Origin of the sequence: Vibrio intestinalis (genome assembly GCF_025195085.2) — a bacterium.
In the GTDB taxonomy this organism is placed as follows: Bacteria; Pseudomonadota; Gammaproteobacteria; order Enterobacterales; family Vibrionaceae; genus Vibrio; species Vibrio intestinalis.
This window is the reverse complement of record NZ_JANAVY020000001.1, coordinates 922,284-979,954: the sequence shown is the minus strand read 5'-3', so window position 1 is coordinate 979,954 and position 57,671 is coordinate 922,284. Positions and strand designations below refer to the sequence as shown.

At 44.4% G+C, this 57,671-nt stretch carries 58 protein-coding genes and 1 tRNA gene (2 of these 59 cut by a window edge); 33 read left to right on the top strand and 26 right to left on the bottom strand.

All coding sequences use genetic code 11. The features are described from left to right. The 5 genes from crr to cysZ form a co-directional block, all read right to left on the bottom strand. Positions 1–134: the start of a PTS glucose transporter subunit IIA gene (crr, locus tag MU515_RS04415; protein WP_260259135.1), read on the bottom strand. Its footprint begins 376 nt before the window's first position; only the first 134 of its 510 coding nucleotides appear in the window; the start codon lies at positions 132–134; its stop codon lies off the left edge, out of view. A 213-nt stretch (positions 135–347) separates the two neighbouring features. Further along, positions 348–2,072, bottom strand: coding sequence for a phosphoenolpyruvate-protein phosphotransferase PtsI (gene ptsI / locus MU515_RS04410; protein WP_260259134.1), 1,725 nt, complete (start codon positions 2,070–2,072; stop codon positions 348–350). Positions 2,073–2,209: 137 nt separating this feature from the next. Next, positions 2,210–2,467 (bottom strand): HPr family phosphocarrier protein, encoded by a 258-nt coding sequence (locus MU515_RS04405; protein ID WP_011078325.1) that lies wholly within the window; start codon positions 2,465–2,467, stop codon positions 2,210–2,212. Positions 2,468–2,767: 300 nt separating this feature from the next. Next, the gene (cysK, locus tag MU515_RS04400) at positions 2,768–3,736 is read right to left on the bottom strand and encodes a cysteine synthase A (RefSeq protein ID WP_260259133.1); all 969 of its coding nucleotides are present in this window, start codon (positions 3,734–3,736) and stop codon (positions 2,768–2,770) included. A gap of 223 nt (positions 3,737–3,959) precedes the next feature. Beyond that, complete coding sequence (gene cysZ, locus MU515_RS04395; protein WP_260259132.1) at positions 3,960–4,709, bottom strand: sulfate transporter CysZ; 750 nt, start codon at positions 4,707–4,709, stop codon at positions 3,960–3,962. A 202-nt stretch (positions 4,710–4,911) separates the two neighbouring features. Here cysZ and zipA point away from each other — a divergent pair, with 202 nt between their 5' ends. The 4 genes from zipA to MU515_RS04375 all read left to right on the top strand — a co-directional run bounded on the left by zipA (position 4,912) and on the right by MU515_RS04375 (position 10,399). Continuing rightward, a complete protein-coding gene (zipA, locus tag MU515_RS04390) occupies positions 4,912–5,802 on the top strand; it encodes a cell division protein ZipA (protein ID WP_260259131.1) in 891 nt (296 codons plus the stop codon). Positions 5,803–5,967: 165 nt separating this feature from the next. Next, a complete protein-coding gene (gene ligA, locus MU515_RS04385; RefSeq protein ID WP_260259130.1) occupies positions 5,968–7,977 on the top strand; it encodes an NAD-dependent DNA ligase LigA in 2,010 nt (669 codons plus the stop codon). A gap of 499 nt (positions 7,978–8,476) precedes the next feature. Next, entirely contained in the window at positions 8,477–9,553 is a 1,077-nt protein-coding gene (locus MU515_RS04380) for a porin (protein WP_260259129.1), read from the top strand. Positions 9,554–9,637: 84 nt separating this feature from the next. Beyond that, on the top strand, positions 9,638–10,399 hold the full coding sequence (locus MU515_RS04375; RefSeq protein WP_260259128.1) for a YccT family protein: 762 nt from the start codon (positions 9,638–9,640) through the stop codon (positions 10,397–10,399). Between the two features lie 72 nt (positions 10,400–10,471). Here MU515_RS04375 and MU515_RS04370 read toward each other — a convergent pair whose 3' ends face one another. The 6 genes from MU515_RS04370 to MU515_RS04345 form a co-directional block, all read right to left on the bottom strand. Continuing rightward, entirely contained in the window at positions 10,472–10,639 is a 168-nt protein-coding gene (locus MU515_RS04370; protein WP_260259127.1) for a hypothetical protein, read from the bottom strand. Positions 10,640–11,061: 422 nt separating this feature from the next. After that, positions 11,062–11,517: an NfeD family protein gene (locus MU515_RS04365; protein WP_260259126.1), complete on the bottom strand. Its 456-nt coding sequence runs from the start codon at positions 11,515–11,517 to the stop codon at positions 11,062–11,064. Positions 11,518–11,525: 8 nt separating this feature from the next. Beyond that, the gene (locus MU515_RS04360) at positions 11,526–12,443 is read right to left on the bottom strand and encodes an SPFH domain-containing protein (RefSeq protein ID WP_260259125.1); all 918 of its coding nucleotides are present in this window, start codon (positions 12,441–12,443) and stop codon (positions 11,526–11,528) included. 151 nt (positions 12,444–12,594) lie between these two features. Continuing rightward, entirely contained in the window at positions 12,595–13,449 is an 855-nt protein-coding gene (locus MU515_RS04355) for a co-chaperone YbbN (RefSeq protein ID WP_260259124.1), read from the bottom strand. A 290-nt stretch (positions 13,450–13,739) separates the two neighbouring features. Beyond that, positions 13,740–14,567 (bottom strand): SDR family oxidoreductase, encoded by an 828-nt coding sequence (locus MU515_RS04350; RefSeq protein WP_260259123.1) that lies wholly within the window; start codon positions 14,565–14,567, stop codon positions 13,740–13,742. A gap of 45 nt (positions 14,568–14,612) precedes the next feature. Further along, entirely contained in the window at positions 14,613–15,527 is a 915-nt protein-coding gene (locus tag MU515_RS04345; RefSeq protein ID WP_260259122.1) for a TIGR01777 family oxidoreductase, read from the bottom strand. A 251-nt stretch (positions 15,528–15,778) separates the two neighbouring features. Between MU515_RS04345 and MU515_RS04340 the strand changes: the two genes are divergently transcribed. Genes MU515_RS04340 through yfcE form a run of 5 tightly spaced genes read left to right on the top strand, consistent with a single transcriptional unit; the run spans position 15,779 to position 18,633 of the window. Continuing rightward, positions 15,779–16,513 carry a DUF1538 domain-containing protein gene (locus MU515_RS04340; RefSeq protein WP_260259121.1) on the top strand — a complete coding sequence of 245 codons (735 nt, stop codon included), beginning with the start codon at positions 15,779–15,781 and terminating at the stop codon, positions 16,511–16,513. Continuing rightward, positions 16,513–17,301, top strand: a complete 789-nt coding sequence (locus tag MU515_RS04335; protein WP_260259120.1) for a DUF1538 domain-containing protein — start codon at positions 16,513–16,515, stop codon at positions 17,299–17,301. Before MU515_RS04340 ends, MU515_RS04335 begins: the two co-directional genes overlap by 1 nt. Beyond that, positions 17,291–17,641 carry a P-II family nitrogen regulator gene (locus MU515_RS04330; RefSeq protein WP_260259119.1) on the top strand — a complete coding sequence of 117 codons (351 nt, stop codon included), beginning with the start codon at positions 17,291–17,293 and terminating at the stop codon, positions 17,639–17,641. The genes MU515_RS04335 and MU515_RS04330 overlap by 11 nt, the downstream gene beginning before the upstream one ends. Beyond that, positions 17,638–18,045: a CBS domain-containing protein gene (locus MU515_RS04325; RefSeq protein WP_260259118.1), complete on the top strand. Its 408-nt coding sequence runs from the start codon at positions 17,638–17,640 to the stop codon at positions 18,043–18,045. The genes MU515_RS04330 and MU515_RS04325 overlap by 4 nt, the downstream gene beginning before the upstream one ends. A 39-nt stretch (positions 18,046–18,084) precedes the next feature. Next, the gene (yfcE, locus tag MU515_RS04320) at positions 18,085–18,633 is read left to right on the top strand and encodes a phosphodiesterase (RefSeq protein WP_260259116.1); all 549 of its coding nucleotides are present in this window, start codon (positions 18,085–18,087) and stop codon (positions 18,631–18,633) included. Between the two features lie 4 nt (positions 18,634–18,637). Here the strand turns inward: yfcE and MU515_RS04315 are convergent, their stop codons facing one another. The 4 genes from MU515_RS04315 to MU515_RS04300 are packed head-to-tail and all read right to left on the bottom strand — an operon-like array spanning position 18,638 to position 21,098. Continuing rightward, positions 18,638–18,916, bottom strand: coding sequence for an Rdx family protein (locus MU515_RS04315; RefSeq protein ID WP_260259114.1), 279 nt, complete (start codon positions 18,914–18,916; stop codon positions 18,638–18,640). Between the two features lie 7 nt (positions 18,917–18,923). Beyond that, entirely contained in the window at positions 18,924–19,679 is a 756-nt protein-coding gene (locus MU515_RS04310) for a sulfite exporter TauE/SafE family protein (protein WP_260259113.1), read from the bottom strand. 44 nt (positions 19,680–19,723) lie between these two features. Then, the gene (locus MU515_RS04305) at positions 19,724–20,239 is read right to left on the bottom strand and encodes a regulatory protein ToxS (protein WP_260259112.1); all 516 of its coding nucleotides are present in this window, start codon (positions 20,237–20,239) and stop codon (positions 19,724–19,726) included. Between the two features lie 10 nt (positions 20,240–20,249). Then, the gene (locus tag MU515_RS04300; RefSeq protein ID WP_260259111.1) at positions 20,250–21,098 is read right to left on the bottom strand and encodes a winged helix-turn-helix domain-containing protein; all 849 of its coding nucleotides are present in this window, start codon (positions 21,096–21,098) and stop codon (positions 20,250–20,252) included. Between the two features lie 350 nt (positions 21,099–21,448). On the opposite strand from MU515_RS04300, the gene htpG reads away from it, so the two are divergent. From htpG to hemH, 3 genes are all read left to right on the top strand, one after another. Continuing rightward, positions 21,449–23,353, top strand: a complete 1,905-nt coding sequence (gene htpG, locus MU515_RS04295; protein ID WP_260259110.1) for a molecular chaperone HtpG — start codon at positions 21,449–21,451, stop codon at positions 23,351–23,353. A 321-nt stretch (positions 23,354–23,674) separates the two neighbouring features. Beyond that, positions 23,675–24,319, top strand: a complete 645-nt coding sequence (adk, locus tag MU515_RS04290) for an adenylate kinase (protein ID WP_260259109.1) — start codon at positions 23,675–23,677, stop codon at positions 24,317–24,319. 283 nt (positions 24,320–24,602) lie between these two features. Beyond that, on the top strand, positions 24,603–25,556 hold the full coding sequence (gene hemH, locus MU515_RS04285) for a ferrochelatase (RefSeq protein ID WP_260259108.1): 954 nt from the start codon (positions 24,603–24,605) through the stop codon (positions 25,554–25,556). Between the two features lie 75 nt (positions 25,557–25,631). On the opposite strand, the gene MU515_RS04280 is transcribed toward hemH, so the two are convergent. After that, entirely contained in the window at positions 25,632–26,444 is an 813-nt protein-coding gene (locus tag MU515_RS04280; protein ID WP_260259106.1) for an alpha/beta hydrolase, read from the bottom strand. Positions 26,445–26,638: 194 nt separating this feature from the next. On the opposite strand from MU515_RS04280, the gene MU515_RS04275 reads away from it, so the two are divergent. Next, entirely contained in the window at positions 26,639–27,520 is an 882-nt protein-coding gene (locus MU515_RS04275) for an AraC family transcriptional regulator (protein WP_260259105.1), read from the top strand. Positions 27,521–27,588: 68 nt separating this feature from the next. Here the strand turns inward: MU515_RS04275 and MU515_RS04270 are convergent, their stop codons facing one another. Next, positions 27,589–28,032 (bottom strand): DUF411 domain-containing protein, encoded by a 444-nt coding sequence (locus tag MU515_RS04270; RefSeq protein ID WP_260259104.1) that lies wholly within the window; start codon positions 28,030–28,032, stop codon positions 27,589–27,591. 8 nt (positions 28,033–28,040) lie between these two features. Next, on the bottom strand, positions 28,041–30,731 hold the full coding sequence (locus MU515_RS04265) for a heavy metal translocating P-type ATPase (protein ID WP_260259103.1): 2,691 nt from the start codon (positions 30,729–30,731) through the stop codon (positions 28,041–28,043). A 477-nt stretch (positions 30,732–31,208) separates the two neighbouring features. Between MU515_RS04265 and MU515_RS04260 the strand changes: the two genes are divergently transcribed. The 4 genes from MU515_RS04260 to MU515_RS04245 all read left to right on the top strand — a co-directional run bounded on the left by MU515_RS04260 (position 31,209) and on the right by MU515_RS04245 (position 35,907). Beyond that, a complete protein-coding gene (locus tag MU515_RS04260; protein WP_260259102.1) occupies positions 31,209–32,270 on the top strand; it encodes a porin in 1,062 nt (353 codons plus the stop codon). A 108-nt stretch (positions 32,271–32,378) separates the two neighbouring features. Beyond that, complete coding sequence (locus tag MU515_RS04255; protein WP_260259101.1) at positions 32,379–33,014, top strand: DUF2057 family protein; 636 nt, start codon at positions 32,379–32,381, stop codon at positions 33,012–33,014. A gap of 121 nt (positions 33,015–33,135) precedes the next feature. Then, entirely contained in the window at positions 33,136–34,563 is a 1,428-nt protein-coding gene (gltX, locus tag MU515_RS04250; protein WP_260259100.1) for a glutamate--tRNA ligase, read from the top strand. Positions 34,564–34,944: 381 nt separating this feature from the next. Next, the gene (locus tag MU515_RS04245; RefSeq protein WP_260259098.1) at positions 34,945–35,907 is read left to right on the top strand and encodes an OmpA family protein; all 963 of its coding nucleotides are present in this window, start codon (positions 34,945–34,947) and stop codon (positions 35,905–35,907) included. A gap of 104 nt (positions 35,908–36,011) precedes the next feature. Here the strand turns inward: MU515_RS04245 and MU515_RS04240 are convergent, their stop codons facing one another. Continuing rightward, a complete protein-coding gene (locus MU515_RS04240) occupies positions 36,012–36,518 on the bottom strand; it encodes a Fe3+-citrate ABC transporter substrate-binding protein (RefSeq protein ID WP_260259097.1) in 507 nt (168 codons plus the stop codon). A gap of 338 nt (positions 36,519–36,856) precedes the next feature. On the opposite strand from MU515_RS04240, the gene nagE reads away from it, so the two are divergent. After that, positions 36,857–38,338: an N-acetylglucosamine-specific PTS transporter subunit IIBC gene (nagE, locus tag MU515_RS04235; RefSeq protein WP_260259096.1), complete on the top strand. Its 1,482-nt coding sequence runs from the start codon at positions 36,857–36,859 to the stop codon at positions 38,336–38,338. 251 nt (positions 38,339–38,589) lie between these two features. On the opposite strand, the gene MU515_RS04230 is transcribed toward nagE, so the two are convergent. The 4 genes from MU515_RS04230 to MU515_RS04215 form a co-directional block, all read right to left on the bottom strand. Next, entirely contained in the window at positions 38,590–39,879 is a 1,290-nt protein-coding gene (locus tag MU515_RS04230; RefSeq protein WP_260259095.1) for a sensor histidine kinase, read from the bottom strand. Next, the gene (locus MU515_RS04225; protein ID WP_260259094.1) at positions 39,863–40,537 is read right to left on the bottom strand and encodes a response regulator transcription factor; all 675 of its coding nucleotides are present in this window, start codon (positions 40,535–40,537) and stop codon (positions 39,863–39,865) included. Before MU515_RS04225 ends, MU515_RS04230 begins: the two co-directional genes overlap by 17 nt. A 319-nt stretch (positions 40,538–40,856) precedes the next feature. Beyond that, a tRNA-Arg gene (locus MU515_RS04220) sits at positions 40,857–40,933 on the bottom strand. Positions 40,934–40,995: 62 nt separating this feature from the next. Further along, complete coding sequence (locus tag MU515_RS04215) at positions 40,996–42,132, bottom strand: flagellar assembly protein FlgT (protein WP_260259093.1); 1,137 nt, start codon at positions 42,130–42,132, stop codon at positions 40,996–40,998. 162 nt (positions 42,133–42,294) lie between these two features. Here MU515_RS04215 and MU515_RS04210 point away from each other — a divergent pair, with 162 nt between their 5' ends. Continuing rightward, the gene (locus MU515_RS04210) at positions 42,295–42,930 is read left to right on the top strand and encodes a FlgO family outer membrane protein (protein ID WP_260259092.1); all 636 of its coding nucleotides are present in this window, start codon (positions 42,295–42,297) and stop codon (positions 42,928–42,930) included. A gap of 8 nt (positions 42,931–42,938) precedes the next feature. Then, a complete protein-coding gene (flgP, locus tag MU515_RS04205; RefSeq protein ID WP_260259091.1) occupies positions 42,939–43,370 on the top strand; it encodes a flagellar assembly lipoprotein FlgP in 432 nt (143 codons plus the stop codon). A gap of 87 nt (positions 43,371–43,457) precedes the next feature. Here the strand turns inward: flgP and MU515_RS04200 are convergent, their stop codons facing one another. The 3 genes from MU515_RS04200 to flgA all read right to left on the bottom strand — a co-directional run bounded on the left by MU515_RS04200 (position 43,458) and on the right by flgA (position 45,056). Further along, entirely contained in the window at positions 43,458–43,883 is a 426-nt protein-coding gene (locus tag MU515_RS04200; protein ID WP_260259090.1) for a flagella synthesis protein FlgN, read from the bottom strand. A gap of 14 nt (positions 43,884–43,897) precedes the next feature. Next, complete coding sequence (gene flgM, locus MU515_RS04195) at positions 43,898–44,212, bottom strand: flagellar biosynthesis anti-sigma factor FlgM (protein WP_260259089.1); 315 nt, start codon at positions 44,210–44,212, stop codon at positions 43,898–43,900. Positions 44,213–44,309: 97 nt separating this feature from the next. Further along, on the bottom strand, positions 44,310–45,056 hold the full coding sequence (gene flgA / locus MU515_RS04190) for a flagellar basal body P-ring formation chaperone FlgA (protein WP_260259088.1): 747 nt from the start codon (positions 45,054–45,056) through the stop codon (positions 44,310–44,312). 76 nt (positions 45,057–45,132) lie between these two features. Between flgA and MU515_RS04185 the strand changes: the two genes are divergently transcribed. From MU515_RS04185 to flgL, 13 genes are all read left to right on the top strand, one after another. After that, positions 45,133–46,062, top strand: a complete 930-nt coding sequence (locus MU515_RS04185) for a chemotaxis protein CheV (protein ID WP_260259087.1) — start codon at positions 45,133–45,135, stop codon at positions 46,060–46,062. Positions 46,063–46,072: 10 nt separating this feature from the next. Further along, complete coding sequence (locus MU515_RS04180; protein ID WP_260259086.1) at positions 46,073–46,900, top strand: protein-glutamate O-methyltransferase; 828 nt, start codon at positions 46,073–46,075, stop codon at positions 46,898–46,900. A 294-nt stretch (positions 46,901–47,194) separates the two neighbouring features. Continuing rightward, complete coding sequence (flgB, locus tag MU515_RS04175; protein WP_260259085.1) at positions 47,195–47,590, top strand: flagellar basal body rod protein FlgB; 396 nt, start codon at positions 47,195–47,197, stop codon at positions 47,588–47,590. A gap of 4 nt (positions 47,591–47,594) precedes the next feature. Next, positions 47,595–48,011 (top strand): flagellar basal body rod protein FlgC, encoded by a 417-nt coding sequence (flgC, locus tag MU515_RS04170; protein ID WP_260259083.1) that lies wholly within the window; start codon positions 47,595–47,597, stop codon positions 48,009–48,011. A gap of 17 nt (positions 48,012–48,028) precedes the next feature. Then, entirely contained in the window at positions 48,029–48,736 is a 708-nt protein-coding gene (locus tag MU515_RS04165) for a flagellar hook assembly protein FlgD (RefSeq protein WP_260259082.1), read from the top strand. A 28-nt stretch (positions 48,737–48,764) separates the two neighbouring features. Beyond that, complete coding sequence (gene flgE, locus MU515_RS04160; RefSeq protein ID WP_260259081.1) at positions 48,765–50,069, top strand: flagellar hook protein FlgE; 1,305 nt, start codon at positions 48,765–48,767, stop codon at positions 50,067–50,069. Between the two features lie 209 nt (positions 50,070–50,278). Further along, positions 50,279–51,028 carry a flagellar basal-body rod protein FlgF gene (gene flgF / locus MU515_RS04155; RefSeq protein ID WP_260259080.1) on the top strand — a complete coding sequence of 250 codons (750 nt, stop codon included), beginning with the start codon at positions 50,279–50,281 and terminating at the stop codon, positions 51,026–51,028. Positions 51,029–51,047: 19 nt separating this feature from the next. Further along, the gene (gene flgG, locus MU515_RS04150) at positions 51,048–51,836 is read left to right on the top strand and encodes a flagellar basal-body rod protein FlgG (RefSeq protein WP_260259079.1); all 789 of its coding nucleotides are present in this window, start codon (positions 51,048–51,050) and stop codon (positions 51,834–51,836) included. A 21-nt stretch (positions 51,837–51,857) separates the two neighbouring features. Beyond that, positions 51,858–52,637: a flagellar basal body L-ring protein FlgH gene (gene flgH / locus MU515_RS04145; protein WP_260259078.1), complete on the top strand. Its 780-nt coding sequence runs from the start codon at positions 51,858–51,860 to the stop codon at positions 52,635–52,637. Positions 52,638–52,685: 48 nt separating this feature from the next. Beyond that, positions 52,686–53,777, top strand: coding sequence for a flagellar basal body P-ring protein FlgI (locus tag MU515_RS04140; RefSeq protein WP_260259077.1), 1,092 nt, complete (start codon positions 52,686–52,688; stop codon positions 53,775–53,777). Between the two features lie 10 nt (positions 53,778–53,787). Beyond that, positions 53,788–54,726, top strand: coding sequence for a flagellar assembly peptidoglycan hydrolase FlgJ (gene flgJ, locus MU515_RS04135; RefSeq protein ID WP_260259076.1), 939 nt, complete (start codon positions 53,788–53,790; stop codon positions 54,724–54,726). Positions 54,727–54,962: 236 nt separating this feature from the next. Next, positions 54,963–56,837 carry a flagellar hook-associated protein FlgK gene (gene flgK, locus MU515_RS04130; RefSeq protein ID WP_260259075.1) on the top strand — a complete coding sequence of 625 codons (1,875 nt, stop codon included), beginning with the start codon at positions 54,963–54,965 and terminating at the stop codon, positions 56,835–56,837. Positions 56,838–56,846: 9 nt separating this feature from the next. Further along, positions 56,847–57,671: the 5' portion of a flagellar hook-associated protein FlgL gene (gene flgL, locus MU515_RS04125; protein WP_260259074.1), read on the top strand. Its footprint extends 369 nt past the window's final position; 825 of the gene's 1,194 nt are visible here — the first part of the coding sequence; its start codon is at positions 56,847–56,849; its stop codon lies off the right edge, out of view.

Genomic DNA, 57,671 nt, shown 5'->3' with positions numbered 1-57,671 from the left:
TTCTCTGCGAATACTACATCTGGCACATCTTCGATGTTTACGATTTCGCCTGATAGAGGTGCGATGATTTCGATTGCACCAGCGTCAGCGCTATCGTCAGATACTAGCTTCTTAAGTTTATCAAACAGACCCATTGTGTCATGCTCCTAACGTTTAGTTTTATTCTTTCGCAATATACTATACCAATCTGGTGGAATAGACGAACATTTTTAGCCATCTATCCTTTTGTTTTAACAATTGCAGCCTGCTTAGTTAAGCAATCTAAATTCATAAATAATGATTAAGAATTAGGCTGTTAGCCCGTGACTGCAATGTATTTAAGTTAAAACGCGATCAGTAAATGCAAATTATTGAGTTTTCTCAGCGATGAACTTCTCAACAACTGCTTCGATTTCAGCAGCAGTTGGTAGAGAAAGCGCTTCTTCAGCCATAGCTTTAACTTCAGCGAAGTTAGAGTTACGGATTACTTTCTTCACTTTAGGGATAGAGATACCGCTCATTGAGAACTCATCTAGACCCATACCAAGTAGAAGTAGCGTTGCACGCTCGTCGCCTGCTAGTTCGCCACACATACCAGTCCACTTACCTTCAGCGTGAGACGCGTCGATAACCTGCTTGATTACTGTAAGTACAGCAGGAGATAGTGGGTTGTAAAGGTGAGAAATCATTTCGTTACCACGGTCAACTGCTAGTGTGTACTGAGTTAAGTCGTTAGTACCGATTGAGAAGAATGACACTTCTTTCGCTAGGTGATGCGCGATAGCTGCAGCTGCTGGCGTTTCAACCATAACACCGATTTCGATGTTTTCGTCGAATGCGTGGCCTTCTGCACGTAGCTCTGCTTTGTATTCTTCGATTGCTTTCTTAAGCTCACGGATTTCTTCAACAGAGATGATCATTGGGAACATTATACGTAGTTTACCGTGTGCTGATGCACGTAGGATGCCACGTAGCTGGTCACGTAGAATTTCGCGACGATCCAAGCTGATACGTACTGCACGCCAGCCTAGGAATGGGTTCATCTCTTTTGGAAGATCCATGTATGGTAGATCTTTGTCACCACCGATATCCATAGTACGGATAATCGTTGGTTCACCGTGCATTGCTTCTGCAACTTCTTTGTACGCTTGGTACTGCTCGTCTTCAGTTGGAAGTGCGTCACGGTCCATAAATAGGAATTCAGTACGGTACAGACCAACGCCTTCACCGCCGTTGCGGATGATGCCGTCACAGTCTTTAACTGTACCGATGTTACCGCATACTTCTACGCGGTGACCGTCAGTTGTTTCTGCTGGTAGGTCTTTTAGCTTAGCTAGCTCTTCTTTTTCAGCGATGAAAGCGGCTTTAACTGCTTTCGCTTCTGCTAGCTCTTCCTCAGATGGGTTGATAACAATCTTGTTGTTCATCGCATCAAGGATAAGCATGTCGCCGTTCTTCACTTTCTTAGTGATGTCGTTAGTACCAACGATTGCTGGTAGCTCAAGAGAACGTGCCATGATTGAAGTGTGAGAAGTACGACCGCCGATGTCACAAGCGAAACCAAGAACGTAGTCTAGGTTGATTTGCGCCGTTTCAGATGGCGTTAGGTCGTAAGCAACTAGGATAACTTCTTGGTCAATGTCGCTTAGAGAAACGATGTTGATGCCTAGTGCGTTTTTAACGAAGCGAGTACCGATGTCGCGGATATCAGTCGCGCGCTCTTTTAGGTATTCGTCGTCTAGAGATTCTAGCGCAGATGCTTGCTCTTCGATAACCGTGTGGATTGCGTTATCAGCGTGCATCTTGTCTTTCTTGATCAGTGCTAGGATTTCTTCTTCTAGCTCTTCGTCTTCAAGAAGCATGATGTGACCTTCAAAGATCGCTTCTTTTTCTTCACCGAAGGTTTCAAGTGCTTTTTGCTTGATGGTTTCAAGCTGAGCTGAAGATTTGTTACGAGCGTCGAAGAAACGCTGAACTTCTGCTTCTACTTGATCGTCTGAGATAGTGTTTGTATTTAGGACAATTTCATCTTCTTGAAGTAGTAGTGCTTTACCAATAGCAATACCAGGAGATGCTAGGATGCCTGAAATCATAGCCTTACCTTAAATTGGTCAACTTTAAACTGGAAAAATAATGGGTGCGCTAACGATAATGTGTAGCTTATCTTTGGGCCTATTTCCAACAAAGCCATTTTGTTTTCACAAAATGGCTTTGAAAATAGGAGACCGTATTAGTGTAGTTGGTCCATTAGAGCAACTAGGTGGTCTACAGCTTGTTGAGCTTGTGGGCCTTCAGCTGAGATAGTTACTACAGTACCTTTTACTAGGCCTAGAGTTTGTAGTTTGAATAGGCTCTTAGCGCTTGCGCTTTTGCCGTTTGAAGTCACTGTGATGTCCGCGTCGAATGCTTTAGCTTCTTTTACGAACTGTGCAGCTGGACGAGTGTGAAGGCCGTTTTCTGCAGTGATTTCAACTTGCTTCTCGTACATTTTGTATACCCCAATTAATTTATTTTTAGATAGTTTATTAACCATGTTTAGGTTAACGGTTTATCGAGAGTAGTTCTAGCGAACCAACATCTGAATGTTCCAAAACTCAAACAGGTTACAATTTTTACCGCAAAGAATAAAACGTTTGCTTTAAATTCTCTGCGTTGGAAACTCTGTTTTAGCTACATTATTTTGAAGCTAAAAATAAAACAGAGCTGATATTACCAAAGGTGCGGCAGGGATCAACAAAAAAGCCCCTGTATGGGGCTTTTTTGAACGAAAAATTGATTTGAACACGTATTACTGTTGGTTCTCTTTTTCGGTAAATATACCTGCAAATAGCGCTGTACTTAGGTAACGCTCACCAGAGCTTGGCAATACGGTTACGATTGTTTTTCCTTTAAATTCAGGTAGTTCTGCCAATCTATTTGCTGCAACAACCGCTGCGCCTGAAGAAATGCCAGCCAGAATTCCTTCTTCTTCCATCAGACGTCGAGCCATCTCGATGGCTTCATCAGATGTTACAGATTCTACGCGGTCAACTAGCTCTAAATCGAGGTTGCCAGGGATGAAACCAGCGCCAATACCTTGGATTTTGTGTGGTGCAGGTTGTGGATCTTGCCCGGCAAGTACTTGAGCGATGACTGGAGACTCTGCTGGTTCAACGGCTACTGAAGTGATTGCTTTACCTTTCTCACCTTTAATGTAGCGGCTTGTACCTGTAATCGTACCGCCTGTACCTACGCCGGAAACAAGTACGTCGATTTCACCGTCAGTTGCGTCCCAAATTTCAGGGCCTGTTGTCTTTTCGTGGATCTCTGGGTTAGCAGGGTTGTTGAACTGCTGAAGAAGTAGGTATTTATCAGGGTTGCTTGCAACAATCTCTTCTGCTTTAGCAATCGCGCCTTTCATACCTTTCGCCGCTTCTGTTAGCTCTAGGTTTGCACCAAGCGCTTTAAGTAGCTTACGACGCTCAAGGCTCATTGATTCAGGCATTGTTAGGGTTAGCTTGTAACCACGAGCTGCTGCTACAAAGGCTAGAGCAACACCTGTGTTACCACTTGTTGGCTCAACAAGCTCTACGCCTTCTTTTAGTTTGCCTTGTTTTTCAGCATCCCAAATCATGTTTGCGCCGATACGGCACTTAACGCTGAAGCTTGGGTTACGGGCTTCAACTTTAGCAAGAACATTGCCTTTGCTAACCTTGTTTAAACGTACAAGTGGCGTGTTACCGATGGTTTGAGAGTTATCTTCAAAGATTTTGCTCATTGTATGATCCTTCATTAGTTAGCAACTTGCTCGGTGATGGCATAAGTGCGGCGCAAACAAGTCAGTATTTGAATATGGTTAAGAGATTAGGCTAGTCGAAAAAACTATAAAAGGATTAAAAAGTTATATGATATGAAAGAGATTATTGAAGTCAGTGGCGAGCGAATGGTTAATTCATCGAGTGGAGTCACACTTTCATGCTTTAGCACTCGCCACGTTATCACTATTTAATGGCTTGTTGCTTAAATTCGGCCACCCACATCGCGGTCGCACCGCACACCGCTACTGGCATAACAATTAAATTGAGAATTGGAATGGTGGTAAAGATGCTCACCAAAGCGCCAAAGCCGTATGCCTTACCTTGTTTTTGTTTCAAATTGTTTCTCATGTCGTTGAATTTAACTTTATGGTTATCAAACGGGTAATCACAGTATTGAATCGCTAAGATCCAGGCAGTGAAAATAAACCACAATACAGGGCCAACGGTTTGACCTAATGCAGGGATAAGCAATAGCAGGAACAGACCAATCGCTTTAGGTAACACATAAAGAAGCTTGCGCCATTCTCTAGCGAGAATACGCGGGGTATCTTTTATCACTGCGCTAAAGCCATCGTCATTGATTTTTTCGCCGATTAAGTGTTCTTCCACTTTTTCGGCCAATAAGCCGTTAAATGGTGCTGCGATAAAATTTGCCAGAGTACTAAAGAAATACGAGAAGGTGGCCAAGATGGTTAAAACCAGTAGAGGCCATAATACGTAACTGAGCCAAGAGAGAAAACTTGGTAATTGGCCAAGTAGTTGTTCAATCCAAATGTCGAGCTGAGAAAATAAGTAAAATAGTGCGCCACCAACTAGAACGATATTCGCGAGTAGGGGCATGATAACGAAGCGGCGAATTCCCGGAGTTAGAGCTATTTCTAATCCGTAGAAAAAATAGCCAAACCCTGAACGTTGAGAATTAATAGTATTCATAATTAAGTGTTTGAAAGCTGATGTTTTGACCTTTTTCTATCTTAACAAGAAAAAAGCGTGTTCAAAATCACAACATTGTCGGAACTTCTCACATTAATTTGTTCTAAACACCCAGTTAACTTTGGTAAAGTAATTGGATTCAGTTTCAGATTTAAATCACTTAGCCTGAGTTTGTTGTCGGCTAAGCAAATGAGAGTAAAACATGCCGGAATTGCGAATTGTACTCATCGGTGTTGGTGCACTGGCCATCGTGGCGCTGTTGTTCCATGGATTGTGGACAAGTAAAAAAGAAGGAAAGTCTAAATTTGGTGATAAGCCATTAGGCACATTAGACGTAGACAACGATGAGGTGTTTGATCGCAGTTCGGAGCGTGGATTTGCTCCGGAAGATGATTTTGAAATTATCCGCAAAGAGCGAAAAGAGCCTGAGTTTGTTGAACCAGAGATAACCAGCGATCCATTGATTGATGATTATCAAGAGCCAGGTTCAAAAGCGGCAACTGATAAAAGTGATGAAGTAGAAGAAGAAATCGAAATTCCTTCGTTCTCTTCTCTTGACGAGCCAGAAGTTCAGCCAGAAGTCGTTTCAGCCGATACCACTATCGCTGAACTTGAACAAACGGATAGCGTTGAAGCGGCAACCCCAGTTGTTGAAGAAGAGGCTGAACCTGAACTTGAAGTGATTGTGCTGAATGTGCATTGTTCTGGTGATGAAGCGTTTGTTGGTACTAAGCTGTTTGATAGCATGCAGCAAAATGGCTTGCTTTATGGCGAGATGGACATCTTCCACCGTCATGCGGATTTATCAGGTACCGGCAAGGTATTGTTTAGTGTTGCGAACATGATGCAACCCGGCACTTTAAAACATGACGACCCTGCTGAGTTCTCAACCAAAGGTATCTCATTCTTTATGACATTGCCTTGCTTTGGCGATGCGGAGCAAAACTTCAAGCTGATGCTGAAAACAGCGCAGCAGATTGCTGACGACCTTGGCGCGAATGTTTTAGATGATGCACGTAACTTGATGACGCCAAATCGCCTTGATGCGTACCGCGCACAAATTCAGCAGTTTAAAGCGAAGCAAAACAGCTAATCTAAATTTAGTCTGATTAAAACATAGGCTCCTCAAGTAGGAGCCTATTTTATTTCTATCTGCTCACTCAAGCGAAGCCGTTAGTTGAGCAATATTGTTTGCGTGGTGGAGAGGACTTCGTATACTCACCACATTCGCAATTTCTCTTTTTATTACGAGCGAGCCATGTCGACAGAAATCCAACAAAAACTCGAACAGTTACGTGACACTCTTCACTACCACGCAGTGCGCTACTATGTGGAAGATAGCCCTGAAATTCCTGATGTAGAATATGATCGTTTGATGCGAGAGTTGCTAGATATCGAACAACAGCATCCTGAGTTAGTCACGATTGACTCGCCAAGTCAGCGTGTTGGCGGTCAGCCTTTAGCTGGGTTTGAGTCTGTGGTTCATGAAATTCCAATGTTGTCGCTAGACAATGCGTTTGATGACGGTGAGCTAGAAAGTTTCCACAAACGTATGGGCGATCGCATTCCAAGTGCGACTTTTGATAAGTTTTGTTGTGAGCCAAAACTGGATGGCTTGGCGGTAAGTCTTCTTTATGTTGATGGTGTTCTTGTTCAAGCTGCCACACGTGGTGATGGTGCAACGGGAGAGAACATTACTGAGAACGTGAGAACCATTAGCGCGATTCCACTGAAATTACGTGGAGAAGGCTGGCCAAGCCGAATTGAAGTTCGTGGTGAAGTATTTATGCCTAAAGCAGGCTTCGACAAACTGAACCAAATTGCTCTAAAAAAAGGTGAAAAAACATTTGTTAACCCACGTAACGCTGCGGCTGGTAGTTTGCGCCAGCTCGATTCTCGTATTACTGCCACTCGCCCACTTAGCTTTTACGCATATAGCGTAGGAGTGGTAGAGGGAGCCGAACTTTCATCGAGCCATTACGAGCGTTTCCTTCAGTTGAAGGGATGGGGTATGCCAATGTGCCCTGAAACAAAACAAGTGAATACACTGGATGAAGTAAAAGCGTATTACCACGATATTTTAACGCGCCGTGATGAGTTAGCGTATGAAATTGACGGTGTAGTGATAAAAGTAGATGAGATTGCGCTGCAAGAACGTTTGGGTTTTGTAGCTCGAGCACCTCGTTGGGCTATTGCGTATAAGTTCCCTGCGCAAGAAGAGATCACCGTTCTTAATGATGTGGAATTTCAGGTAGGACGAACTGGTGCGATTACCCCTGTTGCTAAGCTAGAGCCTATTTTCGTTGGTGGTGTGACGGTAAGTAACGCCACATTACACAATGCCGATGAGATTGAGCGCTTAGGTGTAAAAATAGGTGACAGTGTGATTATTCGCCGCGCTGGTGATGTTATCCCACAAGTGGTGTCTGTCGTAAAAGATCGCCGTCCGGATTCGGCCCAAGAGATTGTGTTTCCAGATGCTTGCCCTGTATGTAGCTCAGCGGTAGAACGCGTTGAAGGTGAAGCTGTGGCGCGTTGCACCGGTGGTTTAGTCTGCCAAGCTCAGCGAAAAGAAGCGCTAAAGCATTTTGTTTCTCGTAAAGCTCTAGATGTTGATGGGCTGGGGGATAAAGTGATAGAGCAATTGGTCGATCGTGAAATGGTAGAGACGCCAGCCGATTTATTCAAACTCAGCGCCGGTGTGATCACAGTTCTAGATCGCATGGGGCCTAAATCGGCACAAAATGTAGTTGATGCACTAGAAAAATCGAAACAAACGACGTTACCACGCTTTTTATATGCGCTTGGAATTCGCGAAGTGGGTGAAGCTACAGCGGCAAATTTGGCGAATCATTACAAAACCTTACCTGCAGTGATGGCGGCTAGCCACGACAGCTTGATTGAAGTGCAAGATATCGGCGCGATAGTTGCCAGCCATTTGATGAGCTTTTTCGCTCAAGAGAAGAACCAACAAGTAATCCAAGATTTAATCGACCAAGGTGTCAATTGGCCTGCAATTGAAGAGCGTGATAAATCGGTACCGCAGCCATTGGCTGGGAAAACGGTTGTTTTAACGGGTTCTTTGTCTCAGTTATCTCGTAGTGACGCCAAAGCGGCTTTGCAACAGCTCGGTGCAAAAGTGACGGGTAGTGTCTCGAAGAAAACCGATATCTTGTTTGTCGGTGAAAATGCAGGCTCAAAGCTTGCGAAGGCACAAGAGTTAGGGATTGAAATAAGGACAGAGCAAGATTTAGTCGAACTAATGTAACTAAATCTTTCGTAAATAAACGGCTAAGAGCAATCTTGGTCGTTTTTTTTTGCGCAAAATTAACCTGATAAGTTTTAATTTTTTACTAGATAAAATAATCCGTGATGTGAGTCATAATTCTTTTTTGCTGATTGTTAAAGGGTTGTTTGATGCGATCAGGTTCAAAATTATTTCTTGCTTATCTTTGTTAAGTGTTTGTTTTTTAGTGACTTAAGTTTTATTTAGTAAAGTTCAAAAAATATTTTCGACACAGATCACTACTTTTTAAAAAGTATGCCGTAGCTCATATTTTTTTATAAAGAAATTAAGTTCTCATTGATGTTTTTTGTCGCGAAGTTAGTCTAAGCCCCATGGATACACAACGTGTATGCAGCAACTTAAAAATCTAAATCAATCTAAATTGACTGGTTGAGATTTAATTAGGAATACCTTCTCCCTTCGGCGGCCAACTAAGGGGAGAAAACATAAAACAGCTATATCCATTTTTAGGAGTTTTTCCATGGACAAATTTTTCAAACGCACTCTAGTAGGTGCGGCAGTGGCAGCAGCTGCAGTAGCGGGTTCAGCAAACGCAGCAGTACAAGTTGTTGGTGACGCAGTACAATTCTACGGTCAAGCAGCGGGTGCTCTTATTTACCAAAACGCTGAGAACGAAAACAAAGTTCAAGCAGACATCGAATCTCGTATCGGTTTCCGCGGCGTAGTTGAGTTTGACGAACTAACACCTGACTTCATCTGGCAGATGGAAGGTGGCAACGCGAACAACGGTGATAACACTGGTGGTCTAGGTGCTCGTGATACTTACCTTGGTTTCGCATGGGACGGTTTCGGTTCTCTTAAATACGGTCGTCAGCTAGTTGCAGCATACAACTACGTGGATTGGCCACACACTAACCCAGGTCTAGGTAACGTATTTGACTGGAACAACGACCTTGACGTAACTTTCCAAGACCGTGCTGACCACACTATCCGTTACGATTCTGTAAACTTCGGTGGCTTCAACGTTCAAGCTACTCTAAGTGGTATGGAAGCAGATACTGATGCTATGGTAGCAAGTATCGCGGGTTCTTACTCAGCAGATATGTTCAGCATCCACGCTGGTTACTACAGTCGCGGTGAGTACAAAACTGCAGTAGACGCAGAGTGGAAATACGACAAAGATACTGATACTTGGGCAGGCACTGCGCCATCGACTAAAACAAACTACGCTTCTGATTACTTCATCGTTGGTGGTAGCTTGTTCCTAGGTGATTTCACGTTCACTGGTGGCTACAAAGCGATGAACGTTGAAACTGGTTCTGGTTCAGCTGACAACGGTCAAGACGCAGTATCTCTAACAGCAGCTTACCAAATCAACGAAAAATGGTTTGTAAAAGCAGGCTACGCAGCAACTTCAGCATCTGATGCGAAGGATGCAATCGGTGAAGATGATGGCGATATCGCGGTTACTGGTCGTGTTGGTTACCTAATGCCTAGCGCTATCCTATACTTCGACGTACGTGATTACGACTTCGACGGCGATAAGCAGTCAGGTGACTTCACTAACGTTATGTTTGGTGCTGAATACTACTTCTAAGCTAAGTCTTATTAGTTAGTCTAACTGTCTTATTTCACGAGCATTCTTTCGAGAATGCTCGTTTTTTCTATCAGGAGATTATAAATGAAGGTAATGAAAACCTTGTTGGCTATTGGTGTAATGACTGCTTCATTCGCTCCACATGCGGAAGTTGGACTAAACTTTCATCACGAATTAGCGCCAATTATTATTGATGGTGAAGAGCAAGGCTTTGCTAACTTTACCAGTGATTCAGATTTCACTTTAGATAATGGTACCAATCAAATTGTTTTCCGTATGGAGAAATTGATTGATGGCCAAGGTGACAGAGAGAAATTTAACTCTCACGCTTTTGTTTTGAGCTTTACGGCTAAAGATACCCAAGTGAGTTTAAAGCCGACCATGCGAGTGCTTCGTACTACTCAAGCTCAAGCATTCAACCAAGATCCTAAGGTCGCGTTGGTTGACAAAAATGGTAAGCATCTAGACTTTACACTTGATGTATTACCACCTAGTAACGCCATCATGCGAGATTACACTGCAGAGCTGGCGAGTTTTAATAAAGAACACGGCATCACAGTTCAGTCTAAGAACACTGCTCAGATTGTGGCTCAGACCGCATCAATTGCACCTAGTTTAGCTGTAGAACCAAATGAAATTGGCCCAGAATCTATGATTCAATACTGGCTGAAAAAGGCATCAACTGAAGAATCAGAAACATTCGTCAATTGGGCGTTTGCCAATCGCACCGTTGAAAATCCGCAGGGTTTAGAAGGCTCTAAAGCATTAAGCATGCTGAGCCACTGGTATTCAGAAGCGGACGTAAATCAACGTAAACAGATTCTTGCTTGGCTAGTCAGTCAGTAAGCAAGATATACAGAATAAAGAAAAAGCGCGGCATTTGATGTCGCGCTTTTTAGTTTTGTTTGAAGGTAGACACTACTTAATCATCCCACCTTCTGATTTACATACATCGCTTGGTGTGTAATCTGAATGGCCTGAACCTTTACAATCTACCCAAGGGCCGCGTTCTGTACTGTTACCAGCACCAGCGAAAACAGAGAAAGATAGCAGCGCAGAGCAAAATAGAGCAATAATACTTTTCATAATAAATCCTCGTTGTTTTTGTGACTCATCTCAATATTTATGAGATACCTTTAGTATGAAAACAGTCCGACAAAGATCAAATAAAAATGATAATTTGTTGCAACAAATAACTGATAACTTAGAGTTTTGATTGAAATTAGTTGCGTATAGTTGGGTCGGCTTTAACGTTAGGGTTTCTATAAGTTGCTGATTATTAAGGTAGTGTCTCAGGTAGGCTCAAGATAGAAGCTAGATAGAATTCGGAGTTGGATATTTCGAAACGTAATTTACAGTTCCAATTGGTTATAAAGAGCAGTGCGCTGAGAGCTTAATTTTAATATTTAGGAAGTGATTAACTGATAGGTATAAAGAAGGAGCTTTACCGTGCAGTGCTAATAAAAGCAATGCTCGTTAAGCTCCCTTCAGCGTCTTGGGTAAGGTGTTTAGTCCACTTTTGGCTCAATAGTTAGGGTGATGCCTTTCATTTCGGTCACTTGAACCACAGTACCTTTTGCTAGCTTTTGCTGGCTATAAGCAGACCACGTGGTATCGCCGATACGAATACGAGCTTTACCTGCGGGGATATCTTCTTCCAGAGTGATAACTTGTCCGACTAACTGCTTATCTTTTTGGTTAAGATCGCGTGATTGGTCATCATTTTTGTCACTTTGAAGCTGCTTACGCCACCAAAGCCAAGTGGTCAGTAATGAAAATACACCAAAACTAACCCATTGCAGTTGCCAACTGATTGGCAATATAGACAGTATAAGGCCAACGGCGAGCGCTGAGATGCCAAGCCACAGCATGTAACCAGCGGTACCGAGTAGTTCCGCTGCTAATAGCGCTAAGCCAAATGCAAGCCAATGCCAATAATTAATGCTGTCTAGAATCTCAAACACGTTAACCTCTACTTATCTTGTTGATGCTTAAACATCTCTGCGATACCAGCAACCGAGCCCATTAGGCCAGAAGCTTCAAGTGGCAGCATAATGATCTTACCGTTTTCTGCTTGGCCGATAGATTTCAGTGCATCGGTGTAGCCTTGAGCAATAAAGTAATTAACCGCTTGCATATCACCTTGAGCAATTGCTGTTGAAACCATTTCAGTCGCGCGAGCTTCTGCTTCCGCTGCACGTTCACGTGCTTCTGCTTGAAGAATTGCGGCTTGTTTTTCACCTTCGGCTTTTAAGATCTCTGATTGTTTGTGACCTTCTGCTTTTAGGATCTCAGCTTGACGAACACCTTCCGCCTCTAGAATATCCGCACGCTTGTTACGTTCAGCCTTCATCTGCGCATTCATCGCAGCAGTAAGGTCTGCTGGTGGCTGAACGTCTTTGATTTCGATACGCGTCACTTTCACACCCCAAGGGTTAGTGGCTTCATCAACGATAGACAGTAGTTTAACGTTGATTTGGTCACGTTGACTGAGCATTTCATCCAGTTCCATAGAACCAAGAACAGTACGGATGTTAGTCAGTGTTAAGTTACGAATTGCGTGCTCAAGATCGTTTACTTCATAAGCGGCTTTCGCTGCATCTACCACTTGTACGAAACAAACCGCGTCAATGGTGACATTAGCGTTATCTTTTGAGATGACTTCTTGCGCAGGAATATCCAGTACGCGCTCCATCATGTTGATCTTATGGCCAATGCCATCAATGAAAGGAATGATAAAGTTTAAGCCAGGCTTTAGTGTGTGGGTGTAACGGCCAAATCGCTCTACTGTCCAATGATTACCTTGAGGAACGGTTTTTACACCGGCAACCACGATAGCAATAACAACAATGACAAATACCGCGGTGACGATGAGTGTATCTAGAGGCATAAGAAAGTCCTTTAATATTAATTTGTTGCTATTGTTACTTAAATTAAAGTTAATCACAAAGGGTTTGCGAGATATTATCCCGAATTAATAAAAATTAAGGCCGAAATAGTTCGGCCCTAACAGTATGATTTAGCGCTATTTTATCTTTACTCTAGTAAAGGACCGAATAAAGCTGGCGGCGGTACTTGCCTGCAACAGCGTGGCCTTGACCTAAAGCGCTCAAGATATCCATAAAGGTTTTCTTCACATCACCGTCTTGTGCATTTAGGTTGGTCTTTAAATGTCCCCACAATACTTCAAGCGCTTCTTCATCACGGTTAACCTTGTGATAGCTAAGAGCCAGCTCGATAGCCAGTTCAGTGTTGTTTTGATCGTCCGCGTAGTTTGCTTCTAATGATTGAATTTCAGGGCTATTGGCGGATTGTTGCTGTAACTCCAGTTTGGCGATTAAGCCTTTATAGTAATTGTCTTGGTATTCAAGTGGAATATGTTCCAGCAGGTTAGCAGCTTGGGCAAAATCTTGTGTCTCTAAATAACAATCGGCTAGCGCTAACTTAATGTCGCCCTTGTTTTTGAGCTCATCAGGTAGAGATTGCAGTAAAGTCAATGCTTGCGCATGTTGGTCAATCTGAATCAATTCTAATGCTTGTTTTAGCGTCAGTTCTTCTTGGCTTGGCAAGTGTTTGGCTAATAGTTGCTGAATTGCTTCCAATGGCTGAGGACCACCAAGGCCATCAACAGGTTGACCATTTATGAACAAAGCGATGGTTGGTAAGGTTTGTACACCAAATTGAGAGGCGATCACTTGCTCTTGTTCGCAGTTAAGTAGAGCGAGTGTGAATGCGCCATTATACTGCTGCGTGAGTTGCTGCAGTTGTGGGATAGCTTCACTGCTTTCTTGGCTCATCGGAGCCCAAAAATGGATCAATACAGGCGTTTGCATTGAGCCTTCTAGTACTTGGCGAAAGTTTTGTTCGTTTAGCTCGACGATAAAAGGAGATTGCATATCGAGATGTCCTTACCATTTGTCTCTGATAAATCAAAGATATGGGCGAGGTAAGGATTAATCAAGTCTTGCCCGCGAGTTACGGATGTGAAGTGACAAACAAAAACGCCATCAAAAATGTGATGGCGTTTAGCAAGCGAAGGTGTTCATATTACGAGAAACAGAGTTAGCGCAACACTCACACACAGCCAATTTAATTGATTTAGTGACATGCAATCTTACCGAATGAGACGCTGGGTAGTGACTTCATTGTTAATAGTAGAGTGCAATTGTTACGTTAAAATGACACCTTAAGCGGCTTTGGCAAGAATTTTGTCGAGTAAGCGCGTTGGCAATAAGCGCTTCAAAACAGCAAATACTTTGGTCGGTTTTGTTACGCGATAACGAATCTTAGCTTGCTTTGCTTCTAAGGCGTGTATTAGGGGCGCAACACATGACGACGGTGGCAAAACAAAGGCGTTGTTTGAGTTTTCTTTTCCTAATCGCGCGATTTGTTGTTGGTATTGCGCTGAATGAACGCTGTTCTCGATGTTTATCCATTTCTTGAAAGCTGCTAGGGCATTGGCTCTAAAGGCGGTTTCTATCGGGCCGGGTTCAATTAGACTGATTTGAATTTCGGTGTCTAAAAGTTCTAACCTCATGGTGTCTGTCCAACCCTCTAAGGCGAATTTAGAGGCGTTATAAGCACCGCGATACTTCATTGCCGCAAAGCCAAGCACAGAACTGTTTTGTATGATCCGGCCGTGATTTTGCGCGCGCATTGCCGGCAAAACCTCTTGGACTAGCTGATGCCAACCAAAAAAATTAGTTTCAAATTGCTCTCTCAGTGCTTGCGTTGGGAGATCTTCTAAGGCGCCAGGCTGACCATAAGCACCGTTATTAAATAGGGCATACAGCTTCCCTTCAGTGATTTTAAGGGTTTGTTGCACGCCGCTAGAGATACTGTCGCTATCAGCGAGATCAAGCTGGATACAGGTGAGTCCTTCTTGCCGTAACTTGATGACATCTTCTTCTTTTCGACATGACGCTATGACCTGATAGCCACGTTTGTGTAACGCGTGAGCAGCCTCATAGCCGATACCCGTTGAGCAACCGGTAATTAAAATCGCTTTCGACATTTATCTTCCCTTAACCGAAGTCCTTAAGCGGTTAAGAGTAAAGGATTATTCGTGATGTTGTAAGATGTTTTTCAGTGCTGGTTCTAGGCGTGAATAGCTAAAAATAAAACCAAGTTCAGTGAGTTTTTTCGGTTTTGCGCGCACACTATCAAACAGCAGTTCTGAGCTTTCACCCATGGCTAATTTAAGTGCCCATTTGGGCGTAAACAGAATGTGTGGTCGTTTTAATACTTTGGCTAAGGTTCTACTAAAGTTTCGGTTGGTGACTGGATGAGGAGCACAGAGGTTAAAATCACCATGGGCATGTTCTGTTTCGAGCAGATACACTATGCCGCGCACCATATCGAGCAGATGAATCCAAGGTAAGAACTGCTCCCCTGAACCAATGGGGCCACCTAAGCCCAACTTATAAGGAGGCACCATTTTTGCCAATGCGCCGCCATGGCAGCCGAGTACGATTCCAGTACGTAAAATACAGACCCGAGTTTGCTCTGAACTCGCGCGATTGGCGATCTCTTCCCATTTAACACAAACCTGATGAGAAAAGTGCTGGCTGTGAACTTGTAGGCTTTCATCGAATGGGTGATCTTGCTGATCGCCGTAATAGCCAACGGCAGAACCACTAATAAATACGGCAGGAGGTGTGGTGCTTGCATGTATTAGGCTGACCAGTTTCTCAGTAACAGTCCAACGGCTATCACAGATCTCTTTCTTTTGCTTTTGACTCCAGCGTTTGTCGGCAATGGGCTCACCGGCGAGGTTTATCACCGCTTGATAATCATTGAGATCATGCAGGTCATTGAGATGGGAGATATAAGTAATATTGCCTAGATCGGCATGATTGATCGCTTGCTTGGCTCTATCGGGTGAACGAGTAAGTAACACCACCTCATGAGTGGTTAAGTGTTTAAGAAGTTCTTTGCCGATGAATCCTGTGCCGCCAGTCAATAAAATTTTCATTACAACCTCCCTGTCTGATTTCTAATTATAGCGATTTAAATTCAAATCGGATCATTGGCTTACATAAGTGTGTTAAATCTCAATAGAGATAGGGCCACGGGTGAGTATAGAGTCACAGAATTAATATTTTGTTACATATTGAGTGCGTGACGCTGTGCTCATCACAAACCAGTGGCTGGTTGTTTGGCAAGATAAATACAAACGGTGAAGGAATACACCGAATTCTTATTGCTCAGTTGATGGAGAAGCCTATGCAAGCACTGACCGCGTTAATCAAAGCTATGTTCGGTAGTTTACGCGACTTGCTGCCCATCATTGTTGTCATTGGTTTTTTCCAAATTGTGGTCTTGCAAGAGCCACTACCGAATCTGCTATCGATCGCTTTTGGTTTAATGTTGGTAGTCCTCGGGTTAACGTTTTTTATCTTTGGACTTGAAATGGGGTTATTCCCCATTGGTGAAACCATGGCACAGGCCTTTGCTCGAAAAGGCAGTGTGGTTTGGCTTTTGCTCTTTGCCTTCTGTTTGGGGTTTGGCACGACAGTGGCTGAGCCTGCATTGACCGCTATTGCAGATGAAGCGGCAGAAGTAGCGGCGGAAGGCGGCATGATAGCCAATCAACTTGAGGCGAGAGAGTCGTATTCCAATGGCCTTCGATTAACTGTGGCGTTATCGGTCGGGTTTGCGATTGTCTTGGGCGTACTGAGAATTCTCAAAGGGTGGCCGATTCACTATCTGATCATCGGTGGCTATGTCGGGGTGGTGATTCTCACCGGATTCGCACCGGAGAGTATTATCGGCGTGGCTTATGACTCTGGCGGTGTTACCACTTCAACCATTACTGTTCCTTTAGTTACGGCTTTGGGGGTGGGTTTGGCCTCCTCCATTAAAGGCCGTAATCCAATGATTGATGGTTTTGGCTTAATTGCATTTGCCTCTTTGTTACCCATGATGTTTGTCATGGTCTACGGTATGGTGGTGGCCTAATGTTTGAGCAGTTCTTAGCCACGTTTCTCGATACCATCACCGATGTGGTGCCCATCGCCACGATTATCTTTGGTTTTCAGTTTGCGGTTTTACGCCGACCAGTCACCAATTTACCTAAGGTCATTCTTGGTTTCCTCTACGTTATTTTAGGCTTGTCGCTGTTTTTAATGGGGCTGGAGCTTGCATTGTTTCCACTGGGTGAGACGATGGCTCAGCAGCTTACCGAGCCTGAATTTCTGACTGAAATGCGCATTAGTGTTAGCCAGTCGCTTACTTGGGCGGACTACTACTGGGTGTATTTGTTCGCATTTTGTATTGGTTTTAGCACGACCATTGCAGAGCCATCACTCATCGCGGTGGCGATAAAAGCTAATCAAGTTTCTGGTGGCAGTATTCGCGTTAATGGCCTGCGTATTGCTGTTGCACTTGGGGTTGCTATTGGCATTTCTCTTGGCAGTTACCGCATTGTGGTGGGAGACCCTATTCATTACTACATCATCGTCGGCTACGTGGTGGTGGTGATACAAACGTTTTACGCCCCTAAGCTTATCATTCCGCTCGCGTATGACTCTGGCGGCGTGACGACTTCAACGGTGACTGTACCTTTAGTTGCCGCATTGGGTTTAGGGTTGGCGTCGACCGTTCCGGGGCGTAACCCGATGATAGATGGCTTTGGCTTGATTGCTTTTGCCAGTCTATTTCCGATCATTTCAGTGATGGCCTATGCCCAAATCACTCAATGGTTGAATAAAGAATCTAATCAAGAGGAAAAGGAAAATGCGCTTTAAGCTGATATTGGCCTTTGTTGAAGATGGTAAGACAGATGCAGTGCTAGATGCCGCCCGTGATGCGGGGGCTACTGGGGCTACAGTGATTAACAATGCCCGAGGGCAAGGATTAAATCAAAAGCGAACCTTCTTTGGCCTGACTCTCAAAGTACAGAAAGATGTGATTTTGTTTGTGGTGGAAGAGCATCTATCGCGGCACATTTTAGAAACCATCAGTGAGGTAGGGGAATTTGATCAAGAGTCTGGTCAAGGCATTGCGATTCAAATCGATATTGAAGACGCGGTTGGTGTTGCTCACCAAGTCGAAAAGTTAACTAAAGTGGTTGAGGATGAATTATGACAGCACAACCTATTACTCGAGTGAGAGATGTGATGGCTGCAACGTATGTATTAGTTGATGGCCTGATAACAGTCCAAGAAGGGATTCAAACCGCACGGCAAAATGAAGTGAAGGCGCTGGTGGTGAATAAGCGCAATCAAGATGATGAGTTTGGTTTAGTGCTAATGAATGATATTGCCAAAAAAGTATTGGCGCAGAACCGCTCTGCTGAGCGAACCAACATTTACGAGATCATGACGAAGCCAGCACTTTGCGTAGACCCAGAGATGAACGTGAAATATTGCGCGCGCCTGTTTGAGCGCTTCGGCATCAGCCGTGCTCCCGTGATAGAGAATGGCAACGTGATAGGTATGGTCAGTTACAACAACATCGTTATTAACGGCATGGCTCGTGACGAGGATTAACGTTAGAATAGCCTCAATTATTTTGAGGAGAGTGGTGTTGTGAATTTATTTTTTGCCTCAGATCTGCACGGTAGTTTACCGGCAACCGAGAGAGTGATCGCTGAGTTTGAAAAATCCGGTATTGAGACCTTAGTGCTGGTGGGTGATGTACTTAACCATGGTCCAAGAAACCCTGTTCCAGAAGGTTATAACCCGCCCGCAGTGGCTGAGTTACTCAATCAATATGCGGATCGTATTATTGCCGTGCGTGGTAATTGCGATAGCGAAGTGGATCAAATGCTGTTGTCATTCCCAATGATGACAGATTACGTTTGGGTACTATTACCCACAGGGCAGCGTTTATTCGTCACCCATGGTCATTTGTATAACAGCGCTAAGCGCCCACCACTAAAACAAGGCGATGTTATTGTGCATGGTCATACACATATACCAGTCGCAGAGCTTGATGGTGAGCAGTTTATTTTTAACCCGGGGTCAGTGACCTTTCCACGTAATGGTCATGCTGCAAGTTATGGCTTGCTTGAAAATAACATCATCAAAGTGGTGAGCTTTGAAGGTGACACACTGGTAGAAACCTCGCTAAGTTAGGTTTCTATTTGCTGTCTGAATGGCCCAGATCGCGCTCTGGGTCAATGATATCTCTAACTCTTTGCTTTAGAACTTTCGCTTCAGGAAAGCCGCCATCTGTTTTTCTTTCCCAAATCAGTTGACCGTTGCAATGAATCTCGAATCGGCCACCAGTATCAGGGTGCAAAGAAATACTGTCTATTTCTTCACTGAACGTATGCAGCAGCTCTTGGCTTAGCCAAGTAGAGCGAAGCATCCAATTGCATTGTCGGCAGTAGTAAATATTGATAATTGCTTTGTCCATAAATCCTCTAAATCAGCAGTTTTAGTCCAACCAGTAATGTTAAAACCTCAAAGCACACTTTGATTACTTGGTTGCTATAGCGAGTGGAAAGGTAAGCGCCAAGGCTGCCACCAAAGAAAGAGCCTAATAATAGAATCGGTAGCCAAGGCCAATATATAGGTGCACCAGCTTGGGCGACGGCTGCGCCGCCAATGCCATTCCAAAATAGGCCAACGCAAATCATCGTCAATGCCACCGCTTGTTTATAGCTGTAGCCAAACCAACGCACTAGAAACAGTGTGACTAATAGGCCAGAGCCAGCGGTCAGTGAACCGTTGATGATGCCAATCAGCATTAGGCCTACACCACCCATTATCCAACCTAAGTTATCTCGATGGATAGGGTGCTCAGATTGGCCAAGCTGCTTTTTACAGCGAGAATAGATGCCTAGCGCGAGAATCATTGCGCCCAACATTTTCTCGGCAATCTGTTCAGGGATAAGAAGGATGATATTAGCGCCAATCACTACGCCAATGCTGCCGACCAAAATGACGTATAAGGCGTGATTGAGTTGAATGGTCTTTTGCTTGATGTGAGTGGCCGCTGCGCCTAACCCTAGAGCGACGCTTGCGACTTTATGGGTCGCTAAAGCAACCGAAAAGGGTAGCCCTAAAAATAGCAGTAAAGGGAACTGCAATAAGCCAGCTCCCCCGCCAGAAAGGGCAGCAAGAGTGTTTGCAGAGAGTGAGCCGATAAATAGCCCAAAGGAGTTAATCCAATCCATGGTAAATAAAAAGGGAGCGTCGTGCTCCCTTGTATCATTGAGTGCTAGTTAGAGAAAAGTACCGTAGAACCGTGACTTAGGCTAGTCAAAAGTAACGTCTTTTCATTAACAATATCAATGCGGCGGCTTTGCTGCGCGTCCATTTTGAAGATTTGGGTGATCAGTTTTAACTGAACTGGCGTGAAGTCTTTGGTTTGCGCCGAAGAGACATCTTTAAACTGCGTCGGTGAAATGAGCAGATAGTTATCACTGATTTCCCAATCGCCAGTTTCGGATATATTGATTACGCCATCGCTTTGCTTATCGCTTGAGTATAAACGTACGGTTGCAACGCGAATGTATGTTCCGTTCGGCAAGTACTTCACATTGGATACCACATCAACACGACGCAATGGGCCGACCGCATCCTCTTGCATGTCGCCATTGATAAACGTCACCATCTTCGATTGCCACTCTTTTGAGGTGATGGTTTTTTCAACTTGAATATCGCTGCCCCAGTAGATCCAACTACTAAATAGTGCAGAAAGTGCAAGTAGGGCTAAGGCCATTTTTTGATTCATTTTACACTCCCTACTGACACAAATCGGCTAAGTTGTCTTGTTCAGAAAAAATACGAACAGTAACGTTTTCCCCGGAATGTTCGAGACGGTGAATATAGTTCAGAACTAGCTGATTGTTTTGTCCGCCAGTGGCGATGACTTCTACCGGAGCAACACTGCCTGAGTGCGCGTGGTTGTATCGGTTTACACAACGTTCAATCACAGGTTGCCAAGACGAAAGGTCTGGATGGTTAACTGGAGTTTTCACTTCAACATTATCGTAAACCGCTAGCTGTCTAAATTGTGACTCGATTGGACGATCGACAATTAGCGCTAATAAAGGCAATGCTAACGCGATAGCTATCGCCGCTTTAATCAGTCGAGGCTTTTGATTAGCGGGGTTCTTTTCAGCAGCAACGGCAGGAATTTCAACTTCACGCTCGATATCTTCGGCTAAGTTGATTTCTGGCTCTGGTGCGCTTTCTACGATCTCATCTTCTGTTTGCTCAAGTGGTGATTCATCACCGCTCATGATCGGAGTGGTGCGCTCAACAGAACAAATAAGCTGATAACCGCGTTTAGGCACGGTTTTAACGAACTCAGGTGATTTGGTTGAGTCTTTTAGCAGCTTACGTAAAGTAGAGATAGCTTGAGTTAAGCTAGAGTCATCCACTTCAAAGCCTTGTTCACGCCAAACAAAATCATGCAGATCATTGCGAGAAATGACTTGGTTAGGCTTCTCACAAAGTAGTAAAAGGATGCGACTCTCATTACTGCCAAGGCGAATGACTTCTTCGTGTTGCTGTTCAAGCAGCGAATTGGTGTTTGGATCGAACGTAAATGTGTTCGCAAGATTAAACTTAGTACCGATATTACTCATTTAGTTTGGCCTTATGGAAGGTCTTAAATATCACCCGAAAGAGTCTCAGTTTTATATGATGAATTATTACGCCGTAGGATAGTCAATTGAAATTCAAAAAAACACTGTTTTTATAATTTTTGACTTCGCATTATTATGGTGTTTTAGCCAATAAAATACGGCGAATGCCCATCCAGAGAATTGCTGTCGAGTAGCGGCAGGATAGACAATTGAAAATCAAAAAAACATTGTTTTTATAATTTTTGACCTTGAATTTACATTTCTCACCCTCATGTTTATTAACAATCATCATCCTATGCGCCCAAGAGTTATTCTAGGAGCCTGATAAGTATAGATGTTATGGAGTAAACATGAGCGAAACCGCAAATCACAACAAAGAAACTCGTGGCTTTCAGTCTGAAGTAAAACAGCTGCTTCATTTAATGATCCACTCACTGTACTCAAACAAAGAGATCTTTTTGCGTGAGTTGATTTCTAACGCTTCTGACGCGTCAGATAAATTACGTTTTCAAGCGTTATCAAATGCAGACTTGTATCAAGGTGATGCAGATCTTGGTGTAAAACTGACGTTTGACGAACAATCCAACACGTTAACCATTTCTGATAATGGTATTGGTATGAGCCGCGAAGATGTGATTGAACATCTTGGTACAATTGCTAAATCGGGTACGGCTGAATTTTTCTCAAAACTGTCTGAAGACCAGAGCAAAGACTCTCAGCTAATCGGTCAGTTTGGTGTTGGTTTCTACTCAGCATTTATTGTGGCGGATGCGGTAACGGTGCGCACTCGTGCTGCTGGTCTTAACGCTGACCAAGCGGTGCAATGGCACTCTGCGGGTGAAGGCGAGTACACCATTGAAGACATTAGCAAAGAAACTCGCGGTACTGATATCGTGCTTCACATGCGTGAAGAAGGTAAAGAATTCCTAAACGAATGGCGCCTACGTGAAGTGATTGGTAAGTACTCTGATCACATTGGTATTCCTGTCTCAATTCAAACCGCAGAGCGTGATGAAGAAGGCAAAGAAACCGGCGAGAAAAAGTGGGAGCAAATCAACAAAGCTCAAGCCCTTTGGACGCGTAACAAATCTGATATCACTGACGAAGAGTATCAAGAATTTTATAAGCACGTTTCGCACGATTTTGCTGATCCGCTATTGTGGAGTCACAACCGCGTAGAAGGTAAAAACGACTACACAAGCTTGCTTTACATCCCGGCTAAAGCGCCTTGGGATATGATGAACCGTGACCATAAATCTGGTCTGAAGCTGTACGTGCAGCGCGTATTCATCATGGATGATGCTGAGCAGTTTATGCCATCTTACTTACGTTTCGTGCGTGGTTTGATTGATTCCAACGACCTACCGTTAAACGTATCGCGTGAAATTCTACAAGACAATAAAGTGACTCAATCACTGCGTAATGCTTGTACTAAACGCGTGCTGACTGTGCTTGAGCGCATGGCTAAGAACGATGAAGAGAAATACCAATCGTTCTGGAAAGAGTTTGGCCTAGTGTTAAAAGAAGGCCCAGCGGAAGATATGGCGAACAAAGAAAAAGTGGCTGCGCTACTTCGCTTTGCGTCAACATCTACTGAGACTTCTGATCAAACTGTTGGTCTAAACGGCTACGTTGAGCGCATGAAAGAAGGTCAAGATAAGATCTACTTCTTAACCGCAGATAGCTACGCAGCGGCGAAGAACAGCCCACACTTGGAGCAGTTCAAAGCAAAAGGCATTGAAGTTATCTTAATGTTTGACCGCATTGATGAGTGGTTGATGAACTACTTGACTGAATTTGATGGCAAGCAGTTCCAGTCGATCACCAAAGCGGGTCTTGATCTAACCCAATTCGAAGACGAAGCGGATAAAGAAAAACAGAAAGAGACCGAAGAAGAGTTCAAATCGGTTGTTGATCGTACTAAAGAGTACTTGGGTGAGCGTGTTAAAGAAGTACGCACAACTTTCAAACTCGCGACCACACCTGCGGTTGTCGTCACTGATGACTTTGATATGGGCACACAAATGGCTAAGCTGTTAGAAGCGGCAGGCCAAGCGGCACCTGAAGTGAAGTACATCTTTGAAATTAACCCAAACCATGAACTGGTTAAGCGTATGGCTGATGAAGCTGACGAAGAAGCCTTTGGCCGTTGGGTTGAAGTTCTACTTGGTCAAGCGATGCTTGCTGAGCGTGGTTCGATGGAAGATCCTTCTCAGTTCTTGGGTGCAATTAATACACTTTTGACTAAGGTGTAATTCCCTAACAGGTATGAAAAAGCTCGCATTTTGCGGGCTTTTTGTTTGATGTTCGCGCAAAGTGGCGCAATATCGTTAAATCAATATATGCTTTGCTTTATCTCGGACGTGCTAAACATTCTTTAGTCTTATTTGAGTCGTCGCCACGCTAATTTGTGGTAGAATTGCAGGCTTGAATGTGAGTAATAAGGCGTGTATTTTGCTCGCCGAAACATAACGCCCAACGATTGGGTATATACCGAAACTTACCGTCGCCTTGCTCGCGTAAGCACAAAGGATTGTGAGCTTCGGTATACATTTTAAAACAAAAGAGGATATAACATGCGCATCATTCTTCTAGGTGCTCCAGGTGCAGGTAAAGGCACACAAGCAAATTTCATCATGGATAAATACGGTATTCCGCAAATCTCTACTGGTGACATGCTACGTGCTGCTATCAAAGCAGGTACTGAGCTTGGTAAACAAGCGAAAGCTGTTATTGACGCTGGTCAGCTAGTTTCTGATGAAATCATCCTAGGCCTAATCAAAGAGCGTATCGCTCAAGACGATTGTGAAAAAGGCTTCCTATTAGATGGTTTCCCACGCACTATCCCACAGGCTGATGGCCTAAAAGAAATGGGTGTTGACGTTGATTACGTTATCGAATTCGACGTTGCTGACGATGTAATCGTAGAGCGCATGGCTGGTCGTCGTGCTCACCTTCCTTCTGGTCGTACATACCACGTTGTGTACAACCCGCCAAAAGTTGAAGGCAAAGATGACGTAACAGGTGAAGACCTAGTTGTACGTGATGACGACAAAGAAGAGACAGTACGTGCTCGTCTAGGCGTTTACCACGATCAAACTGCACCGCTAATCTCTTACTACGGTAAAGAAGCAGAAGCTGGCAACACTAAGTACCTAAAATTCGACGGTACTAAAGCAGTTGCTGAAGTAAGTGCAGACATCGAAAAAGCACTAGCGTAATTTTATATCTCATAAAATTTGCTATAGTGAAGGCGGCCTTAGGGTCGCTTTTTTTATGCAAGGAAAATGATCTAACGTACTGAATGTGCGTACTTTAGGTCTAGATGTTCTTAAATCTAGACGTTCTTGAATTTAGAATAGACAAATAACGATAAATGAAGGCTCACGGCCTTTGTATAATAAAGTGTGACAGTGTTAGCCGCACGTTTGAACTTATCAAACGAATCGAATAGGAAGAGAAGCGTTTCGCACAGTGCTTCTTAAAAACGCGAATTTGAATACGATGAAAAACAACAAAAAACAAGGCGTATTGCTGGTTAACCTAGGCACGCCAGATGCACCAACCGCTCCGGCTGTGAAACGATTTCTAAAACAGTTTCTTAGTGATAAACGTGTGGTCGATCTTACAGACTTGCTTTGGCAGCCAATATTGCAAGGTGTCATTTTGCCTGTTCGTTCACCTAAAGTCGCGAAACTATACCAAAGTGTGTGGTTTGATGATGGCTCGCCGTTGATGGTTTATTCAAAACGCCAACAGGCTAAATTAGCTGAAAAAGTGGATATGCCTGTCGCTTTAGGCATGACTTATGGCAATCCAAGCATGCAAGATGGCTTTGAGGTGCTAATGAGCCAAGGCGTTGAAGAAGTGATTGTGTTGCCGCTATTCCCACAATATTCAGGCACAACCACAGGCGCAGTTTCAGATGCCATGACATTGGCTTTTAAAAACATGCCAGTGCTACCGGGTTATCGTTTGATCCGAGATTATTATGATCATCCACTGTACATCAAAGCACTAGCCGAGAGCGTGCGTCGCTCTTGGGCTGAAAAGGGCCAAGCGGATTACTTGCTTTGCTCTTACCATGGTATCCCTAAGCGCTATGCTGATAATGGAGATATTTACCCGCAGCATTGCCAACGTACCACTGAATTACTCAAGCAAGAGCTCGGTTTGAATGATGATCAAATCGGCATGACCTACCAATCTCGTTTTGGCCGCGAAGAGTGGCTGCAGCCATACACGGATAAAACGCTGGAAACACTGCCAGCTAAAGGCATTAAGTCACTGGATATTATGACACCTGCTTTCTCGGCTGATTGCTTAGAAACATTGGAAGAGATCTCAGAAGAGTGCCAAGAGATTTTCTTAGAAAGTGGCGGCGAGAATTTTACCTTTATTCCATGCCTGAATGACGATGATTTACACATCGACATGATGGTCGATTTGGTCAGCTAGTCACTTGCTCAGCGAACAAATGAATGAAAACGCCCAGCATAGCTGGGCGTTTTGTCGTTTATAGGCAGACGGAGTTTATTTGGCCGAGTCGAACTTATTCTTGAAGAATAACATTTGGTATTGAATTGCGTTGTCCCAGTAAACCCAAGTGTGGCCTCCCGGACGTTCAGTGTAGTCGTGGTCCAGTTCCAATTGCTGTAGCTTAGTGTGCAGCTCACGGTTCGAATTAATAAAGAAGTCATCGATGCCGCAATCAATCGTGATGTTGATGTCTTTGAAAATCAGCTTGTGTGCCATGTTTTTAATCGCACGGTTGTCCCAGTTAGTTGGGTGCTTATCGTAGTCACCAAACACTTCTTCTAAACCCCAGTTATAGCGGAAATCTTTGGGTTCAAAGCCACCGCTAATGCTGCCAATGTTACCAAAGGTATCCAAATTATTGAGCGCAACGTTAAACGCGCCGTAACCTCCCATACTTAAACCCGTAATGGCGCGTTGCGTTTTTTCAGCTTTAGTGCTGAAGTGTTTATCGATGTACTCAACCACTTCTTGGCCAACGTAAGTTTGGTAGTTAGAGCGCTTTTTAACTGGGCTATCGATGTACCATTTGTCGTAATTGCCCTCAGGTAAAACAATTATTACGTCATGGATATCGGCTTGCTTCGCGATGCTGGTATTCTCGTGCCAAACTTTGTAGTCACCACTCCAGCCATGTAGGACATAAACAACTGGGTAATCTTGCTGCTGGTTGTAACCATCAGGAAGGATAACCGTCGCTTTGTGATTATCAGGCGTGTTCTTGCTAGCAATGTCGACAGTATCAATTTGGAATGCGTTTGCTGCGTGGCTAGCTAATAGGGTTGAGATAATAACGGCAAGTTTTTTCATAATGACCTCTCTTTTCTGTTGAGCTCATTACATCAATTGATAGCGAAGGAAACTTGTCGTTTTGAATCAAGCTTTTCCTATATTTAGCCAGCCGAAATGAAGTGTGATCGGTTTATCATATCGCATGTTGTCATGTTAATATGATATTGATAGTTATCATATCTCATACGTCAAAATGCATATTAAGGATTGATATGTCAGCGGTTTTTGAAGTTCTCAATATTCACTCTTCACGCTCTTTAACTTGTCGAAGTTATCAAGGTGTAGACTTCTTTTGTCCTTTTCATCTTCATCCTGAACTGGAAATGGTGTTCATTGAAACCGGTTATGTGGAATCGTTTATTGGTAATCAAAAGCAAGTACTGAAAAGTGGTGAGTTACAGTTGATTGGCGCGAATGTTCCTCATTCATTTAAGCTTGATTGTGAGGCTAAAGAGTCATTGCTTTCTAAATATATTCATATTGAGCAAAACTGTTTAGCGACGTTAAAGCACATTGCCGAATTCGAGTTTGTAGAGCAATTGCTGATTCAGTTTAGCCGAGGAGCCGTGTACCAATTGGATCACACCATGACGCAGCACTATTTCACCGTGTTTGAAAAGCAAGGGGTAGAAAGGTTATTGGCGATATTGTCTCTGTTTATTGAGCTTCTCAAGCAACAGCCAGTGCGGTTGGCGAGCGATAACTATTTGTTGTGTGACAAATCGAATCAGGTGATGAACTTTATTATGCTCAACGCTGCTGACGACCTCTCGTTATCCCAAGTGGCCTATCAGCTGAATATGTCCACATCGACCCTTAACCGAACACTAAAAAAGAGTCTTGGAATGAGTTATGTTGAGTTTGTTAACCATACTCGAATTAATCTTGCTTGCGATTCCCTTAGAGAGGGGAGCGAGACCATTACTCAAGTCGCGCTGAACTCAGGTTTTAAGTCTTCCAGTCAGTTTAATAAAGTATTCAAACAAACCCTTAAAATTTCCCCAAGGGAATATCGAGAAAGCTATCGTGACATCGTGCCCCAAGAGTTAAAAAACCAAAACGAACTCATATGGGATGTGGGTGAGCATTGCTAGATTGGCATAAAAACGCCCAGCATGGCTGGGCGTTTTAGCATTACGTTATCTTGATGAGACAATCGTGATTATTGATTGCCTTCATAATGGCGGTATTCAAATACTTGGCCATGCTCGTTGTAAGCATACACTGAGTAGGCGTGTTTCTCGTCGCCATACTCCATTCCCGGAGAACCCATTGGCATGCCCGGTACAGCAAGGCCTTTGGCATTTTTCGGTGGGTTCGCAAGAAACGCCTTGATGTCTTCTGCTGGGATATGCCCTTCAAACACATAGCCGCCAATTTCTGCGGTATGACAAGAGGCGAGTTTAGGTGCTAGGCCAAGCTCTTGTTTTACGGCATTCATATCATCATGCAGTTTTTCTTCAACAGTAAATCCTGCCTCTTGCATGTGTTTTGTCCATTCTGAGCAGCAACCACAGTATGGAGATTTGTGGTTGATAACATCAGCAGCGTAAGCAGTGCCTGCGGTGCCTAATAGCACGGCCAAAGTGATGGTTTTAAGAGCCATAATAACCTCTACGAACGATAAGTCGTTTCAAATAATCTTAGTCTATTTGCATTGCTCACCACAGTAATTGAAGAAAGTGCCATGGCAGCTCCTGCAACGACTGGGCTAAGTAAAAAGCCAAACGCAGGGAAGAGAACGCCCGCTGCGATTGGAATGCCTAGAGAGTTGTATACAAACGCTCCAAACAAATTCTGTTTCATGTTTTTCACCGTGGCTTTAGAAAGCTCAATCGCTTTCACAACCGACATAGGCGAAGAGTTAAGCAGTGTCATTTGCGCACTTTCAATCGCCACATCACTGCCGCTGCCCATTGCGATACCGATGTTAGCCAGCGCGAGGGCAGGAGCATCGTTAACGCCATCACCAATCATGGCAACGGTATTGCCTTGTTGCTGCAGCTTCTCAATGTGTTGCGCTTTTTCATCCGGTAATACTTGAGAGATGACTTGTTCAATACCCAATTGAGCGGCTATCGATGAAGCCACGGAATGGTTGTCGCCGGTAAGCATCACAGGGGTGATATTGAGTGCGAGTAGCGCTTGAACTGCTTGTTTTGCATCTGACTTAATAGGGTCGGTGATAGCAATAATACCTTGAGCTATGTTGTCGACGGTGACGACGACTGGCGTCCAAACTTGTTGTTCGCATTGCGCTATTGCATCAGAAAATGCGCTTAAATCAACATCGGTTTTCATTGCTTGAGAAAGTGACACCACAGCAACCGCTTTGCCTTGCCAGACGCCAGTTACGCCTTTACCGCGTAAGTTATTAAACTGCTCAATATGGGCAAACTCAGTGCTGATTTGCTTTGCATTGGTAACAATCGCTTTCGCAATAGGGTGCTCGGAATGTTGTTCTAGTCCGGCTGCGAGCAGCAGTAAATCTTGTTCTGAGCCGTTCAGTGCGAATACACTTTCAACACTCGGCGTGCCTTGAGTGAGAGTGCCCGTTTTATCAAAGACCACGGTGTCTATTTTGCTAGCTGATTGCAGTACGTCGGCGTCACGGATCAAAATGCCGAGTTCCGCTGCTTTACCAACACCAACGGTGACAGACAACGGTGTTGCCAAACCTAATGCGCAAGGGCAGGCAATGATAAGAACCGTCGTTGCGACCACTAACATGTAACTGGCTTTAGGCTCTGGGCCTACGGCAAACCAAATACCCGCGGCAATGATCGCAATGGCGACCACAACTGGAACGAATACTGATGAAATTTGGTCAGCAAGTTTGGCTATCGCGGGTTTGCTGCTTTGCGCTTGGCGAACCATTTGGATGATGCGTGCTAGCATAGTTTCACTGCCCACACCTGTGGCTGTGATAACTAAGCCACCATCTTGGTTGAGCGTACCGGCAGAAATGGTATCGCCAGTTTGTTTCTCCACCGGCATAGGTTCACCGGTCAACATTGATTCGTCCACGTAAGAGTGGCCATTTGAAATCACGCCATCAACCGGAATCTTTTCGCCTGGTTTGATGCGAATGTTCATGCCTTGTTGAATCTGCTCCACATCAATCTCTTGATCCTCAGACTCCGTTACTAAGGTCGCTTTGCTTGGTTGTAGATCTATTAAAGCTTGTAGTGACTGAGTGGTTTTGGCCTTTGCTTTGGCCTCTATATAGTGGCCTAGTGAAATTAGACCAATAATCATCGCACTGGCCTCAAAATAGACATGACGAGAGGCTTCAGGGAACCATTGTGGCATGGCGACGACCAAAATAGAGAACAACCAAGCTGCGCCAGTGCCAAGTGCGACTAGGGTATCCATGGTTGCACGGCCATGAGTGAGGGATTGCCATGCATTAGTAAAGAAGCTTCGACCTGCGGTTGCGAGTAATGCGAAACAAACCGCGCCCACAATCCCCCAAATCAATTGGTCATTTGGGTTGCGGATCATCATATTACCGCCAAATACGCCCCAAGCCATTAAAGGTCCGCCGACAATTAAACCAAACCAAGCACTGCGCTTATGGTGTTGCTGAGTCGCTAACTGTTGCTCTAATTGCTTTTGTTGCTGGGTTTTGGCATCCGCCAATACTTGGGCTTGGTAACCCGCATTTGCAACGGCACTGGTCAATGCCGTTTGTTCTAGGCCCGCGTTACTCCATACAATCGCTGACTGTTCTGCCAAGTTAACCTGTACTTTGTTCACTCCACTAACGCTTGCCAAAGACTTCTCGACCGAAGCCACGCAGCTTGCGCAAGTCATTCCGCCAATCAGTAAGTTGGTTTTTATGTCGGATTCGGTTGTCGCTGCGGTTTGTGGAGTAGGCTCAGTTTGTTGTTGGGATTCAACAACGTCTTCTTGAACCGCTAAATCTGTTGTCGCGTGGTAGCCGCATTCTTCAACCATGGCAATAATTTGCTGATCTTGTAATGAGGTGGAAAGCTCAAGCTGAGTTTTAGAAACCTTTACTTTGCTTATATAAGGAGAGGCTTCTAAATGTTCAGTTAGCTTTTTTACACATTTACAGCAGCTCAAACCAGATAAGCTAAATTGGCGCTCTTCACCTGCTTGATAACCTAAAGACTCGATCTGCTGTTGTAATTGAGAAAACGAAGCCTCGGTTTGCAACTGAATATGAGTTGGCGATAGCTGGTCGATAACGACTGAAAAATGTTCATTTAGCAGGCGTTCTACTTTTCGCGCACAGCCCATGCAATTAAGACCGTGTAGTGAGATGTCATATTGATACATGGTTAAATCCCCAAACTTTGACTGTTGCTGAGGATAAACCTTTCCTCAAGGGGAAGGTCAAGCGGCTTGTTTCACTTTTCTTCTGTTTGAATTTTTCTTTGAGTTAGAGGGATTTTGACGTTTTTTCTTGCGACTCATCTCAAGGTTTTTTTAGGTGAATTATAAAGTTCCGTCAATTCTTCAAAAAGTTGCGTGATGCATATAACGAAGTTGGCGCGATTTGGCTACAAAGTGACAGCGAAAAACTAAATTGTCGTTTTTATATTTTTATAAATGAATTTAAGGTGTTGATTTTAAAGTGTTTATGTTTGTTTTGTTTTCTTCATTTTGAAGCTGATCAGATTCTAATTGGGTTAATTTTTTGTCGATAAAAAAGTTTGCCAACATGCTCCCCGTCCATAAATCGTTCCCCTCGAATCCAACAAGCAAGGAGAGGGGAACGGAAAAACAACTAAAAAACATAAAGGGGTTAATTTTATGTCTCACTTTAAGAAAACACTTCTAGGCGCGGCTATTGCAGCTACTACCATGGCCGCTGGTAGTGCTAACGCTTACATGCTTGGCGATCCAAATGACGCGAACGTAGAAGTGTATGGTGTGGTCTCTATCTCAGCAGTGGATTATGGCGCAAAGAAATTTGATGACCAAGGCAACGAAGTTACGGCTGATGGCATGGTATTCGAAAACGAATCTCGTGTTGGTTTCCGCGCAGCTAAAACGATGACTGATGATGTTGAAGCATTCATGCAAATCGAATCAGGCTGGGTATTGGATGACGGTGCCAAGCTAGGTAACCGTGATACTTTCGTTGGTTTCCGTGGTGAAGATTGGGGTTCAGTTCGTTTTGGTCGTATGTTGACACCAATGTATGAGTTGGTTGACTGGCCTTACTCTGCGTCTAACCTAGGTGAAACATTTGACCGTGGTTGGCGTGCAGGTGAGCGCTTCAACTTTGACCGTAAGAGCCAAATGGGTCGTTACGATTCGCCAATGTTTGGTGATATGGTGAAATTCAGTCTAGCTGCTGGTAACGGTAGCTCAAATGAAAAAGATTCAGACTTCTACGGTGGTTCTGTATCGGTAACTCCGCATGAGAAAATTACTCTGCATGCTGCGTTCGAAACGGCTGATCAAACTGATTTTGATGACAACATCACAGGTGATACTTCAGCTTACTTCGGTGGCGTTGAATTCCGCCTAACGGACAACTGGAATGTGCTAGGTGCATACAAGTCTGCTGACTTCGAAGCAACAGATACCACTTCTTACAAAGAGCGTGAGATCACGGCATACTCTCTACAAACCAACTACTACATGGGCGACATGAACTTCCGTTTAGGTTACGCCGATCAGCAAGGTGACACTGATAACCTAAGTGATGATGGTCTAGATTTCACAACCATCAGTGGTGAACTAGGTTACTCATTCAACTCTGTGTACACCTTCCTACGTTTAGCGCAGCATAGCGGTTACTACAGCCATAATGGTGAAGAGTACGACAACTTCATGGTACGTATCGGTACTGAGTGGACGTTCTAATTCTGTGTTAGACAGTAATTATTATTTAGTTCTTTAATTTTATCCCTCTCTTTGCAAAAGGAGAGGGATGTTTTGCTTGTAGACGGGTTACGTTTTGGGAGAAATAGAATGAAAAAAATCATCGCAGTGGCGCTTTGTTTGGTAAGCGCAATGGCACACGCTCAAGTTACGATTAAAACCGATAATCGAGTAGAGATATTGGCGGTCAATCAAGCTATTAACCAAGTGCCTCATAAAGGGAAAGGCGATCTGAAAATCGCCAATGGTGTCAATCAACTGTTGGTTCGAGTGACAGCTTTGGTTGATAGTAACGGTGGTAAGAAGAAATTTAACTCTTTACCTATGGTGGTGTTATTTGAAGCCAATGATCAGGTTTTAGAGTTGCAAACTCCTTTTGCGATGCGTGATGAGCGCGCAATCGAGAAGTTTCAGCAACAGCCGTCGGTGAGTATTACCAGTAATGGTCAGGCTGTACCTTACACTATGGGCGTCATCCATGATCAAACGTTCGCATTGATTAAGGATTACGATGAAATGTTGGCGGGCTATAACCAGTCAGGTGAGGCGGCGGCGATTCAAGCTAAGCCGAAAGCAGAGCCTCTAGTGCTACCTGTGGTCAATCACCAAGAAATAAAAGCGGGTACAGCTTCTGTTGAGGCAAGTATTGAGCAGCAATATTTAGCGCTAACCCCAGAGCAACGTCAGGCATTTATCTCTTGGGCTGTCAAACATATCAACCAATAACTGATTATAAAATGTTAATCGCCCCTAGCGCCTTATGTCCCTTGGGTATAAAATAACGCCCAATTTTAGTGCCGATGTCAGTGACATCGGCGCGGTCATATAGACAATCAAGGTATTTTACATGACGGTTAAAACTCGTTTTGCTCCTAGCCCAACTGGCTACCTTCACGTTGGTGGTGCTCGTACAGCACTTTACTCTTGGCTTTTCGCAAAGAACCAAGGCGGTGAATTCGTTCTACGTATCGAAGATACGGATCTAGAACGTAACTCTCAAGAAGCGGTTGATGCAATCATTGAAGGCATGCAATGGATGGGTCTAGAGTGGAATGAAGGTCCTTACTTCCAATCTAAGCGTTTTGACCGTTACAACGAAATGGTTGATAAGCTACTTGCAGAAGACAAAGCGTACAAATGTTACGCGTCAAAAGAGCTGCTTGAAGAAATTCGTGCAGAGCAAGAAGCAAATAAAGAAATGCCTCGTTACGATGCAAACCACCCTAAAGTCGTTGCGGCAAATGCAGCAGCGAAAGAAGGCGATGCGTTTGTGGTTCGTTTCCGTAACCCTAAAGAAGGCAGCGTAGTATTTGATGACCAAATCCGTGGCCGTATTGAGATTTCAAACAGCCAACTGGATGATTTGATCATCCGTCGTACAGATGGCGCGCCAACTTACAACTTCGTGGTTGTAGTTGATGACTGGGATATGGGCATTACTCACGTTGTGCGTGGTGAAGACCACATCAACAACACCCCTCGTCAAATTAACATCTATGAAGCGCTAGGCGCACCTGTACCTGTGTTTGCGCACTGTGCAATGATTCTAGGTGATGACGGTGCGAAACTGTCTAAGCGTCATGGCGCTGTATCAGTAATGCAGTACCGGGATGAAGGCTACCTACCAAACGCACTAAACAACTACTTAGTACGTCTTGGCTGGTCTCACGGTGACCAAGAAATTTTCTCTCAAGAAGAGATGATCAACTTGTTCAGCCTTGATGCTATTTCTAAGTCAGCATCGGCATTTAACACTGATAAGCTATTGTGGCTAAACAACCATTACATTAAGACGTCAGATCCAGCTTATGTCGCTGAGCACCTACAATGGCACCTAGATCAACAAAAACTAGACGTAACAAACGGCCCAGCGATCACTGAAGTGATCAAGCTAGTGGGTGAGCGTTGTAATACGCTAGTAGAGCTTGCTGAGCAAATCCGTTACTTCTACGAAGATTTTGCAGAGTTCGAAGCTGGCGCAGCGAAGAAACACTTACGTGGTGTTGCTAAAGAGCCTCTAGAACTGGCACTTGCTAAAGTTGAAGCGCTAGAAGCGTGGGAAACTGTAAGCATCAAAGACAACGTAATCGCAGCGGTATGTGAAGAGCTAGAAATCGGCATGGGTAAAATCGGTATGCCACTTCGCGTAGCGGTTACTGGTGGTGGTCAATCTCCTTCAGTAGACGCAGTTATGGAGCTTGTTGGTAAAGAGCGTTGTATTGCTCGTATCAAAATGGCATTGGCATTTATTGCTGAGCGCGAAGCTAACGCGTAATCAAAAAGTAATAACCGCAAGAAATGTGACGAGACCGCAGCTATTGAGCTGCGGTTTTTTTATGCCGCGAAAATTTTTGGAATTATTCTCAGCGCTGAACTAATTTTACTGAGTCACAGGTGAGAAATTGCATAAGGTTAAGATGGGTAATCAAAGAGGTACCGGCCATGATTGTTTGGTTTCGAACCTTTCAGCACAGACGTGCTGTTTTACCATTTGCCTTATCTTTCCTCCTCTATTTGAGCGAACAAACTCGACATAGTTTCTTCTTGTTGCGGACTAACGATATTTAATCGCAGCAGAAGAGAGTGAACAACCAAGTTTATTGCCGGATTGGCATAACAACTTGCTCAAGTAAAAAGATGGATTAAGGATTTCATGATGAAGAAACTAGCAGTGGTAATCTCAGCATCGCTATGCCTAGCAGCTGGCGGAGCATTAGCAAACCCATATTTAGGTGCAAAAGTTGGTAAGTCCTGGTTGGATAATGAATGCTTCAATGGGCAATCTTGTGATTCTGAGGATGTTACTTTTGGTGTTCTAGGCGGATTTCATGTGTGGGATTTTATATCCCTTGAGGCAGGTTATGATCATTTAGGTAAATTTACTGCCGCAGGCTTAAATGATGACAAGATTGATGCTTTTACTCTTGCACCTAAGTTTACCGCTCCGATTAACGACCAATTTAACTTCTTTAGTAAATTAGGTGGTGCCTATGTCAATATTGGTGATGAAGATGATGCATCATTTATGGTTGGCCTAGGGCTTGAATATAAAGCGATGGAAAACGGTATTGTTCGTCTCGATTACCAATCTTTAACCGATATGAATAATAATGTCCGTCGTATGATCGGTAACACGGTGACATTAGGTTTTGTGTATGAGTTTGGTCAATCAGAGCCAGCACCTGTGCCGGTTGTGGTAGAAGAAGAAATGGTGGAAGAGGTCGTTGTAGAAGAGCCAGTCGTAATGACGAAAACCTTTACCACGTCACTTCTGGATACTGAAACCTTTGCGCTTAACAGCTCAGAGCTTAAAGCTGAAAGTGCGGCTAAGCTGGATGAATTCGTTAAGCTATTGATGGAGTTTCCGCAAGCAATGGTTGAAGTTGTAGGGCATACCGATTCGTCAGGTGCTGCTGAGTATAACCAAATATTGTCTGAGAAGCGTGCACAAGCTGTGGCGGATGCATTAGCTAATCAAGGTATCGATCCTGCGCGCATTAGTGTGAGAGGTGAAGGTGAAGATAACCCTGTCGCGTCAAACAGCACTCGTGAAGGCCGTGCGCAAAACCGCCGTGTTGATGTAACAATCCCTGAGTTTGAGTATCAAGTTCAGCAATAAAAAGTGAACAGCATAATAAAAGCCTCGCCAGTTTATGATTGGCGAGGCTTTTTCGTTGTTTGAGCTTATGTAGTTGGAGTTTATGTATTAGAGCATGGCCGAGACTATTTTAAATCGATGCTACTTAGGCGGCCCATAAACTCTAATATTTCTAGGTTCTCTTTGTTTGCTTCTAGTAACGCTTTTTTGGTTTTGCTGTAGGCACCGAGGCGGCCATGTTTTTTAATAGAACAAACCACACTACGATAGATCAGTTTTCCGTTCTCATCATAATTACGCCATGCTGCTATGTAGCATTCGTCTTTGGCCTCAGGGTTTTCCTTCGTTGGTCTAGGTTTGTAGATGATTTTCGGTTCAAGAGAGTGGGGTAAGCGAGTCATCAAATACGGGTCTTTAAGTAGCTTACGCCAAAAACGCCCCCACATCTCACTGCCTAATTCATTGCGCAGTTTGATGGCTTTTTTGAGGCCTTTCTTCTCGCCCATTTTGATATAGCCAACCGAGCGGTGCAAAACCGTATCGTCTGGCGTATGGATATGAATCTTGTAGGCGGTCTTAGCTTTGGAGATAAAGCGATGTCCAGTATTGGTGATTAAGTTGCTCTTTGGCATAGTTATAAGTGATATATTTATTATTAATTAAAGGTTAAGCAAAGTCTGACTATTTTTAAAGCGTTAATACTCAATAAAGATAGTTCAATCTTGAGTTCTTGCCCATAAATGGCTTCCCTTCACATTCCACATCGCTCTAACGTCCTATTTTCCAGAGTGAAAAATTGAACTCGGTCTGATTTTTGCCAGCCGCTGTCTCGAAAAAGCGCAATATTAATAAAAGTTAATCAAGTCACAAGACAACCTTAATTCTGCGCTGATTAGTATTTCAAACGGGGAAAAGCTGGACAGGTAACGTCCAGTAAAAGATTGAAAACTAATAAAGACGAGGAACTAAGGTGAACATACTTGGATATCTGCAAAAAATTGGTAAAGCCTTAATGGTACCAATTGCTGTGCTTCCTGCTGGTGGTTTGATGCTTGGCTTAGGCTATGCCATTGACCCTGCTGGCTGGGGTGCAAACAGCACATTAGCAACAATTTTGGTCTTTGGTGGCAAAGGCATCATGGACAACCAAGCTTGGTTATTTGCAGTAGGCGTTGCTTACGGTCTAGCGAAAGACAATAACGGTGCGGCAGCACTCTCCGGCCTTTTAGGTCTGCTTATTATCGAAATGATAGTCGGCAATGTGGCGGTAATTTCGCAAATTACAGGTGTTCCGGTTGATCAAATGAGCCAAGCTCAAGTGATTGCCTCTGGTGCAGCGGTAAGTGCGTTTACCGGTATTTTGATTGGTATTGTGGCGGCGACGCTCTATAACCGTTTCCATAACATCCAGCTACCGGCGGTACTGGGTTTCTTTGGCGGACGTCGTTTTGTACCAATCGTCACTTCTTTTGCGGCTATTGGTATTAGCTTGATCATGGTTTACGTATGGCCAGTTGTTTACGGATCGCTAGTTGATTTCGGTATCGCAATTTCGGAAATGGGTGCCACGGGTGCAGGTCTGTACGGCTTCTTTAACCGTTTACTAATTCCAGTTGGCTTACACCATGCACTAAACCAAGTATTTATCTTCGACTTAGTTGGTATCAGCGATATCTCTAAATTCTGGTCTGGTACGGGTGAATTAGGTGTAACAGGTATTTACCAAGGCGGATTCTTCCCTGTAATGGGTTACGGTCTACCAGCGGCGTGTCTGGCTATGTACCACTGTGCTAAACCAGAAAATAAAAAGAAAATTGGCGGTATTTTAGGTGCGTCAGCGTTTACAGCTATCTTAACGGGTGTAACTGAGCCAATTGAATTCGCATTCATGTTCGTTGCTCCAGTGCTGTACGTGATTCACGCAGCCTTGACTGCTCTTTCTATGTACATCGCGGCAAGCATGCAGTGGATTGCGGGCTTTACCTTTAGTGGCGGTTTGATTGACTTTGTGTTGTCATTCAACCTACCTCTAGCAATGAAACCGTACATGCTGATCCTGCAAGGTCTATGTTTCTCTGTCATTTACTACTCAGTATTCCGCTTCGCAATCATCAAGTTTGATTTGAAAACTCCGGGTCGTGAAGATGCTGATAGAGCAGAAGTCGCTGCAGTAGGTACGAGTGAGAAAGCCGCTCAATATCTAAAAGCACTAGGTGGCCACGCAAACTTAACCAGTATTGATTCATGCATTACTCGCCTGCGTCTTTCTCTTAAAGATGTCTCGATTGCCGATGAAGCAACATTGAAGGCTCTTGGCGCAATGGGTGTGGTTAAAATTGGCGAAAACAACTTACAAGTGATTGTAGGTACACAAGCTGAGCAAATCGCTCATGAGATGAAACAAATCCCAGCATCGGAAGACCTAACAGGCGTGGCGCTACCTAGCCATTAATGTTTGACCCTTTCGACTCCTTCAGCCGAGCCTTAGTGCTCGGCTTTTTTGATCGGGTAATCTAAACCTTTAAAACTAGACGCTCAGAGGATAGGCCACGACCAAAAGGTTCATGGGTTTACGTATAAAGACTTAGAGTAACTAAAGTGAGGAATATACTTGTCTTTAGTGGTTGTCGTGAACGAGCAATCATGCAAGGAGAAGGTGCGGAGAGGAAGGAGGGCAATGGTTCATCGCCCAATAGATAGTGGCTAATCAATATAGATACGGGCGCGTAGGCCAGGGTTATTGTCTCTTAAAATAAGCTGTGCATTATGACGATGCACCACGGCATCAACAAGCGATAGGCCAAGCCCGTTACCTTGCTCTGTTCTGCTTTTGTCTGCGCGATACATAGGTTGGCAGACATGCAGTTTATCTTCATCGCTAATACCGATTCCATTATCGGCAATGGTTACACCGAGCTGATCGATGATCACTTCAATCTTCCCTTGGTTGGGTGTGTACTTCACTGCATTTTCTAATAAGTTGAAGACTGCGCGAAACAGCAAAGAGGGATCGCCAGACAGGATACAAGGCTGGTCTTCTCGTAATGAGAGGGCTTGATGCTTTTGATCAGCGAGCGGCGTTACAAACTCAAGTGCATCGCGTGCAATTTTGCCTAATTCAACGCTGGTTGATTTGATGTTGGTCTGGCCGCTATTAAGCTTAGCGATTTCCAACATGCTATTGAACAGCGATAGGATTAGCTCAAGCTCATCATGGCAGGCTGAGAATTGGTTTCTTTGCTGGTCGTTAAGTTGATCATCTTGAGAGAGGATTTCTTCTAGCCTCAGTTTTAAGCGAGCCATAGGCGTGCGCATATCATGGGCAAGCCCAGTTGTGAGTGATTTTAGAGTGGCTTCATTTTTTGCCATTTGCTCAATCATGTAGTTGAGGTGGATGGCCAAAATATCAAACTCATCATCTTGGCGAGATACAGGCAGTTTTACTTCGCGTTCGCCACACAGCACGCGGTTCATCGCTTGGTTGACCATTTCTAGTCTACGCAAGATCAGTACAGTAAAAAACAGTGCCGCAATAAGCATAATCGCACTAGGGAGTACAACACCTGAGGTTACTAAAGGTATTAATGCCTCTCGATACGCTTGCAGTATGTTTTCATCAATGCCGATCTCTAACTGGTGAAAGTGCCCAACGCTAATATTAGTAGCGCCACTTTTCAGTTGGTTAATCGGATAATAGTTACTGCTTTGAACTGGCTCCATGTGCTCAATTAGACGATACCTAAACGGTGCATCGGTGGCTTGTTTGGTTTCGAGCAGCTTTTCCACTTCCGCTTTACTTTGCTGCGCCGCATATTGAAACTCAAGAATTTCATCGTTGAGCTGATCGGTTAAACGCTGGCGATGAAAGTTATCGGAATCGATATAAACTTGGCGAATCACAATTACATTGATAATGGTGACTAAGGTGCAAAGGCCAATCAGCGTTTTAAATATGGATGATCGGGAGAGGGAATAGTCATCGACGAAGGACATACCCAGCCCCTCGAACCGTATGGAGTAAATTAGAACATCCGGCGTCTTCGAGTTTACGGCGTAAATTGGCGACGTGCACATCAATGACATTGGTTTTCGGATCGAAGTGGTAACTCCAAATCGCTTCGAACAACCTCATTCGTGATACGACTTGCTCTGAGTGTTCGATGAAATATTGGATCAGTTGGAACTCTTTCGGTTGCAGTGCGAGTTCTTGGTCATTACAAGTGGCGCGATGGGCACGTAAATCGACACTCAAACAATCGTAGTTCAGTGTGTTTGGTGCAACGGCATTGCGTTTAGTGCGGTTGATGATGATATCCACTCGCGCAATAAGCTCTGCCAAAGCAAAAGGTTTGATAAGGTAGTCATCGCTGCCGGCTTGCAAGCCATCAACGCGATCTTCAACGCTGTCCATTGCGCTAAGAATGAGTACCGGAATATGCTGCTCTGTAGCTTTAATAGCTTGCAGCACTTTCATGCCATCTAGGTAAGGCAACATACGGTCAAGAATAATCAATTGGTACTCGCTGCTGAGCGCCATCATTAACCCTTTTTTGCCGTCCTCGGCTTGGTCTACGGCATAGCCGTGCTCTTGTAGACCCTTCGCGACAAACTCACGTGTGGTGGTGTCGTCTTCAATGATTAAAATTTTCACTTATTAATCTCCATGCAAGGCGTACATGTTAACGTGCTATAAGAATTTGGGAACAGAAAAAAGAAAGGCTCGCGTGACTAATGCGAGCCTAGTACGGTTTAGGGGGTAAACCGCTGTTTCATCAGAGATAAGTCTTAACTTCACCATTACTCAAACGCAACGAATGCGCTTAAATGCTGACCAAGCAACGGACTTAAGGTGACGCTGATTAGCATAGCGAAAATGACCTTTATGAAGGGTTTTGGAAAAATTAAGATTCGTTAATCTAGGCGCTAAGATAGAAAAAGCCCTAATCTTGCGATTAGGGCTTGGAATCAGATGGCGCTCCCGACAGGATTCGAACCTGTGACCTATCCCTTAGGAGGGGATCGCGCTATCCAGCTGTGCCACGGGAGCTTATATCAAACATCGATAATGTGCGCTCATGATACTCAATGGCACAAATATATCGAGGTTTGTTATGGCACAATCTTGTGCATCACATCACCGATTTGAATACTGCTTAGTAACTCAGGCTGATCGATGGTCAATTCTGCTTCATTTTCATACACGCGAGAAACCGTCAGGGTAATACCGGTTTCGGTGACTTTATTGCGTGGTAGGCCGCGCTGATCAATGAATGAGCCAGTATGCCAAAGTTGCAGCTTGTCACCTTCTTGTACGCCGTGAATACGACCGAGATCCATAGTGATGACATTGCCCCATTTCGCCACAATTTCTGGCAAAGTGATTTTACAAGACACTTCAGATTCAAGATCGAGCATGATATTGCGGCTTACACGTAACATCATCTCCCCGTAAGTCGATGCCCAAAAGCGCGCGCTTTTAGTATCAACTTGGCTGGTTTTAGGGAATGGCCAACGGGCAACCTCGCGGTAATTTCGAGTGTATACTTCATTGCCGGTTTTACCATCAAACACCGTCATTTCTAATGCAAATTGGCGGTTGATTACATCGTCTTTAATTAGATTCTGCTCAACGGTGGCGGTTAGGTCGTTAATTTTGCCGCCAATCACGTATTGCGCACCTGTATCCTGTGCGATCATTTTGATGCGTTCAGGGTTACGCTTATCGATGTCGTAATCGGTTGTACCTACAGAAACAAAGCTGGCCGATTGCTGATCCAGTTGGCGATTAATAATCTCTGCAAAATCATCCCCAACACCATAAATTTGCCCCATTACCGCTTGTTGCGGTGACTCCAAATCCACATTACCGATCAAAAACGTCTTTTTATATTGATCTACGTGGCAACCTGTTGCCGACGGATAAATGTCAATACGTGCTTTAACGTACATAACGTTCTTACGTACTTTTTCCTGCTCAACCATGATGTAGCGGACTTCATGGTTAGTAAATTGATACTCTTTACGTTCGCTTTCTAGCAAAGGACTGAGGTTTGAAATACTGCCAATATCCGCTCCTGAGAAACTGACAGCTTTATAGATGGCGTCTTCTAGAGCATGCAAACGAGCGGAATCCTCAGATGCAACCACAGTGGCAGTACCCGTGACTTCATACCATGCAGCCAATGCTGACGGGGCGGTCAGGCAAGTCGCTAGGCTTAAAAGTAAAGCGGGAATCGTTTTTTTCATGGTGTATTTTCCAATTGGGTACAGATTTTGCTTAGTTAATCTCAGCTGATTTAGGCATTGCCTTTCTGAATGTATGCAACATTAGAAAAGCAAGGACTGTTCCACTTTTTACAGAGAGAAAAAAGTGCAGCGGCAGCGCCTTAATGTATCGGAGATTAGAGAATGAAAAAATGGTTAGCTTTAGTGCCAGTAGTTTTCCTAACTGCCTGCGCCTATGCCCCTATATACAACGGTAAAGAACCGTATCCAGGCAGCCAATTTATGCTGATGGATAGCCCACGTCATACCCTAGATTTCTTTATTGAGAGTATGACAGAAGATCTTGTGGTGTCGAACACTAGCGTGTCGGCGCGCACACCGATAGCGGTAACCTCGTTTGTTGATCTACAAAACATGGATGCAACGAACTGGTTAGGCAACTCAGTGTCTGAAGGCTTTATTCACCAGTTCCAGCGTCGTGGCTTTAAAGTGGTGGATTTCAAAACCACAGGTAATATCCAAGTGACCAACCAAGGTGACTTTGCGATGAGCCGTGACTGGAAAGATTTAGCCAAAGAGCAAGACATACAATACGTGCTAACCGGCACAATGCTTCGTCAAGAAGGCGGTGTATTGGTTAATGCCCGTGTAGTTGGTATGCAATCGCGAGTGGTTGTGGCAACAGCACAAGGCTTCTTGCCAGCTGACCGAATTGGTCGTGATCTAGATACGTTGAACAGCATTCGAACTCAAGATGGTGTATTGATTCGTTCAGACCCATCAATTCGTCAACCTTACACTGTGATTTTACGTCCATAGGAGTCAAGATGAAAAAGTTACTACTACTCTTGGTTGCAATGGCGATGGTAGGTTGCCAGCCTTTATCTCAGATGCGTCCTGATGATTGGTTAACCGCAGTTGGCTATGCGAGCATTAGCGAGCAAAAAGGCCGCAATGAAGAAGAGAAGCAAGTTCGCGCCATGCGAGCATCGAAAATCGATGCTTACCGTGAACTGGCAGAACAAGTTTATGGCATGCGAGTGAGTGGCCGAGCGGATCTGCAAGATCAACGTTTAGGCACAGAGCATACCTCGGGAGCGGTAGACGGTGTGATTCGCGGTGCAGAAGTGGTTCGCAGTTATAAAGCGGGCGACAATTACGTAACTGAGCTGCGTTTAGATATTCAGAAAATGAATAAGCTACGCGATTACGGTGAAGTGCAACAAGTACCAGCTAAGCGTCAGCAAACCTTGTTCTAATTACGTTAGACAACTCTCTAATCTTGTATACATTGAATAGTAAAAGAGCGGCAATCATTGCCGCTCTTTTTTGTTGGGATTTTTAAATTAGGCTTTGAGATTTGTGCCTAGAGTAGAAACATTGCGGGTTTGACCTTCTGCCGTATAGGTCATGCCAAGTTTCCCTTGGCTTTGCTGCATTAGATTATTGAGTTTATTGAAGCTCAACTGAGCGCGTTGTAGCGCTTGTCCGTTGACTAGATTTGCTTCTTTACACTGCGTGACCGTTGTTTGTATCTGCTCTACCAGTTGGCTTAATTCAGGATCGGTTTTCAGGCTTTCAATCTCTGGGTGGCGAGCGATACGTTGATCAGTTTGTTGCAGCTGCTCGATCAGTTTTACCTTTTCGAGTGCGAGTGTTTCTATAGATTTGGATTGTTTTTGGGTAATAGCGAGCTTCTCTTTCTCAAGCAGTTGAGAAAGTTGAATGGCATTTTGCAGTTGAAAATCAACTAAGCCTTTGAGTGCTGCCATATCAGGATACTAACTTAGAAGCCGCCAAGCTCTTTTTCTAAACGCATCATATTGTCGGCCAGTTTTTCTGGGTCAACTGTGTATGAACCGTTCGCAATGGCTTCTTTGATCGCGTCAACTTTTGCTTGATCAAATGCAGGCTGGCTGGCCATTTGTGAGTGCATTTCACCTACCGCTCTACCTTCAGAGCTAAGCGATACCGCATCTTGCTGCGCATGTGATGTTTTTGCTGAAGACGAAGAGCCTGCCGACGAGCTTTCGCTACGCGCTGCAGTGCGCGTGGAAGTCGTAAGGGTCTGTCCTGAACGTATATTGTCTATACCTGCCATTATGAAAGCCTTTTAATGATTAGAAAAACCTGTACTGTCCATATCGGCAGAGATGCACAACACTTTAGGATTTTTTCATGTCTCCGAATGATTAAAGTTAAAACGTTACCGATACTTCAGAAATTCCGGTGACTCTTGCTTCAATTATACGATTGGATTTGCTGTTTTTCACTCTTATCTGCTCACCATGTGAGCCATCTGATAACGCCACACCCTTAGTGGTTATGGTCATACCAGACTTATTTGCTTTGATTGTTACCGTTTCATTGCGGCACACTACGCAAATATCATTTTGCTCAATAACTTCACCCGCGCGTAAGTTCTTTTTAACTTTTGCGCCAACAACGTCATTAATTGAGGAAAAACCTTGCCGCCTTAAGCGCTGCAAGTCTACCATATTGATGGTGACGTCGTGAGGGGAAATGATATGCCCTCGGCTCAAAGGAGTGACAAGCGCGACTTGCGGGCCCGAACGAACAAGACGCACTGGAACATATAGCTTCCAATCGTCTTCATTACATGCAACTAATACGGTAATATTGCTTGCGTTCGGGTTAGTTGACGAAGAAGACGTCATTAATGGTGCGGGACAGTCGGTCGCAAAGACTCGGCTATCAATATTCGCAGCTTTTGCTTCTAAAGTACCGCCATACGGTGGCTCGACAGTGTCGACAATATATTGCTCAGCGGCACGTTGAATTGTCTCTATTTGCTCAGGTGTTGCAGATATTGATGAAAAACTAAAGAATACGAGCACAACGCCGATAAGGTTAAAAATTCTTTTTACAAAAAACCTAATATAGGTTGTGGAAAAATAAGACAGATATGGTTTAGAATACATCATGCTGTTTCTCTGGTTTTTTCATTGCCGGTACTAGATTATCACTTTTTACATGAAAGTTTGAGATGGAGATGAGCTTATGACGGGTATTCTTGATTCTGTGAATCAGCGTACGCAACTCGTCGGTCAAAACCGATTAGAACTCCTTACGTTTCGCCTAATGGGTCGTCAACGTTATGGTATTAACGTATTTAAGGTAAAAGAGGTTCTACAGTGTCCAAAACTCACCTCAATGCCGAATCTTCATCCGCTTGTTAAGGGTGTTGCTCATATTCGTGGCCATACTGTTTCAGTTATCGACCTAAGCCTTGCTATTGGTGGTCGTCCTACAACTGATGTCGATAAAGCGTTTGTCGTTATTGCTGAGTTCAACCGTACTATCCAAGCATTCTTGGTAACTTCTGTAGAGCGCATTATCAACATGCACTGGGAGGCGATTCTTCCGCCACCAGATGGTTCAGGCAAAGCGAACTACCTAACAGCGGTAACAAACATCGATAATGAATTGGTTGAAATTCTCGATGTAGAAAAAATCCTTGCTGAGATTGCTCCTGTGGATGAAACCATGGATGCCAATATCGGCGAAGAAATTGCTCAAGCTCAAGAAGAAAAACAAATTGTGCGTCGCATTCTTATTGCCGATGACTCAACCGTCGCGCGTAAGCAGGTAGAACGTGCAATTACTTCGATTGGTTTTGAAGTAGTTTCTGTTAAAGATGGTAAAGAAGCCTATGAGAAGTTGCTAGAAATGGCATCGGAAGGCAGCATTTACGATCAAATCTCACTGGTGATTTCAGATATCGAAATGCCAGAAATGGATGGTTATACACTGACAGCGGAAATTCGTCGCCACGCGGATCTAAAAGATCTTTATGTTATTCTTCACTCTTCGTTGAGTGGTGTATTTAACCAAGCTATGGTAGAGCGTGTAGGTGCCAACTCCTTCATCGCGAAATTCAACCCAGATGAGCTTGGTAATGCAGTAAAGTCTGCGCTTACAGCAGAATAAAGAGAAATTAATGACAGCGATAACTATAAGCGATCAAGAGTATCGTGATTTCAGCCGCTTTTTGGAATCCCAGTGCGGAATCGTACTTGGGGAAAGTAAGCAATATTTAGTTCGAAGCCGCCTAAGCCCTTTGGTGACTAAATTTAAAGTCGGTTCACTTTCTGATTTGCTACGTGATGTGATCACCGGTCGTAACCGCGAATTGCGCGTTGCAGCTGTAGATGCAATGACCACTAACGAAACGCTTTGGTTTCGCGATAGCTACCCGTTTACCGTTTTAGCCGATAAAATTTTACCTGAGGTAGCTGCAAGCAAGCGTCCAATTAAAATTTGGTCTGCTGCGAGTTCATCAGGTCAAGAACCATATTCAATGGCAATGACTGTGCTTGAAACACAGCAACGTAAGCCAGGTATGCTGCCAAACGTATCGATCACGGCTACAGACATTTCAGCAAGCATGCTGGATATGTGCCGCGCAGGTGTGTACGACAATCTAGCGCTAGGTCGTGGCCTGTCACCAGAACGTCGCCGTAGCTTTTTTGAAGATGCTGGCGAAGGTCGTATGAAAGTTAAAGATAACGTGAAGCGTTTGGTGAACTTCCGTCCACAAAACTTGATGGACAGCTACGCTCTACTGGGTAAATTTGATGTTATCTTCTGCCGTAACGTACTGATTTACTTCTCGCCAGAGATGAAATCTAAAGTACTGAATCAGATGGCAAACAGCTTAAACCCAGGCGGTTACCTATTACTAGGTGCTTCAGAATCACTAACTGGCCTGACTGACCGTTTTGAAATGGTTCGCTGTAACCCAGGTATTATTTACAAGCTTAAGTAATACTTGAAGTCTTGATTGTAAAACCCAGCCTAGCGCTGGGTTTTTTATTGTCTAAATCTTCCTCGCTGCCTTTTGGCTCCCCCTCCTTCCTCTCTTCTATAATGAATAAGACATTCCAAAACGCCACTTTCACTTTTGGGTCATGATCAACTATTGCGAATTACAGCCGAAAGTTGGCGTATTTATTGCTGTATTCAAAACGATAAAGTTATCGTGTGGGTCAGGTCTTAAAAGTTGGTACACATATTGCTTTATTACTTGATAATAACGGTCAGTTCTTAAATAGAGGCAAACATGGCTATTTCTTTTGACAAGGCATTAGGCATTCACCAGCACACGGTGGGTGTACGTGAGCGCAATGCAGAGGTGATTACCTCTAACATCGCGCAAGCAAACACGCCGGGTTACAAAGCGAAAGGCATGGATTTCCAAAAGGCGTTGCAGGCGGCAACATCAGGGGCAAGCGTTGGTCTTAGCCGTACTGATGGTCGGCATATCCCTGCCTCTACACAAGTGACAGGGGAAGTACTTTACCGACTTCCGACTCAACCTGACACCGGTGATGGCAACACGGTAGATGTGGACTTAGAGCGTAACTTGTTTATGCAAAACCAAATCAGACACCAAGCATCACTCGACTTCTTAGGAAGTAAATTCAAGAACTTAACCAAAGCAATCAAAGGGGAATAATTAGATGAGCTTATTTAACGTATTCAATGTGACAGGTTCTGCAATGAGTGCTGAATCCGTTCGTCTAAATACTACCTCAAGCAACTTGGCGAATGCCGACAGTGTTTCTAGCTCAGCGAAAGACACTTACAAAGCGCGTCATGCTGTATTTGGTGCAGAGTTAAGTAAGGCAAAGTATGGCCGCGACCATACCGTGCCAGTGAAAGTGTTAGGTATTGTTGAAAGTGATAAACCGCTTAACGCGGAGTACAACCCGGATCACCCACTAGCGAATGACGAAGGCTTTATCTACAAGCCGAACGTTAACGTAATGGAAGAAATGGCCAATATGATTTCTGCTTCTCGCTCATATCAAACGAATGTGCAATTAGCAGATGCAAGTAAACAAATGCTGCTGCGCACGCTGCAGATGGGTCAATAAGGATAAGGAGGTAACGTATGGCCGGTATTAACAACGTTGGTCAAAGCGGCTTGTCCTATGTAGACCAGCTTAAATCCCTGCAAGATAACAAAAAGCCTGATGAAACAACGGGTAAGCAAGACCTTAAACAAGAGGACTTCTTATCGTTGCTCACCAAGCAGCTATCTCAACAGGACCCATTTAAGCCGGTTAGCAATGACCAGATGATTGCGCAAATGGCATCATTTGCCACCGTTGATGGCATTGGCAAGATGAATAATCAGTTCGATACGTTGAACTCGTCAATGACTTCAAACCAAGCCTTGCAAGCTTCAACCCTCGTGGGCCGTGATGTATTGGTTCCGGGTGCGGCAGGTGTTAAACCTGCGGGTGAAGGTATGTCTGCAATGGTTAAGCTACCTGAAAACGTAGACAACATGTTTGTCCGCGTAGAGAACGCGATGGGCCAATTGGTTCGTACGTTTGAAGTAGGGGCTAAACCAGCAGGTGATAACAAAGTGGTTTGGGACGGAAAAGATGAAAACGGTAACTCATTGCCGGCTGGCAAGTACAAGGTGAAAGCCTCGGGCTTGTTAGACGGGGAGAGCAAAGAATTTGAGGTTTCGACTTACGCAAACGTCAATAGTGTTCTTCTTGGTAAAGGTGATGGTAACGTACTGCTCAATCTGGCTGGCTTTGAGTCGCCAGTTCGACTTGCTGAAGTACTAGAAGTTGGCAAAGCGTAACGACGCAAGCTAGATAGGAGAATTTGGAATGTCATATATTTCTTTAAGCGGTTTATCTGCCGCTCAGTTAGATCTGAATACAACCAGTAATAACATTGCGAACGCCAACACGTTTGGTTTTAAAGAGTCGCGTGCCGAGTTTGGTGATGTTTACTCAAACTCACTGTTTACCAACGCTAAGACCACTCCGGGTCAAGGTGTACAGGCAAACAAAGTTGCACAGCAGTTCCATGAAGGTTCAAGTGTTTACACCAATAACCCAATGGATTTGCGTGTATCAGGTACGGGTTTCTTTGCAGTAGCAAAAGAGCGTTTGATTCCGCAACAGAATGAGCTGACTCGTAACGGTGCTTTCCACCTGAACAAAGATAACTACATGGTAACTTCTAATGAAGAGTACCTACTGGGTTATGAAGTAAATCAGGATACTGGTGAAGTGCTTTCTTATGAGCCATCTCCAATTAACATTCCAGCTGAGTTTGGTAAGCCAAAACAGACCGCGAACATTGAGGTAGGTGTTAACCTTCCAGCTAACGGCGACCTTAAAGATCCTGCTCTGTTTGACCATACCGATCCTGAAACGTACAACCGCTCTACGTCTTCAACAATCTATGACTCTATGGGTCAGTCTTACAAGATGACTACGTACTACTTGAAAGACCAGAACCAGCCTAACACGTGGCAAACCTACTACACAGTGACGGATAAAACTGGCGAGAAGCCGGTAAACATTACTGGTGGTGATGCGACTACGCCAACGGGTCACGTAGGTCATACAATGAAGTTTAACAATGATGGTACTTTGGCGAGTTTAAACAACGGCAATAACATCGTGACTGATCCTCTTGGCTTGGGTCCTAACCCAGTTGAGATGAACGGTGCAGATGTTAACCAAACACTGTCATTTAGCTTAGATTCAGCCACTCAGTTTGCTGCTCCGTTTGAATTGACTAAATTCAATGAAGATGGCGCAACAACCGGCTTCTTAACTAAGATTGACTTCGATGAAGAAGGTAGCGTACTAGGTACTTACTCAAACGGTGAGAACATCACTTTAGGTCGCGTCGCTCTTGTGCGTGTACCTAATGAGCAAGGCCTTGATAAGAAAGGTGGTACGCAATGGGATTCTACTCAGTACTCAGGCGATAAGATCTGGGGTGAATCGAATAAAGGCTCGTTCGGTACGATTAACAACGGTACGCTAGAACAGTCGAACATCGATATGACTCAAGAACTGGTAGATTTGATTTCAGCTCAGCGTAACTTCCAAGCGAACTCGCGTTCTCTAGAGGTTCACAACCAGCTACAACAAAACATTCTACAGATTCGCTAATTCTCTCAGCAGAGATCTAAAGCACTTCATCTGGATGGCAACTTGGCGGCAAAACCCAAGTTGCCTCTGTTGCCATTAGAGCGGCAGTACTCTCTCTATTTCTCTTCAATATTTGTCATTTTTTATTTAAGCTTTTGAAAAATAAAGCTTAAAAATATTGGCACGCCTATTGCTTTATTTTGTCCGAATTGTGATTTTTGGAGCAAATTATGGATCGTTCACTGTTTCTTGCCATGAGCGGTGCCAAGCAGAATATGCAGGCGCTACAGCTCAGAGCGAACAACTTAGCAAACGTCAGTACCACGGGTTTCCGTGCTGATTTGGCGCAAGCTCGTTCTATGCAAGCATACGGCGAAGGTTTACCAAGCCGCGTGTTCAGTATGACAGAACGTCCGGGCCATAATTTCCAACAAGGCAGTGTAATTACCACTGGCCGTGATTTAGACGTTACCGTTCAAGGTGACGGCTGGATTTCAGTGCTCGATAAAACCGGCAAAGAAGGTTTAACTCGTAATGGTAATCTACAAATCGATCCAAACGGCATGTTAGTCAGCGGGACGGGTGATCTCGTACTCGGTGAAACGGGTGCGCCAATTACGGTACCTGTTCCAGTAAGCAAAGTTGAAATTGGCAACGATGGTACGATCTCCGTTGTTCCTCAAGGTGCGCCTGCTGACGCAATGGAAGTTGTCGATCGCATCAAACTCTCACGCCCAGATAATCAATCACTATTCAAAGACGTAAACGGCTTGTTCCGTGCAAAGAATCCTAATACGGCATACGAAGCGGATGCCGGTGTAAAACTGCTCACGGGCGCAATCGAAGGAAGTAACGTAAACGCGATTGGTGAAATGACCGCATTGATTGACTTACAGCGTCAATTTGAAATGCAGGTCAAGATGATGAGCACTGCGGAAGAGATGGACAAAGCGTCTGACTCTCTACTTCGTTCGAGCTAATAGATTTTAGGAGATTGTTATGCATCCGGCATTATGGGTAAGTAAGACTGGCTTAGACGCTCAGCAAACCAACATTTCAACCATTTCGAACAACTTGGCGAACGCCTCGACTGTCGGCTACAAAAAGAGCCGCGCAGTATTTGAAGATTTGTTCTATCAAAATATTAACCAAGCGGGCGGTCAGTCTTCACAGAACACTGAGCTACCGACTGGTCTTATGTTAGGTGCAGGTTCTAAGGTTGTGGCAACGCAAAAAGTACACACCAATGGTAACGCGCAAACCACAACTAACAGCCTAGATATGATGATCGAAGGCGATGGCTTCTTCCAAGTGTTAATGCCTGATGGCAACATCGGTTATAGCCGTAATGGTCAGTTCACCGTTAACGATGAAGGTGTAATTGTGACTTCAGGTGCGGGCTATGCACTTGAGCCTGAAATTGCGATTCCAGAAGACGCAATCGGCATCACTATCGGTACTGATGGTGAGGTGTCAGTGCGTATCCGTGGCCAACAAGATAACCAAGTCGTTGGTCAGATCACCACAGTAGATTTTGTGAACCCAGGTGGCCTAGAGCCAATTGGCCAAAACCTTTACCTACCGACAGGTGCTAGTGGTGACCCACAAGAAGGCGTTCCGGGTTTAGATGGCTTTGGTGATATTCGCCAATCGATGCTTGAAACATCTAACGTTAACGTAACAGAAGAGTTGGTTAACATGATTGAAGCTCAGCGTGTCTACGAGATGAACTCTAAAGTTATCTCTGCGGTAGACAAGATGATGAGCTTTGTTAACCAACAGCTATAAGCTAATTAAGAGGATAATCCCATGAATCGCGTACTGACTCTGATTGCTATAGCGCTAATGTCTGGCTGTTCTATGCTTGAGCCACCGGTTGAAGCTCCTGATGTCGTGGAAGCGACGACAACAGTAGATGCTGTTGAAGGTGATAAATCAGGTGATGATAGCTCAGGTATTATTGATACCCTTCGTGGCCGTACCGATCCTGTGGCGGGCGATCCTGCATGGGCGCCGATTCATCCAAAGCATCAGCCTGAACACTATGCAGCGGAAACGGGCTCTCTGTTTAGCGCCGCATCAACGAGCAGCTTGTACAACGATTCAAAACCGCGTGGTGTGGGTGACATTATTACCGTCACTTTAGACGAAAGTACCAAAGCGGCAAAAAGTGCCGATGCGGATCTGTCAAAAAATAATGCGGCAACTATGGACCCATTAGAGGTCGGTGGTCAGCAACTTAACGTTGGCGATTACAACTTCTCGTACAACTTAGCCAACGACAACAAATTCAGCGGCAGTGCTGCGGCTAACCAAAGTAACAGCATTTCTGGTTCGATTACCGTAGAAGTCATTGAAGTGCTAGCGAACGGTAACCTTGTGATTCGCGGTGAAAAATGGCTGACTTTGAACACGGGTGATGAGTACATTCGCCTTAGTGGAACGATTCGTCCAGATGATATTAGCTACGATAACACCATTGCTTCAAACCGTGTTTCGAATGCTCGAATTCGTTACTCAGGTACGGGTACACAAAAAGATATGCAGGAGCCTGGATTCTTGGCACGATTCTTCAATGTATCCCTTTAATTCAATTTGAAGCCGAAAGTTTGGCACCGAGTTAAATAAAGGTATCCCATGAAGAAAGTGTTTCTCCTAATCACCAGCATGATGTTGTTAGCAACATCGGCACAAGCAGCGCGAATCAAAGATGTGGCTCAAGTCGCTGGTGTACGTAGTAACCAACTTGTGGGATACGGTTTGGTAACAGGCCTACCGGGAACGGGTGAATCAACTCCGTTTACCGATCAAAGCTTCAATGCCATGCTGCAAAACTTCGGCATTCAGTTGCCACCGGGCACTAAGCCAAAAACCAAAAACGTTGCAGCGGTTATCGTAACCGCTGAACTACCTGCTTTTTCTAAGCAAGGTCAATCTATTGATGTCACCGTTTCTTCTATCGGCTCTGCAAAAAGCCTACGTGGCGGCACACTGATGCAAACCATGCTAAAAGGTTTGGATGGTCAAGTGTATGCCGTAGCGCAAGGTAATCTCGTCGTAAGTGGCTTTAGTGCGACTGGCGCTGATGGCTCAAAGATTGTCGGTAATAACCCAACCGCAGGCATGATTTCAAATGGTGCTATGGTAGAACGCGAAATTCCAACGCCGTTTAGCCGTGGTGACTACATCACCTTTAACCTTCTTGATTCAGATTTCACAACGGCTCAGCGCATGGCTGATGCTGTAAACAATTTTCTTGGCCCACAAATGGCGTCAGCGGTGGATGCAACGTCAGTAAAAGTACGTGCTCCACGTGACGTAAGCCAACGTGTGGCGTTTCTTTCTGCAATTGAAAACCTAGAGTTCAATCCCGCTGAAGGCTCAGCCAAAATTATTGTTAACTCTCGCACCGGCACGATTGTTGTCGGTAAGCATGTGCGCTTAAAACCAGCGGCTGTGACCCATGGTGGTATGACGGTTGCGATTAAAGAAAACTTAAACGTCAGTCAGCCAAATGGCTTTAGCCAAGGCCAAACTGTGGTTGTGCCTGATTCTGATATCGAAGTGTCAGAAGAGCAGGGCAAAATGTTTAAGTTTGAGCCAGGTTTAACGCTTGATGATCTTGTTCGCGCAGTGAACGAAGTCGGCGCAGCACCATCTGACTTGATGGCAATCTTGCAAGCGCTTAAGCAAGCAGGGGCCATTGAAGGCCAACTGATCATCATTTAAGGGGATAAGCATGATTAATAACGGTAATGACATCGGCTTTATCCACGACATTGCGGGCCTAGACAAGTTACGTCAGCAAGCGGTTAATGGTGAAGAGGGCAGTGAGCAAGCGGCACTGAATGCGGCAGCGAAACAGTTTGAAGCGATCTTCACTTCAATGCTTTTTAAATCTATGCGTGATGCCAACTCCACCTTTGAGTCGGGTTTGATGGACAGTCAAAACCAGCAGTTCTATCGCCAAATGATGGATGATCAAATGTCGAGTGAACTGAGTGCATCGGGCTCGCTTGGTTTGGCCGACATGATTGTAGCTCAGCTCAGTACTGGCTCTATCGAAAACCAGAACGCGAAAAACCGTAACGACGATTTCTCTCATTTGATGGAAAAAGTCGATCGCGCGCGTCACGCACAAGCGGCACGTGAAGCTAATCCTGATTATCAAGCGCCGGAAGTTGCTCGAACTCGTCGTTCATCTAAGCCTGAAGCTAACTTTGATTCACCAGAATCATTTGTTTCTTCAATGCAGCCATACGCGGAAAAAGCAGCACGTGCCCTTGGGGTTGATTCCTCACTACTACTTGCTCAAGCGGCACTTGAAACCGGTTGGGGCCAGAAAATGGTGGCGAATACTCGTGGCAGCAGCAATAACCTATTTAACATCAAAGCGGATAAGAGCTGGGATGGCGGCAAAGTGGCAACACAAACGTTGGAATACCACCAAGGTGTACCAGTAAAAGAGAGAGCGGCTTTCCGTGCTTATCAAAATTATGAGCAGAGCTTTAATGATTATGTTCGCTTCTTAAATGAGAACCCACGCTATACCACTGCACTTCGTCATGGCGGAGATTCCGAGCAGTTCATTCGCGGGATTCACCAAGCGGGCTATGCAACAGACCCTCAATACGCGGACAAAGTATTAAGAGTCAAAGCGAAGATCGATCAGATGTAATCGACAGAGTGAACCACTCTCTCTAATCTCGTATCGAAGAATGAAGGGCAACTTTCATTCTTCGTTTTGTATCTAAAGCGAATAATTAATTTTCGCTGTTGATACGCGCATAATTCTATCTTCCACACGCCGTAAAATCTCTTCTAAGTCTCTTTCTTTAATCTCTGGCACACATATTGCTTTTAACTAATCAGTTACTCAGTTTCGACTGATTTTATTAGGTTTTCGGGGGCAATATGGCGTCGGATCTTCTGAATCTAGGTACACAAAGTGTATTAACGGCTCAGAGACAACTCAGCACCACAGGTCACAACATTTCCAATGTAAATACAGAGGGTTATAGTCGCCAATCTGTAATACAAGGGACCAACTCCCCGCGCCAGTTTGGTGGTCAAACCTATGGCATGGGTGTGCATGTGGAAAATGTTCGCCGCTCATGGGATCAGTTTGCCGTTAACGAGCTAAACCTATCGACTACCAACTACGCGAATAAAGTGGATTCTGAAGAAGACCTGCAAATGCTGTCAGGTTTGTTGTCATCTGTTGCCGCGCAGAAAATCCCAGAAAACTTAAATACTTGGTTCGATTCGATTAAATCTTTGGCCGATAGTCCAAATGACATTGGTTCACGTAAAGTCGTGCTGGAAAAAGCAGGGCTTATTGCGCAGAACCTTAATGACATGCATGAGGATGTGCGCCGTCAGTATGATGTGGCTAATAAAAAGCTTGAGCTTGGCGTCGAGCGTATTAACCAGATCGGTACTGAAATTCGCGATATTCACCGCTTGATGATGCGTACACCAGGGCCGCATAACGACCTTATGGATACCCATGAAAAGCTGGTGGCAGAGTTATCGGAATACACTAAGGTGACTGTTACCCCACGTACTAACCGCGAAGGTTTTAACGTACATATCGGTAATGGCCATACTCTTGTTTCGGGTACTGAAGCTAGCCAACTGGCTATAGTGGATGGCTTTCCTGATGCGCAGCAAAAACGCTTAGCAATGATTGAAGGCCAAGGCATTAAGCCAATCACCAGTCGTGATATGGACGGCAAAATTGGCGCAATGCTTGATATGCGTGATGAGAAAATCCCTTACTTGATGGATGAATTGGGTAAGTTGTCGATTGCCTTTTCTCACGAAGTGAACCACCTACAGTCCCAAGGTCTTGACCTAAAAGGCAATGTCGGTAGTGAGCTATTCACTGACGTGAACAATATTGTAGCGGCAAAATCACGCGTAGTGGCAAAGTCACAATCGCAAGCTGATTTAGCGGTTTACATCGATGATGTTAATCAGTTGAAAACCGGTGAGTACTCTTTGCAATACGATGGCAGTGATTACTTTATCACTCATCCTGACGGTGATCGTTCACTGGCAACGGTATCAAACAATGCGATTGAGGTTGATGGCTTACGTATTGAAATTAGCAACGGCCTAGCGGTTGGTGAGCGTGTATTGATTCGTCCAACACGTTCTGGGGCTGGTCAAATTCAGCTTGCCACCCTAGATCCGACAAAAATTGCCGCCCAAAGCTATGAGGCATCAACCACATTTGCTCAAGGCCAAGCTAAGTTTGAAATTGAAACCGCTGGCGCGTTGAAAGAGTTCGAAGTGGTGATCTCTCCAGATGGCCAACAATACGCGGTGACCGATACTCAAGGTAATGTGTTGCAGCAACCACAGGCGTATCCGCCAAATGGCCCCGTAACGGTACAAGGTACAACTTTTAAGTTATCCGATGGTGCATTACCTAACGATAAGTTTACCGCTAACTTAGTGCCTTCTGAAGGTGATAACGGCAACTTGCGTAAGATGCTGCATATCCAAACTGATAAGAATTTAAATAACGGTGAGTCGACCGTTATCGATATCTACCACGACCTGAATACCAATGTAGGTCTTAAGTTGTCGACTGCCTCTAAGTTAACTGACGTATCTCGTTTAGAGAAAGAAGCGGCTCAAGAGCGTATTGCTTCTATTTCGGGGGTTAACTTGGATGAAGAAGCGGCAAATATGATGAAGTTTCAACAAGCGTACATGGCGTCGTCTCGAGTGATGCAAGCGGCCAATGAAACCTTCGATACAATTTTGGCCTTGAGGTAGGAGCGGTAAATGTTAAATCGAATTTCGAGCTTTCATAACTACCAAGCGGTGCAAAATGATCTTCGTCGTCAAGAAGGTCAGGTTCACCACAACCAAGCGCAATTGGCATCGGGTAAGAAGCTAGTTCAGCCAAGTGATGACCCACTGGCGACGCACTACATTCAAAATATTGGCCAGCAATCGGAGCAGTTACAGCAATACATTGATTCGATTGTATTGACCCGTAACCGCCTAGAACATCATGAAGTGATCGTTTCTAACGCGGAATCATATACCGATGAAGCGAAACGCACGGTTATGGAGATGATCAACGGTTCATTGTCACCGGAAGACCGCGTTGCCAAGCAGCGTGAGTTGCAAGAGTTATTCGATAACATGATTACATTAGCGAATACTCAAGATGAGTCGGGTAACTACATTTTCTCTGGTACCAAACCAAAAGTTCAGCCGTTCTTTAAAGATAAGGCTGGCAACGTAACGTACTCGGGTGATGACTACCAACGTAAGATGCGTATTTCTAATAGCCAAGAAATGCCAATTAACGATCCGGGCAACAAGATGTTTACCGTGATTGATAACCCGTTTGGTGATTACAATCCTCAGTACAGCTTACGAGAAGGCTCTGAGCTTTTACTAGAGCGCGCTACCAACCTCGATGAAACCGATACTGCGACTTACAAAGTCACTTTTGTTGACATGCCTAATGGTTCGTACGGTTATCAGTTAGAGCAAAACGGTACCGCTGTGCAAGCCGCGCAATACGATCCTAATACCGGAATTAAGTTTGGTGATTTGTCGATTCAGATTAAAGGACAGATCACTGCTGGTGACAGC

Bases quoted from the DNA above. Each gene is read 5' to 3' on its own strand.
- zipA (WP_260259131.1), top strand. From the start codon at position 4,912: ATGCCGGAATTGCGAATTGTACTCATCGGTGTTGGTGCACTGGCCATC.
- flgE (WP_260259081.1), top strand. From the start codon at position 48,765: ATGTCATATATTTCTTTAAGCGGTTTATCTGCCGCTCAGTTAGATCTG.
- MU515_RS04380 (WP_260259129.1), top strand. From the start codon at position 8,477: ATGGACAAATTTTTCAAACGCACTCTAGTAGGTGCGGCAGTGGCAGCA.
- MU515_RS04355 (WP_260259124.1), bottom strand. From the start codon at position 13,449: ATGCAATCTCCTTTTATCGTCGAGCTAAACGAACAAAACTTTCGCCAA.
- MU515_RS04405 (WP_011078325.1), bottom strand. From the start codon at position 2,467: ATGTACGAGAAGCAAGTTGAAATCACTGCAGAAAACGGCCTTCACACT.
- MU515_RS04270 (WP_260259104.1), bottom strand. From the start codon at position 28,032: ATGGCTCTTAAAACCATCACTTTGGCCGTGCTATTAGGCACCGCAGGC.
- flgK (WP_260259075.1), top strand. From the start codon at position 54,963: ATGGCGTCGGATCTTCTGAATCTAGGTACACAAAGTGTATTAACGGCT.
- MU515_RS04245 (WP_260259098.1), top strand. From the start codon at position 34,945: ATGAAGAAACTAGCAGTGGTAATCTCAGCATCGCTATGCCTAGCAGCT.
- cysK (WP_260259133.1), bottom strand. From the start codon at position 3,736: ATGAGCAAAATCTTTGAAGATAACTCTCAAACCATCGGTAACACGCCA.
- adk (WP_260259109.1), top strand. From the start codon at position 23,675: ATGCGCATCATTCTTCTAGGTGCTCCAGGTGCAGGTAAAGGCACACAA.
- MU515_RS04265 (WP_260259103.1), bottom strand. From the start codon at position 30,731: ATGTATCAATATGACATCTCACTACACGGTCTTAATTGCATGGGCTGT.
- flgH (WP_260259078.1), top strand. From the start codon at position 51,858: ATGAATCGCGTACTGACTCTGATTGCTATAGCGCTAATGTCTGGCTGT.
- ligA (WP_260259130.1), top strand. From the start codon at position 5,968: ATGTCGACAGAAATCCAACAAAAACTCGAACAGTTACGTGACACTCTT.
- MU515_RS04260 (WP_260259102.1), top strand. From the start codon at position 31,209: ATGTCTCACTTTAAGAAAACACTTCTAGGCGCGGCTATTGCAGCTACT.
- MU515_RS04210 (WP_260259092.1), top strand. From the start codon at position 42,295: ATGAAAAAATGGTTAGCTTTAGTGCCAGTAGTTTTCCTAACTGCCTGC.
- flgG (WP_260259079.1), top strand. From the start codon at position 51,048: ATGCATCCGGCATTATGGGTAAGTAAGACTGGCTTAGACGCTCAGCAA.
- MU515_RS04215 (WP_260259093.1), bottom strand. From the start codon at position 42,132: ATGAAAAAAACGATTCCCGCTTTACTTTTAAGCCTAGCGACTTGCCTG.
- MU515_RS04185 (WP_260259087.1), top strand. From the start codon at position 45,133: ATGACGGGTATTCTTGATTCTGTGAATCAGCGTACGCAACTCGTCGGT.
- flgC (WP_260259083.1), top strand. From the start codon at position 47,595: ATGAGCTTATTTAACGTATTCAATGTGACAGGTTCTGCAATGAGTGCT.
- htpG (WP_260259110.1), top strand. From the start codon at position 21,449: ATGAGCGAAACCGCAAATCACAACAAAGAAACTCGTGGCTTTCAGTCT.
- flgF (WP_260259080.1), top strand. From the start codon at position 50,279: ATGGATCGTTCACTGTTTCTTGCCATGAGCGGTGCCAAGCAGAATATG.
- MU515_RS04325 (WP_260259118.1), top strand. From the start codon at position 17,638: ATGACAGCACAACCTATTACTCGAGTGAGAGATGTGATGGCTGCAACG.
- MU515_RS04280 (WP_260259106.1), bottom strand. From the start codon at position 26,444: ATGAAAAAACTTGCCGTTATTATCTCAACCCTATTAGCTAGCCACGCA.
- MU515_RS04330 (WP_260259119.1), top strand. From the start codon at position 17,291: ATGCGCTTTAAGCTGATATTGGCCTTTGTTGAAGATGGTAAGACAGAT.
- hemH (WP_260259108.1), top strand. From the start codon at position 24,603: ATGAAAAACAACAAAAAACAAGGCGTATTGCTGGTTAACCTAGGCACG.
- flgP (WP_260259091.1), top strand. From the start codon at position 42,939: ATGAAAAAGTTACTACTACTCTTGGTTGCAATGGCGATGGTAGGTTGC.
- flgA (WP_260259088.1), bottom strand. From the start codon at position 45,056: ATGATGTATTCTAAACCATATCTGTCTTATTTTTCCACAACCTATATT.
- MU515_RS04315 (WP_260259114.1), bottom strand. From the start codon at position 18,916: ATGGACAAAGCAATTATCAATATTTACTACTGCCGACAATGCAATTGG.
- MU515_RS04180 (WP_260259086.1), top strand. From the start codon at position 46,073: ATGACAGCGATAACTATAAGCGATCAAGAGTATCGTGATTTCAGCCGC.
- flgB (WP_260259085.1), top strand. From the start codon at position 47,195: ATGGCTATTTCTTTTGACAAGGCATTAGGCATTCACCAGCACACGGTG.
- MU515_RS04240 (WP_260259097.1), bottom strand. From the start codon at position 36,518: ATGCCAAAGAGCAACTTAATCACCAATACTGGACATCGCTTTATCTCC.
- MU515_RS04375 (WP_260259128.1), top strand. From the start codon at position 9,638: ATGAAGGTAATGAAAACCTTGTTGGCTATTGGTGTAATGACTGCTTCA.
- MU515_RS04310 (WP_260259113.1), bottom strand. From the start codon at position 19,679: ATGGATTGGATTAACTCCTTTGGGCTATTTATCGGCTCACTCTCTGCA.
- MU515_RS04360 (WP_260259125.1), bottom strand. From the start codon at position 12,443: ATGCCTCTAGATACACTCATCGTCACCGCGGTATTTGTCATTGTTGTT.
- MU515_RS04370 (WP_260259127.1), bottom strand. From the start codon at position 10,639: ATGAAAAGTATTATTGCTCTATTTTGCTCTGCGCTGCTATCTTTCTCT.
- MU515_RS04345 (WP_260259122.1), bottom strand. From the start codon at position 15,527: ATGAAAATTTTATTGACTGGCGGCACAGGATTCATCGGCAAAGAACTT.
- gltX (WP_260259100.1), top strand. From the start codon at position 33,136: ATGACGGTTAAAACTCGTTTTGCTCCTAGCCCAACTGGCTACCTTCAC.
- flgM (WP_260259089.1), bottom strand. From the start codon at position 44,212: ATGGCAGGTATAGACAATATACGTTCAGGACAGACCCTTACGACTTCC.
- MU515_RS04275 (WP_260259105.1), top strand. From the start codon at position 26,639: ATGTCAGCGGTTTTTGAAGTTCTCAATATTCACTCTTCACGCTCTTTA.
- MU515_RS04140 (WP_260259077.1), top strand. From the start codon at position 52,686: ATGAAGAAAGTGTTTCTCCTAATCACCAGCATGATGTTGTTAGCAACA.
- MU515_RS04300 (WP_260259111.1), bottom strand. From the start codon at position 21,098: ATGAGTAATATCGGTACTAAGTTTAATCTTGCGAACACATTTACGTTC.
- MU515_RS04230 (WP_260259095.1), bottom strand. From the start codon at position 39,879: ATGTCCTTCGTCGATGACTATTCCCTCTCCCGATCATCCATATTTAAA.
- MU515_RS04165 (WP_260259082.1), top strand. From the start codon at position 48,029: ATGGCCGGTATTAACAACGTTGGTCAAAGCGGCTTGTCCTATGTAGAC.
- MU515_RS04255 (WP_260259101.1), top strand. From the start codon at position 32,379: ATGAAAAAAATCATCGCAGTGGCGCTTTGTTTGGTAAGCGCAATGGCA.
- MU515_RS04305 (WP_260259112.1), bottom strand. From the start codon at position 20,239: ATGAATCAAAAAATGGCCTTAGCCCTACTTGCACTTTCTGCACTATTT.
- MU515_RS04335 (WP_260259120.1), top strand. From the start codon at position 16,513: ATGTTTGAGCAGTTCTTAGCCACGTTTCTCGATACCATCACCGATGTG.
- MU515_RS04200 (WP_260259090.1), bottom strand. From the start codon at position 43,883: ATGGCAGCACTCAAAGGCTTAGTTGATTTTCAACTGCAAAATGCCATT.
- ptsI (WP_260259134.1), bottom strand. From the start codon at position 2,072: ATGATTTCAGGCATCCTAGCATCTCCTGGTATTGCTATTGGTAAAGCA.
- flgJ (WP_260259076.1), top strand. From the start codon at position 53,788: ATGATTAATAACGGTAATGACATCGGCTTTATCCACGACATTGCGGGC.
- cysZ (WP_260259132.1), bottom strand. From the start codon at position 4,709: ATGAATACTATTAATTCTCAACGTTCAGGGTTTGGCTATTTTTTCTAC.
- MU515_RS04350 (WP_260259123.1), bottom strand. From the start codon at position 14,567: ATGTCGAAAGCGATTTTAATTACCGGTTGCTCAACGGGTATCGGCTAT.
- MU515_RS04340 (WP_260259121.1), top strand. From the start codon at position 15,779: ATGCAAGCACTGACCGCGTTAATCAAAGCTATGTTCGGTAGTTTACGC.